Annotated in this window: 56 protein-coding genes, 2 pseudogenes and 2 riboswitches (1 of these 60 only partly in view); of the genes and pseudogenes, 26 read left to right on the forward strand and 32 right to left on the reverse strand. The window is 70.6% G+C overall.

Features of this window, described 5'->3' with window-relative positions; all coding sequences use genetic code 11:
• Positions 1-72 precede the first annotated feature (72 nt).
• Positions 73-254, forward strand: a riboswitch (cobalamin riboswitch).
• Between the two features lie 242 nt (positions 255-496).
• From ACFWZH_RS06765 to ACFWZH_RS06785, 5 genes are read left to right on the forward strand one after another with little or no spacing between them, the layout of a single operon-like run.
• The gene (locus tag ACFWZH_RS06765; RefSeq protein WP_384426420.1) at positions 497-2,020 is read left to right on the forward strand and encodes a CoA-acylating methylmalonate-semialdehyde dehydrogenase; all 1,524 of its coding nucleotides are present in this window, start codon (positions 497-499) and stop codon (positions 2,018-2,020) included.
• 6 nt (positions 2,021-2,026) lie between these two features.
• The gene (locus ACFWZH_RS06770) at positions 2,027-3,172 is read left to right on the forward strand and encodes an acyl-CoA dehydrogenase family protein (protein ID WP_384426422.1); all 1,146 of its coding nucleotides are present in this window, start codon (positions 2,027-2,029) and stop codon (positions 3,170-3,172) included.
• Entirely contained in the window at positions 3,172-4,245 is a 1,074-nt protein-coding gene (locus tag ACFWZH_RS06775) for an enoyl-CoA hydratase/isomerase family protein (RefSeq protein ID WP_384426423.1), read from the forward strand. Before ACFWZH_RS06770 ends, ACFWZH_RS06775 begins: the two co-directional genes overlap by 1 nt.
• Complete coding sequence (mmsB, locus tag ACFWZH_RS06780; protein ID WP_384426425.1) at positions 4,242-5,138, forward strand: 3-hydroxyisobutyrate dehydrogenase; 897 nt, start codon at positions 4,242-4,244, stop codon at positions 5,136-5,138. Before ACFWZH_RS06775 ends, mmsB begins: the two co-directional genes overlap by 4 nt.
• Positions 5,135-5,926 carry an enoyl-CoA hydratase gene (locus tag ACFWZH_RS06785; RefSeq protein WP_384426427.1) on the forward strand — a complete coding sequence of 264 codons (792 nt, stop codon included), beginning with the start codon at positions 5,135-5,137 and terminating at the stop codon, positions 5,924-5,926. The genes mmsB and ACFWZH_RS06785 overlap by 4 nt, the downstream gene beginning before the upstream one ends.
• A gap of 43 nt (positions 5,927-5,969) precedes the next feature.
• Here ACFWZH_RS06785 and ACFWZH_RS06790 read toward each other — a convergent pair whose 3' ends face one another.
• Positions 5,970-7,259, reverse strand: a complete 1,290-nt coding sequence (locus ACFWZH_RS06790) for a short-chain fatty acyl-CoA regulator family protein (protein ID WP_384426791.1) — start codon at positions 7,257-7,259, stop codon at positions 5,970-5,972.
• Between the two features lie 31 nt (positions 7,260-7,290).
• Between ACFWZH_RS06790 and ACFWZH_RS06795 the strand changes: the two are divergent.
• Positions 7,291-7,587, forward strand: a pseudogene (locus ACFWZH_RS06795) (citrate/2-methylcitrate synthase); the annotation flags it as partial.
• A gap of 158 nt (positions 7,588-7,745) precedes the next feature.
• Here the strand turns inward: ACFWZH_RS06795 and ACFWZH_RS06800 are convergent.
• A complete protein-coding gene (locus ACFWZH_RS06800) occupies positions 7,746-8,045 on the reverse strand; it encodes a cupredoxin family copper-binding protein (RefSeq protein WP_384426429.1) in 300 nt (99 codons plus the stop codon).
• A 690-nt stretch (positions 8,046-8,735) separates the two neighbouring features.
• Between ACFWZH_RS06800 and ACFWZH_RS06805 the strand changes: the two genes are divergently transcribed.
• On the forward strand, positions 8,736-9,746 hold the full coding sequence (locus ACFWZH_RS06805; RefSeq protein ID WP_384426431.1) for a hypothetical protein: 1,011 nt from the start codon (positions 8,736-8,738) through the stop codon (positions 9,744-9,746).
• Between the two features lie 17 nt (positions 9,747-9,763).
• On the opposite strand, the gene ACFWZH_RS06810 is transcribed toward ACFWZH_RS06805, so the two are convergent.
• From ACFWZH_RS06810 to aceA, 5 genes are all read right to left on the reverse strand, one after another.
• Positions 9,764-11,008: a hypothetical protein gene (locus ACFWZH_RS06810; protein WP_384426433.1), complete on the reverse strand. Its 1,245-nt coding sequence runs from the start codon at positions 11,006-11,008 to the stop codon at positions 9,764-9,766.
• 172 nt (positions 11,009-11,180) lie between these two features.
• The gene (gene metE, locus ACFWZH_RS06815; RefSeq protein ID WP_384426435.1) at positions 11,181-13,499 is read right to left on the reverse strand and encodes a 5-methyltetrahydropteroyltriglutamate--homocysteine S-methyltransferase; all 2,319 of its coding nucleotides are present in this window, start codon (positions 13,497-13,499) and stop codon (positions 11,181-11,183) included.
• A 164-nt stretch (positions 13,500-13,663) separates the two neighbouring features.
• Positions 13,664-13,886, reverse strand: a riboswitch (cobalamin riboswitch).
• A 192-nt stretch (positions 13,887-14,078) separates the two neighbouring features.
• On the reverse strand, positions 14,079-14,948 hold the full coding sequence (locus ACFWZH_RS06820) for a 3-hydroxybutyryl-CoA dehydrogenase (RefSeq protein ID WP_384426437.1): 870 nt from the start codon (positions 14,946-14,948) through the stop codon (positions 14,079-14,081).
• Complete coding sequence (gene aceB, locus ACFWZH_RS06825) at positions 14,945-16,543, reverse strand: malate synthase A (RefSeq protein WP_384426439.1); 1,599 nt, start codon at positions 16,541-16,543, stop codon at positions 14,945-14,947. Before aceB ends, ACFWZH_RS06820 begins: the two co-directional genes overlap by 4 nt.
• Before the next feature lie 115 nt (positions 16,544-16,658).
• A complete protein-coding gene (aceA, locus tag ACFWZH_RS06830; RefSeq protein ID WP_384426441.1) occupies positions 16,659-17,942 on the reverse strand; it encodes an isocitrate lyase in 1,284 nt (427 codons plus the stop codon).
• A 401-nt stretch (positions 17,943-18,343) separates the two neighbouring features.
• On the opposite strand from aceA, the gene ACFWZH_RS06835 reads away from it, so the two are divergent.
• Entirely contained in the window at positions 18,344-19,114 is a 771-nt protein-coding gene (locus ACFWZH_RS06835; RefSeq protein ID WP_384426443.1) for a DUF817 domain-containing protein, read from the forward strand.
• Between the two features lie 118 nt (positions 19,115-19,232).
• Positions 19,233-19,790 carry a DinB family protein gene (locus tag ACFWZH_RS06840; protein ID WP_384426445.1) on the forward strand — a complete coding sequence of 186 codons (558 nt, stop codon included), beginning with the start codon at positions 19,233-19,235 and terminating at the stop codon, positions 19,788-19,790.
• A gap of 20 nt (positions 19,791-19,810) precedes the next feature.
• Here the strand turns inward: ACFWZH_RS06840 and ACFWZH_RS06845 are convergent, their stop codons facing one another.
• A complete protein-coding gene (locus ACFWZH_RS06845) occupies positions 19,811-20,344 on the reverse strand; it encodes a nucleoside-triphosphatase (RefSeq protein ID WP_384426447.1) in 534 nt (177 codons plus the stop codon).
• A gap of 122 nt (positions 20,345-20,466) precedes the next feature.
• On the opposite strand from ACFWZH_RS06845, the gene ACFWZH_RS06850 reads away from it, so the two are divergent.
• The 3 genes from ACFWZH_RS06850 to ACFWZH_RS06860 all read left to right on the forward strand — a co-directional run bounded on the left by ACFWZH_RS06850 (position 20,467) and on the right by ACFWZH_RS06860 (position 24,025).
• Entirely contained in the window at positions 20,467-20,919 is a 453-nt protein-coding gene (locus ACFWZH_RS06850; protein ID WP_384426449.1) for a YbhB/YbcL family Raf kinase inhibitor-like protein, read from the forward strand.
• 35 nt (positions 20,920-20,954) lie between these two features.
• Positions 20,955-21,254 carry a hypothetical protein gene (locus ACFWZH_RS06855; RefSeq protein WP_384426451.1) on the forward strand — a complete coding sequence of 100 codons (300 nt, stop codon included), beginning with the start codon at positions 20,955-20,957 and terminating at the stop codon, positions 21,252-21,254.
• A gap of 383 nt (positions 21,255-21,637) precedes the next feature.
• Complete coding sequence (locus ACFWZH_RS06860) at positions 21,638-24,025, forward strand: reprolysin-like metallopeptidase (RefSeq protein ID WP_384426452.1); 2,388 nt, start codon at positions 21,638-21,640, stop codon at positions 24,023-24,025.
• 155 nt (positions 24,026-24,180) lie between these two features.
• Here ACFWZH_RS06860 and ACFWZH_RS06865 read toward each other — a convergent pair whose 3' ends face one another.
• Both ACFWZH_RS06865 and ACFWZH_RS06870 read right to left on the reverse strand, forming a co-directional pair.
• Positions 24,181-24,507: a hypothetical protein gene (locus ACFWZH_RS06865; protein ID WP_384426454.1), complete on the reverse strand. Its 327-nt coding sequence runs from the start codon at positions 24,505-24,507 to the stop codon at positions 24,181-24,183.
• 151 nt (positions 24,508-24,658) lie between these two features.
• Entirely contained in the window at positions 24,659-25,300 is a 642-nt protein-coding gene (locus ACFWZH_RS06870; RefSeq protein ID WP_384426456.1) for a YdcF family protein, read from the reverse strand.
• Between the two features lie 214 nt (positions 25,301-25,514).
• On the opposite strand from ACFWZH_RS06870, the gene ACFWZH_RS06875 reads away from it, so the two are divergent.
• A complete protein-coding gene (locus ACFWZH_RS06875) occupies positions 25,515-26,279 on the forward strand; it encodes an NAD(P)-binding domain-containing protein (protein ID WP_384426457.1) in 765 nt (254 codons plus the stop codon).
• Positions 26,280-26,343: 64 nt separating this feature from the next.
• On the opposite strand, the gene ACFWZH_RS06880 is transcribed toward ACFWZH_RS06875, so the two are convergent.
• Positions 26,344-27,012: a TetR/AcrR family transcriptional regulator gene (locus ACFWZH_RS06880; RefSeq protein WP_384426459.1), complete on the reverse strand. Its 669-nt coding sequence runs from the start codon at positions 27,010-27,012 to the stop codon at positions 26,344-26,346.
• Positions 27,013-27,105: 93 nt separating this feature from the next.
• Here ACFWZH_RS06880 and ACFWZH_RS06885 point away from each other — a divergent pair, with 93 nt between their 5' ends.
• From ACFWZH_RS06885 to ACFWZH_RS06895, 3 genes are all read left to right on the forward strand, one after another.
• Positions 27,106-28,542 carry an amidase gene (locus tag ACFWZH_RS06885; RefSeq protein WP_384426461.1) on the forward strand — a complete coding sequence of 479 codons (1,437 nt, stop codon included), beginning with the start codon at positions 27,106-27,108 and terminating at the stop codon, positions 28,540-28,542.
• 310 nt (positions 28,543-28,852) lie between these two features.
• On the forward strand, positions 28,853-29,401 hold the full coding sequence (locus tag ACFWZH_RS06890; protein WP_384426463.1) for a type 1 glutamine amidotransferase domain-containing protein: 549 nt from the start codon (positions 28,853-28,855) through the stop codon (positions 29,399-29,401).
• A 417-nt stretch (positions 29,402-29,818) separates the two neighbouring features.
• Positions 29,819-30,145: a plasmid stabilization protein gene (locus ACFWZH_RS06895; protein ID WP_384426465.1), complete on the forward strand. Its 327-nt coding sequence runs from the start codon at positions 29,819-29,821 to the stop codon at positions 30,143-30,145.
• Positions 30,146-30,231: 86 nt separating this feature from the next.
• On the opposite strand, the gene ACFWZH_RS06900 is transcribed toward ACFWZH_RS06895, so the two are convergent.
• Positions 30,232-30,762: a hypothetical protein gene (locus tag ACFWZH_RS06900; protein WP_384426467.1), complete on the reverse strand. Its 531-nt coding sequence runs from the start codon at positions 30,760-30,762 to the stop codon at positions 30,232-30,234.
• Between the two features lie 361 nt (positions 30,763-31,123).
• Between ACFWZH_RS06900 and ACFWZH_RS06905 the strand changes: the two genes are divergently transcribed.
• Both ACFWZH_RS06905 and ACFWZH_RS06910 read left to right on the forward strand, forming a co-directional pair.
• Positions 31,124-31,684: a hemerythrin domain-containing protein gene (locus tag ACFWZH_RS06905; RefSeq protein ID WP_384426469.1), complete on the forward strand. Its 561-nt coding sequence runs from the start codon at positions 31,124-31,126 to the stop codon at positions 31,682-31,684.
• A 79-nt stretch (positions 31,685-31,763) separates the two neighbouring features.
• Complete coding sequence (locus ACFWZH_RS06910; protein ID WP_384426471.1) at positions 31,764-32,720, forward strand: TIGR03557 family F420-dependent LLM class oxidoreductase; 957 nt, start codon at positions 31,764-31,766, stop codon at positions 32,718-32,720.
• Between the two features lie 36 nt (positions 32,721-32,756).
• On the opposite strand, the gene ACFWZH_RS06915 is transcribed toward ACFWZH_RS06910, so the two are convergent.
• From ACFWZH_RS06915 to ACFWZH_RS06930, 4 genes are all read right to left on the reverse strand, one after another.
• Complete coding sequence (locus ACFWZH_RS06915; protein WP_384426473.1) at positions 32,757-33,698, reverse strand: Rieske 2Fe-2S domain-containing protein; 942 nt, start codon at positions 33,696-33,698, stop codon at positions 32,757-32,759.
• 146 nt (positions 33,699-33,844) lie between these two features.
• Positions 33,845-34,450, reverse strand: coding sequence for a lipoprotein (locus ACFWZH_RS06920; RefSeq protein ID WP_384426475.1), 606 nt, complete (start codon positions 34,448-34,450; stop codon positions 33,845-33,847).
• A gap of 141 nt (positions 34,451-34,591) precedes the next feature.
• On the reverse strand, positions 34,592-35,797 hold the full coding sequence (locus tag ACFWZH_RS06925; RefSeq protein WP_384426477.1) for an AI-2E family transporter: 1,206 nt from the start codon (positions 35,795-35,797) through the stop codon (positions 34,592-34,594).
• A 212-nt stretch (positions 35,798-36,009) separates the two neighbouring features.
• A complete protein-coding gene (locus ACFWZH_RS06930; protein ID WP_384426479.1) occupies positions 36,010-36,261 on the reverse strand; it encodes a hypothetical protein in 252 nt (83 codons plus the stop codon).
• Positions 36,262-36,529: 268 nt separating this feature from the next.
• On the opposite strand from ACFWZH_RS06930, the gene ACFWZH_RS06935 reads away from it, so the two are divergent.
• The gene (locus ACFWZH_RS06935; RefSeq protein ID WP_384426481.1) at positions 36,530-37,162 is read left to right on the forward strand and encodes a DUF4956 domain-containing protein; all 633 of its coding nucleotides are present in this window, start codon (positions 36,530-36,532) and stop codon (positions 37,160-37,162) included.
• Complete coding sequence (locus tag ACFWZH_RS06940; protein WP_384426483.1) at positions 37,159-37,980, forward strand: polyphosphate polymerase domain-containing protein; 822 nt, start codon at positions 37,159-37,161, stop codon at positions 37,978-37,980. The genes ACFWZH_RS06935 and ACFWZH_RS06940 overlap by 4 nt, the downstream gene beginning before the upstream one ends.
• A 65-nt stretch (positions 37,981-38,045) precedes the next feature.
• On the opposite strand, the gene ACFWZH_RS06945 is transcribed toward ACFWZH_RS06940, so the two are convergent.
• The 12 genes from ACFWZH_RS06945 to ACFWZH_RS07000 all read right to left on the reverse strand — a co-directional run bounded on the left by ACFWZH_RS06945 (position 38,046) and on the right by ACFWZH_RS07000 (position 45,514).
• Positions 38,046-38,216, reverse strand: coding sequence for a hydrophobic protein (locus ACFWZH_RS06945; RefSeq protein ID WP_360944446.1), 171 nt, complete (start codon positions 38,214-38,216; stop codon positions 38,046-38,048).
• Between the two features lie 79 nt (positions 38,217-38,295).
• Positions 38,296-38,616: a gas vesicle protein K gene (locus ACFWZH_RS06950; protein ID WP_384426485.1), complete on the reverse strand. Its 321-nt coding sequence runs from the start codon at positions 38,614-38,616 to the stop codon at positions 38,296-38,298.
• Complete coding sequence (locus ACFWZH_RS06955) at positions 38,534-38,884, reverse strand: gas vesicle protein (protein WP_384426487.1); 351 nt, start codon at positions 38,882-38,884, stop codon at positions 38,534-38,536. Before ACFWZH_RS06955 ends, ACFWZH_RS06950 begins: the two co-directional genes overlap by 83 nt.
• Positions 38,881-39,669 carry a GvpL/GvpF family gas vesicle protein gene (locus ACFWZH_RS06960; protein WP_384426489.1) on the reverse strand — a complete coding sequence of 263 codons (789 nt, stop codon included), beginning with the start codon at positions 39,667-39,669 and terminating at the stop codon, positions 38,881-38,883. The genes ACFWZH_RS06955 and ACFWZH_RS06960 overlap by 4 nt, the downstream gene beginning before the upstream one ends.
• Entirely contained in the window at positions 39,666-40,028 is a 363-nt protein-coding gene (locus ACFWZH_RS06965; protein ID WP_384426793.1) for a gas vesicle protein, read from the reverse strand. Before ACFWZH_RS06965 ends, ACFWZH_RS06960 begins: the two co-directional genes overlap by 4 nt.
• Positions 40,029-40,075: 47 nt before the next feature.
• Complete coding sequence (locus ACFWZH_RS06970) at positions 40,076-40,330, reverse strand: gas vesicle protein GvpG (RefSeq protein WP_384426491.1); 255 nt, start codon at positions 40,328-40,330, stop codon at positions 40,076-40,078.
• A 54-nt stretch (positions 40,331-40,384) separates the two neighbouring features.
• Positions 40,385-41,098, reverse strand: coding sequence for a GvpL/GvpF family gas vesicle protein (locus ACFWZH_RS06975; RefSeq protein WP_384426493.1), 714 nt, complete (start codon positions 41,096-41,098; stop codon positions 40,385-40,387).
• A gap of 3 nt (positions 41,099-41,101) precedes the next feature.
• A complete protein-coding gene (locus tag ACFWZH_RS06980; protein ID WP_384426495.1) occupies positions 41,102-41,542 on the reverse strand; it encodes a gas vesicle structural protein GvpA in 441 nt (146 codons plus the stop codon).
• Between the two features lie 74 nt (positions 41,543-41,616).
• Positions 41,617-41,973 (reverse strand): gas vesicle protein, encoded by a 357-nt coding sequence (locus ACFWZH_RS06985; RefSeq protein WP_384426496.1) that lies wholly within the window; start codon positions 41,971-41,973, stop codon positions 41,617-41,619.
• Positions 41,974-42,176: 203 nt separating this feature from the next.
• A complete protein-coding gene (locus ACFWZH_RS06990) occupies positions 42,177-43,448 on the reverse strand; it encodes an MFS transporter (RefSeq protein WP_384426498.1) in 1,272 nt (423 codons plus the stop codon).
• A gap of 228 nt (positions 43,449-43,676) precedes the next feature.
• Complete coding sequence (locus tag ACFWZH_RS06995; protein WP_384426500.1) at positions 43,677-44,111, reverse strand: VOC family protein; 435 nt, start codon at positions 44,109-44,111, stop codon at positions 43,677-43,679.
• A 188-nt stretch (positions 44,112-44,299) separates the two neighbouring features.
• Positions 44,300-45,514, reverse strand: a complete 1,215-nt coding sequence (locus tag ACFWZH_RS07000) for a hypothetical protein (RefSeq protein ID WP_384426502.1) — start codon at positions 45,512-45,514, stop codon at positions 44,300-44,302.
• Between the two features lie 242 nt (positions 45,515-45,756).
• Between ACFWZH_RS07000 and ACFWZH_RS07005 the strand changes: the two genes are divergently transcribed.
• Together ACFWZH_RS07005 and ACFWZH_RS07010 are read left to right on the forward strand one after the other, a co-directional pair.
• Positions 45,757-47,127 (forward strand): serine hydrolase domain-containing protein, encoded by a 1,371-nt coding sequence (locus ACFWZH_RS07005; protein WP_384426504.1) that lies wholly within the window; start codon positions 45,757-45,759, stop codon positions 47,125-47,127.
• Positions 47,128-47,345: 218 nt separating this feature from the next.
• On the forward strand, positions 47,346-48,086 hold the full coding sequence (locus tag ACFWZH_RS07010; RefSeq protein ID WP_384426505.1) for a VOC family protein: 741 nt from the start codon (positions 47,346-47,348) through the stop codon (positions 48,084-48,086).
• A gap of 281 nt (positions 48,087-48,367) precedes the next feature.
• On the opposite strand, the gene ACFWZH_RS07015 is transcribed toward ACFWZH_RS07010, so the two are convergent.
• Complete coding sequence (locus ACFWZH_RS07015) at positions 48,368-48,943, reverse strand: CGNR zinc finger domain-containing protein (protein WP_384426507.1); 576 nt, start codon at positions 48,941-48,943, stop codon at positions 48,368-48,370.
• 103 nt (positions 48,944-49,046) lie between these two features.
• On the opposite strand from ACFWZH_RS07015, the gene ACFWZH_RS07020 reads away from it, so the two are divergent.
• Together ACFWZH_RS07020 and ACFWZH_RS07025 are read left to right on the forward strand one after the other, a co-directional pair.
• On the forward strand, positions 49,047-50,219 hold the full coding sequence (locus ACFWZH_RS07020) for an epoxide hydrolase family protein (RefSeq protein WP_384426509.1): 1,173 nt from the start codon (positions 49,047-49,049) through the stop codon (positions 50,217-50,219).
• Positions 50,220-50,385: 166 nt separating this feature from the next.
• On the forward strand, positions 50,386-50,703 hold the full coding sequence (locus tag ACFWZH_RS07025; protein WP_384426510.1) for a hypothetical protein: 318 nt from the start codon (positions 50,386-50,388) through the stop codon (positions 50,701-50,703).
• Between the two features lie 14 nt (positions 50,704-50,717).
• Here ACFWZH_RS07025 and ACFWZH_RS07030 read toward each other — a convergent pair.
• Positions 50,718-50,849 (reverse strand): annotated as a pseudogene (locus tag ACFWZH_RS07030) (IS5/IS1182 family transposase); the annotation flags it as partial.
• A gap of 241 nt (positions 50,850-51,090) precedes the next feature.
• Between ACFWZH_RS07030 and ACFWZH_RS07035 the strand changes: the two are divergent.
• On the forward strand, positions 51,091-51,456 hold the full coding sequence (locus ACFWZH_RS07035) for a hypothetical protein (RefSeq protein ID WP_384426795.1): 366 nt from the start codon (positions 51,091-51,093) through the stop codon (positions 51,454-51,456).
• Between the two features lie 402 nt (positions 51,457-51,858).
• On the opposite strand, the gene ACFWZH_RS07040 is transcribed toward ACFWZH_RS07035, so the two are convergent.
• Positions 51,859-52,215, reverse strand: coding sequence for a rodlin (locus ACFWZH_RS07040; protein ID WP_384426512.1), 357 nt, complete (start codon positions 52,213-52,215; stop codon positions 51,859-51,861).
• Positions 52,216-52,658: 443 nt separating this feature from the next.
• Positions 52,659-53,897 (reverse strand): FAD-dependent oxidoreductase, encoded by a 1,239-nt coding sequence (locus tag ACFWZH_RS07045; RefSeq protein ID WP_384426514.1) that lies wholly within the window; start codon positions 53,895-53,897, stop codon positions 52,659-52,661.
• Between the two features lie 98 nt (positions 53,898-53,995).
• Between ACFWZH_RS07045 and ACFWZH_RS07050 the strand changes: the two genes are divergently transcribed.
• On the forward strand, positions 53,996-54,128 hold the 5' portion of the coding sequence (locus ACFWZH_RS07050) for a helix-turn-helix transcriptional regulator (RefSeq protein WP_384426515.1). 872 nt of this gene lie beyond the right edge of the window; the window shows 133 of its 1,005 coding nt (coding positions 1-133); the start codon lies at positions 53,996-53,998; its stop codon lies beyond the right edge, outside the window.

Genomic DNA, 54,128 nt, shown 5'->3' on the forward strand with positions numbered 1-54,128 from the left:
CCCTTCGCGCATGCGCTCGGGCAGCAGGCCCCACTCCCGGGCTGAAGGGACTGGATTTACTAGGGCGTCCAACTATATATTCGGGGCCAAGGCCCGCGGTGCAGGGAAGCCGGTGTGATTCCGGCACGGTCCCGCCACTGTGACCGGGGAGTACGTCGTCGAGCAGAACGCCACTGACGAGCACGAGGTCGGGAAGGCGGGCGGCGTGCGCTGATCCGGGAGTCAGGATACCGGCCGCGGGATGTTCCGTGTTTTCCACGAGGATGGAGCAGACACGCATGGCACCGGTATGCGTCCAGGACCCCGGCGGACCCGTCGGACGGGCATCGGACTCCCCAGGATTCCTCCGTCACGACCCTCCCGTCGTCTGAGGCCTCCGCCATACGCGATCTCGCGCAGCCCCCCCACGGACGCCACCTCGCCCGTGCCCCGGCGGGCGCGCCATCCCGGATCCCCTCCGGAACCGTCCGGATCCCCCTGACGAGAGCAGGTATTCATGGTCCGTGAACACGACCGCGCCTCCGTGCGCGAGTTGACCCACTTCGTCGGCGGCAAGCGCACCCCGGGGACATCGGGGCGCTACGACGACGTGTACGACCCCAACACCGGTCGGGTACAGGCCCGTGTCCCCCTCGCGAGCCGCGCCGAGACCGAGGCCGCCATCGCCGACGCCGCCCGGGCGCAGCGGGAGTGGGGCGGATGGAACCCGCAGCGCCGAGCCCGTGTGCTCCTGCGATTCCTCCAGCTCGTCGAGCAGGAAAGGGACGCGCTGGCCCGCCTGCTCTCCTCCGAGCACGGCAAGACGATCGCCGATGCGCACGGCGACCTCCAACGCGGCCTGGAGGTCGTCGAGTTCGCCGCGGGCATTCCGCACCTGCTCAAAGGCGAGTTCACCGACAACGCCGGCACCGGCATCGACGTCCACTCCCTGCGCGCCCCCATCGGCGTGACCGCCGGCATCACCCCGTTCAACTTCCCCGCGATGATCCCTCTTTGGAAGGCGGCGCCCGCCCTGGCCTGCGGTAACGCCTTCCTTCTCAAGCCCTCCGAACGCGACCCGTCCGTGCCGCTCCGGCTGGCCGAACTGTTCCTGGAGGCGGGCCTGCCGCCCGGTGTCCTCAACGTCGTGAACGGGGGCCGGGAAGCCGTCGACACCCTCCTGGAGGATCCCCGCGTCGGCGCCCTCGGCTTCGTCGGCTCAACGCCCGTCGCCGCGCACGTCTACGCCGCCGCGGCGGCACACGGCAAGCGCGCCCAGTGCTTCGGCGGCGCCAAGAACCACCTGATCGTGATGCCGGACGCCGACCTCGACCAGGCCGTAGACGCCCTGATCGGCGCCGGTTACGGCTCGGCGGGCGAGCGCTGCATGGCGATCTCGGTCGCCGTCCCGGTCGGCGAGGACACCGCCGACGCCCTGGTGGCACGCCTGACGGAGCGCATCGGGCGGCTGCGCATCGGCCGCAGCGACGACCCGGAGGCGGACCTCGGCCCGCTGGTCGGCCGGGACGCCGTCGACCGGGTGCGCGGATACGTCGACCTCGGCGTTCAGGAGGGGGCCGAACTCGTCGTCGACGGAAGGGACTTCGTCCTGCCGGGACACGAGAGCGGCTTCTTCGCCGGTGCCTCCCTGTTCGACCGGGTCACCCCGGACATGCGCATCTACCAGGAGGAGATCTTCGGGCCGGTGCTGTCCGTCGTCCGCGCCGGCGACTACGAGGAGGCCCTGCGCCTGCCCAGCGAGCACGTGTACGGCAACGGAGTCGCGATCTTCACCAGGGACGGCGACACCGCCCGGGACTTCACCCGCCGGGTGGACACCGGAATGGTCGGGGTGAACGTGCCCATCCCGGTGCCGGTCGCCTACCACACCTTCGGCGGCTGGAAGCGCTCCGGCTTCGGCGATCTGAACCAGCACGGCCCGGACGCGATCCGCTTCTACACCCGTACGAAGACCGTCACCTCGCGCTGGCCCGGAGGCCGGCGCGAGGGCGCGAGCTTCACGATTCCCACGATGGGGTGACCGACGATGACCAGCACCCTGCTCACCGAGGACCAACAGGCCCTCGTCGAGACCACCCTGGACTTCGCCCAGGACCACCTCGCCCCGCACGCCCTCGACTGGGACCGTGAGAAGCACTTTCCCGTGGACGTCCTGCGCAAGGCCGCCGGCCTGGGACTGGGCGGCGTCTACGTCCGTGAGGAGTCGGGCGGCTCCGGCCTCGCCCGCACCGACGGCGTCCTCGTCTTCGAGACCCTGGCCTCCGGCTGTCCGTCCATCGCCGGATACCTCTCCATCCACAACATGGTCGCCTGGATGATCGACCACTACGGCGACGACGCCCAGCGCGACCGCTGGCTGCCCCGGCTGTGCGCCATGGACGACCTCGCCAGCTACTGCCTCACCGAACCGGGCGCGGGCTCGGACGCCGCGGCCCTGCGCACCCGGGCCGTCCGCGAGGGCGACACCTACGTCCTGACCGGGGTCAAGCAGTTCATCTCCGGCGCGGGCGCCTCCCAGCTGTACGTCGTGATGGCCCGGACCGGTGACGACGGTCCCGACGGAGTCTCCGCGTTCGTCGTCGACAAGGACGACCCCGGCCTGTCCTTCGGCCCCGACGAGCGGAAGATGGGGTGGAACGCACAGCCCACCCGGCAGGTCGTCCTGGACGGTGTCCGACTGCCCGCCGACCGGCTCCTCGGCCGCGAGGGGCACGGCTTCCGCATCGCGATGAACGGTCTGAACGGCGGCCGGCTCGGCATCGCCGCCTGCTCCCTCGGCGGCGCCCGCAGCGCCCTCAACAGCAGCCTGACCCATCTCGCCGACCGGGAGGCGTTCGGGCGGCGGCTGCTCGACGCGCAGGCGCTGCGGTTCCGCCTCGCGGACATGGCGACCGAACTCGCCGCCGCCCGCGCGCTGGTCCAGCAGGCCGCCCAGGCCCTCGACCGCGGCGACCCGCAGGCACCCCAGCTGTGCGCCATGGCCAAACGGTTCGCCACCGACACCGGCTACTCCGTCGCCGACCGCGCCCTCCAACTGCACGGCGGCTACGGCTACCTGAGCGACTACGGCATCGAGAAGATCGTCCGCGACCTGCGGGTCCACCAGATCCTGGAAGGAACCAACGAGATCATGCGCGTCATCGTGGCCCGTGGCCTGACGGAGGCGTTCTGATGACCGCCGCCGAGGAACCCGTACTGCTGCACACCGCCGGACGAGCCGCCTACCTCACCCTCAACCGCCCCCGGGCCCTGAACGCCCTCACGCACCCGATGGTGCGCCGGATCGACGAGGCGTTGACCGCCTGGGAGCACGATCCGGCCGTCGAGACCGTGGTCGTCACCGGCGCGGGGGAGCGGGGCCTGTGCGCGGGCGGCGACATCCGCGCCATCCACGACGACGCCCGCGACGGCGACGGCGCCGCCTCGGCGGCCTTCTGGCGCGACGAGTACCACCTCAACGCGCGCATCGCCCGCTACCCCAAGCCGTATGTCGCCGTCATGGACGGCATCGTGATGGGCGGCGGGGTCGGCGTCTCCGCGCACGGAAGCGTCCGGGTCGTCACCGAGCGGTCCCGCATCGCCATGCCCGAGACCGGCATCGGCTTCGTCCCGGACGTCGGCGGCACCTACCTGCTGACCCTCGCGCCCGGCGAACTCGGCACGCACCTGGCGCTCACGGGCGGTCAGATCGGCGCGGCCGACGCCCTGCTGTGCGGGCTCGCCGACCACTACGTACCGTCCGGCGCACTGCGGCAGTTCGTCGACGACCTCGCCGGCACACCCGTACGAGAAGCGCTCACCCGCCATGTGCAACCGCCGCCGGAAGGAGAGCTGGCCGGTCGGCGGCACTGGATCGACGCCTGCTACGCCGCCGACAGCGTCGAGGAGATCGTCGACCGGCTCCTCGCCCATGGTGACCCGGCCGCGAAGGAGGCCGCGAAGACACTGCTCGCGAAGTCGCCCACCGCCCTCAAGGTCACCCTGGCCGCCCTGCGCCGCGCCCGGCGGCTCGGCCCGCTGGAACGGGTCCTGGACCAGGAGTACCGGGTCTCCTGTGCCGCCCTCGCCGCCCCCGATCTGGTGGAGGGGATCCGCGCCCAGGTCGTCGACAAGGACCGCGAACCGCGCTGGTCCCCGGTCACACTCACCGAGGTCTCCGACGCCGACGTCGAGCGCTTCTTCGCCCCCCTCGGCCCCCGCGAACTGGGGCTCGGCGCCGGCGCCGCACAGGAGGTGGCCTGGTGACCAGGAGCATCGCGTTCATCGGTCTCGGGCACATGGGCGGCCCCATGGCCGCCAACCTGGTGACGGCGGGCCACCGCGTGCGCGCCTACGACCTCGTGGCCGCGGTCCTGGAGACCGCCGCCGGGGCGGGCGTCGAGCCCGCCGGATCCGCGGCCGAGGCCGTCGCGGACGCCGACGTGGTGATCACCATGCTGCCCGCGGGCCGCCATGTCCTGGACCTCTACGACGGCGTCCTGGGCGCCGCCCGCCCCGGCACCCTCTTCGTCGACTGCTCGACCATCGACGTCGCGGACGCCCGCACCGCCCACGAGCGGGCCACCGCCGCCGGAATGCGGTCCCTGGACGCCCCGGTCTCCGGAGGGGTCGTCGGTGCCGAGGCGGCCACGCTCACGTTCATGGCGGGCGGGGGCGAGGCGGAGTTCGCCGAGGCGGAACCCCTGCTGGCGGCGATGGGAAAGAGGGCCGTCCACTGCGGCGGCGCGGGCGCGGGCCAGGCCGCCAAGATCTGCAACAACATGATCCTCGGCGTCTCGATGATCGCGGTCAGTGAGGCCTTCGTCCTCGGCGAGAGCCTCGGACTGTCCCACCAGGCCCTGTACGACGTGGCTTCCACGGCGTCCGGACAGTGCTGGGCGCTGACCGTGAACTGCCCCGTACCGGGACCAGTGCCGGGCAGTCCCGCCAACCGCGACTACCGGCCCGGATTCGCCGCCTCCCTGATGGCCAAGGACCTGGGCCTCGCCGCCGACGCCGCTCGCGCGGGCGGCATCCGGGCGGAACTCGGGCTCCGCGCCGCCGAGTTGTACGCCGCCCACGCCCGAGGGGCGGATGCCGCCGAGGACTTCTCCGGCGTCGTGCGCACGATCAGGAACCAGAGCGGAGAGCGGGCATGACCACACCATCGACGGGCGCGTACGAGACGATCCGCGTCGAACGCAAGGGCCGCACCGCCCTGCTCACCCTGAACCGCCCGGCGGCGCTCAACGCCCTCGACCTCCAGGTGATGAACGAGGTCGTGGCCGCCACCGAGCAGCTCGACCGGGACCCCGACTGCGGCTGCATCGTGATCACCGGCTCGGCGAAGGCGTTCGCCGCGGGGGCCGACATCAAGGAGATGCGGCCGCAGGGCTACATGGACATGTACCTCGGCGACTGGTTCGGCGCCTGGGACCGGCTCGGGCGGCTGCGTACGCCGACCGTCGCCGCCGTCGCCGGCTACGCCCTCGGCGGCGGGTGCGAGCTGGCGATGCTCTGCGACGTCCTCCTCGCCGCGGACACGGCCGTCTTCGGCCAGCCGGAGATCACACTCGGGGTGATCCCCGGCATCGGCGGCTCCCAGCGACTGACCCGGGCCGTCGGCAAGGCCAAGGCGATGGAGCTGTGTCTGACCGGGCGCACCATGGACGCGGCCGAGGCCGAGCGCGCCGGACTGGTCTCCCGCGTGGTGCCCGCCGGTGAACTCCTCGACGAGGCCCTCGCGGTCGCCGAGACCGTCGCGGGCATGTCGCTCCCGGTGGCGATGATGGCGAAGGAGGCGGTCGACCGGGCCTTCGAGACGACGCTCACCGAGGGCGTCCGCTTCGAGCGCCGCCTCTTCCACGCCGTGTTCGCGACCGCCGACCAGAAGGAGGGCATGAGCGCCTTCGTCGACAAGCGGCCGCCCGAGTTCCGGCACCGCTGACCGGCCGCCCGTCCCGGGGCCCGGACCGAGCCCCGGGACGGCGTCACGGCGCGCTCGACTCCACCGGATACGGCACATACGCGCGCCGGTCGGGGTCGATGGCCAGCCGCCCGCCGGCCGGGGGCCTGGCCCGCTGCGCGCAGTCACGGCGTTCGCAGATCCGGCAGCCCAGGCCGATCGGGGTGGCGGCACGGGGGTCGTCGAGGGCGATCCCCTCGGCGTAGACGAGGCGATGCGCGTGCCGCAGCTCGCAGCCGAGGGCCACGGCGAACTCGGCGCGCGGCGCGTGATGGCCGAAACCGCCCCTGGTGACGGTCCGTGCGATCCAGAAGTACCGCTTCCCGTCCGGCATTTCCGCCACCTGGGTCAGTATCCGGCCCGGAGCCGAGAACGCCTCGTGGCAGACCGTCTCGAAGCCGACGCCGAAGCGGGCGGACAGCAGCTCGACGTCGTAGCGCACGTCCTCGGCGGCCGGGTGGAAGGCGGAGTACGGCATGAGCAGGGCGCCCGCGAAGTAGTTCGCCAGCCCGATGCGGGCCGGCGCCCGCGACTCCGGTGAGGAGAGTTCCGCGGCGCCGTCGGCGAGCAGGCCGAGGAGCGGACCGTGCTCCAGCAACGCGAGTTGCGTGGCGAGCTGGAAGGCGCGCTGGCCGTCGCTCAGCCAGGGGGAGAGGAACAGCAGCCCCGCGGACGGATCGAAACGCCGGGCATCGGTGGCGCGGGCCTGCGCGGCCCGGACCACCCTGACCCCGTGCCGCTCGGCGAGCCGGGCGGTGAGCGGGTCGGCGGCCCGGCCCGGCCGCAACTCCAGGGAACCGGCGAGCTGTTCGGCCTCGGCGTCCAGCGGCTCGACGTGGTTGTGGTGGGCGTAGAAGAAGTCCCTGACCTCGTCGTGCGGTTCGGAGGGCGGTAACGGGACGCCGGTGCCCGGTGAGCCGAGGGCGGCGGCCTGCTCGGCGGTGTCGCGGTAGCGGCGGTGCAGGGCGACCAGGGCGCGGGCCACCTCCGGGTGGTCGCGGTCGGCCGCGGCGATGTCCTCGGTGGCGGGCAGCGGCACCCCGCACGCCTCGTCGGCGAGCGCGGCCCGCAGGTCGGCCGCGAGCCGGCCCTCGTCGGCCTCGGAGAAGAACTCCGCGCCCACGCCGAAGACCTCGGCGATCCGCAGCAGCACCGGAGCCGTCAGCGGGCGCCGGCCCTGCTCGATCTGGTTGGCGTAGCTGGTGGAGATGCCCAGGGCGCGGGCCGGCTCCACCTGGTTCATGCCGTACTCGCGGCGCAGGCGGCGCAGCTTCGCATGGGCGTAGACCTTCCGGTCGGCCGGTCGCCGGGCGATGGCACACCTCCTCGTCAGTTCCTGCCGCACGCGGTACGTGGCCCGCGCCGCCGACCCCGAGACGACCCGCCTGGCCGCGCTGCACGCGGCCCTGCGCCACGCCATGCTGAGCCGCAAGGGAATCCACCCCAACCTGGACTACCCCGCTGCCCTCGCCTACCACCTGATGGGCTTCGACACCCCTGCCTTCACCCCGATTTTCGTGATGAGCCGCATCACCGGCTGGACCGCCCACATCACCGAACAGCTCGCCCACAACGCGCTGATCCGGCCCTTGGCCTGGTATGCGGGGCCGGAGCAGCGGGCGGTGCCGACGGTGGCCGCGTAGCGCGCTCAGGCGGCAGCAGGCGCGGCGCAGACCGGAGTTCGGCCGTGTCGCGCAGCTGGACCCAGGGCGTGGCGGCTGCCACGCCGTGCGGGTGCGGCTGCGGTGTCGCCGTCAGATTTCGTCCGCGCGCCCGCACCCCCTGCCCGCCGCGTCTCCTCTCACTTCACTATGACGGTGCCCTGCATGGACGGGTGGATGTCGCAGTAGTAGTTGTACGTGCCGGCGGAGTTGAACGTGAAGGTGTAGGAACCGCCGGTGTCGAGTGTCGGCGAGTTCAGCGGGCCCGAGCCGTCGCTGGTCACCGTGTGCGGAGCCGAATCCTCGTTGGTCCAGGTCACCGTGGTGCCCTTGTCGACGGTCAAGGTTGCCGGTGAGAACGCGAAGTCGGCGATCATCACGTGGTTCGCCGGCGCCTGTGCGATCGGAGCCGCGGGGGCCGCGAGGGAAGCGGGTGCCATCGCGACCACGGCAGGCGCTCTGAAGTACCCGTGCTCACCCTGTGCGTCGTGTGCGGCACCACTCCATGCGCCGACTGAGGCGATGCCTGCGGCTGTGGCCACGGCAACCAGGGCGGTCGTGACGCGACGACGGTGAATCCGCTTCGGGGAATCCGTACCTGACCTGCATATCATGATGTCGACCCAATCTAACTCTGGTGCGGGTCTATGTACGCGCCCGCGGGATGCGGGTCGCGCATCCAGACATAAGCGACAATACTCCGCACATCCACGGGCCGTACAGCGGTTGTTGGCGCGTCAACTTGTTACGACACGGCCTGCGCATGCAGGTCCGCCGCGCTGGTGAAGGGCCACTTCCCGTAGTTGCTCGGGCCGGTGGGCGGCGGCCCGGACAGTGCCGTCATCCTGCCGCTCACCATGGGCGGCAACCCCGAACACCCGGGCAGCCAGGCGCCCTTCGCCGGGCCGTGCGGGGGCAGTCCCCTTGAGCACTCCTCTGGCCGCCATCGCCATCGCCATCGCCATCGCCAGTGCCCCCGGCACAGGGGCGACTGTGAGGACGATCACTCGGGGGGTGTTGGTCCGGTGTGCAACCTTCGGGGGAATGCGCAGGTCACGTACGTGTACGCGTACGGCCGTACCGCGCAGAACCCCTCGCGGTGGCCGCTTTGACTCCCGAGGAAGGTCTCAATGAAGCTTCACCGCACCCTGGCGACCGCAGTCGTCACGGCCGCCATCGGCCCCGTGGCGTTGCTCGCGGCCCCCACCGCATGGGCGGCGGGGGAGGCACCGGCGGCCGGCGGCACCCCCGCCGCGTCCGCCACCGCCACGCCGGGGAGCGAGTCGGCCGAGCCGAGCGCTCCGGAGGCGGGCACGTCGGGTGCTTCCGCATCGGCCGAGTCGGCCGCGCCGAGCCGGACACCGTCCCCTGCCTGGACCCGCCCGGCCTTCTGCTCCCCGATCTTCGACGTGGATCGCGGCAAGACGGGGCTGCGCGGCCTCCCGGGCAAGATCGTCGCCGGCTCGGGCTGGCACGAGTTCGCCTACCGAGTGACCAACGTATCCAAGATCACGGTGATGGAGACCGACATCTCCCTCTCCCTCGGCACCGCCGACCCGAAGATCGATGACGTCTCCGAACTCGCGGTCACGGTCCAGTGGTACAACCCGGCGACGGGCAAGTGGAAGCCCATCGAGGGCGAGGGCGCCAAGTTCCAGGACGACGACGACTTCACCACCGTCAAGCGCCTCCAGCCGGGGGAGCACGCGGACGCCAGGATGCGGATCAAGATCGGCAAGAAGGCCAAGGCGGGATCCGGCTACTTCTTCACGATCGGTCACTCGTACGGCGAGGACGGCAAGTGCGGCTTCGACAAGATCAGCCAGTTCGACTTCAAGGTGCTGCCCGCGGGCAGCAAGCCCGGCAAGGTCGCGGACGCCAAGGGCAAGCCGGGCAAGCCGGCGAAGCCGGGTAAGCAGGGAGTGACGGGCAGTCAGGGCACGCCGGGCGGCACGAGTACTGCCGGGAACAAGCCCGCGGCGTACGGCACTCACGACGCGGCCCCGGCCACCGGCAAGCTCGCCACGACCGGTTCACCCTCCGCGCTGCCGACCGTCGCCGCCCTCGGTGGCGCCGCGGTCGTCGCGGGGGCCGGGGCGGTCCTCGTCGTGCGTCGGCGCAAGGCCGGTTCGGGCGCGTAGGCGGGCACCGAGCGGGATCAGCGGGAATCGCCGGTCCGGGCCCGACGGGCCCGGACCAGCAACACACCGCCCGTGCCCACCGCCAGCGCCGCGGCGCCGCCGCCGATGACGACCACGGCGGGGGAGCTGCCGCGATCGTGTGGGCGCCCCGCCGTGTCGCCGTCGTGCCCCGGCTTGTCGCCGTGCCGCCCCGGCGCCGCCGTGACGACCAGTCGGCTGCTCCGCTTGACCCGCCCGTGGTGGCTGACGACCGTCACGGAATAGCTGCCGCCGTCCAGGCCGGACCGGATCCTGGCCAGACCGTAGTAACGCGGGTCGTCGCCGTCGCCGGCCTTGCTGTCGTCCCGCTCCAGCCGCACCGGCTCCTCGAACGCCGGCGAGGTCGCGGTCAGCCGCTTCTCCTCCCCGGCGTCGGGCGAAGCGTCCCGCCACAGCACATGCATCCGGCCGCCGGCCCCGACCCGGAAGCGACGGGTGGATGCGTCGGGGTCGCCGTGCTTCCCGAAGAACTCCGGGCCGCGCACCTTGCCCTTGTAGTCGGAGTCGCCGGGCCGGGCGGCCCGTACCCTGAGCCGGCGTTCGGCGATCCGCCGCCCGTCCGGGCCGGTCAGCACCACCTTGTACGTACCGTCCTCGGCGTCCGGCAGCACGCTCGGCACCGCCTCGAACATCCGGGGATTGTTCCAGTACCCGCCGTGGTCGTCGTGCCGGAGCGGGACCGGCCCCTTGAACGCCTTCGAGTGCACCGTGAAGGAGCTGCCGGTCTCCCCCGGATACAGATCGTCGAAGAACAGCCCCACCGACTCGCCGGGGCGCGCACCCTGCGGGGAACCACTCACCTCGAACGACGGCCGCGGCGCGGCCACCACATGGACCGTTCCCCGGTTCACCACACGCCCGGCGATCTCGACCGTGAGCGGGTACCTGCCGCGCTGGGCCTTCATCGCGATCCGGCCCCGTGCCTGGTAGCCGAGGCCCCATGTGGGCTCCGTCATCCGGTCCCGTTGGTAGGCGAGCCGGACGGTGTGCGCGAAGGCCGGGGATTTCACGACCACTTGCTCGTGCCGTGTGGCGACGCCGACCACCTGGAGGTCGACGACCTCACCCGGCCGCTCGCCGTCCGACTGGAACAGCAGCTGCGTCTTCTTCCTGGCGCGGCTGCCGTCGTCGGCCGCCGCGCTGCCGGACGCGCCGACAGCGCACACCACCATCCCGCCGCACACCGCGACGGCGGTGCCGATCGCGATACGTGACCAACCCACGCTGCTTCCCCCTTGACGGCCTTTCCCTGAGAGAGGGGATCTGCGCCCGATCGGTTGCGGGCGACGGGTGCATCGCCGTTCCCGTGCTCGGCCGAGGCACCTGGAGACGCCGCCCGCATCTCGGCGTCGGGGCCGGGGCGCTGGTGGCCCCGGCCCCTCGGGAGCCGTCCGGTCAGGACGCGGGCAGCTCGCCGCGGACGGTGCGGGCCGCGGCCACCAGGTTCTCCAGGGAAGCCCGGGTCTCGGGCCAGCCCCGGGTCTTCAGACCGCAGTCCGGGTTCACCCACAGCCGCTCGGCGGGGATGGCCTTCAGGCCGGTGCGCAGCAGTTCGGCCGCCTCCTGCGAACTGGGCACGCGCGGCGAGTGGATGTCGTACACGCCGGGCCCGGCCTCGCGCGGGTAGCCGTGGGCGGCCAGTTCACGGGCGACCTGCATGTGGGAGCGGGCGGCCTCCAGGCTGATGACGTCGGCGTCGAGGTCGTCGATGGCCTGGACGATGTCGCCGAACTCGGCGTAGCACATGTGGGTGTGGATCTGGGTGTCCGGGCGGACGCCGCTGGTGGTGATCCGGAACGCCTCCGTGGCCCAGGCCAGGTAGGCGGGCCGGTCGGCGGTGCGCAGCGGCAGGGTCTCGCGCAGCGCCGGCTCGTCCACCTGGATGACGGACGTGCCGGCCGCCTCCAGGTCGCCGACCTCGTCGCGCAGGGCCAGGGCGACCTGGCGGGCGGTGTCGCCCAGGGGTTGGTCGTCGCGGACGAAGGACCAGGCGAGCATGGTGACCGGGCCGGTCAGCATGCCCTTGACCGGACGGTCGGTGAGGGACTGGGCGTAGGCCGTCCAGCGCACCGTCATCGGCTCGGGGCGGGAGATGTCGCCGGCCAGGATCGGCGGGCGGACGTAGCGGGTGCCGTAGGACTGGACCCAGCCGTGCTGCGTGGCGAGGTAGCCGATGAGCTGCTCGGCGAAGTACTGGACCATGTCGTTGCGTTCGGCCTCGCCATGGACGAGGACGTCCAGACCGGCCTTCTCCTGGAAGGCGAGCACCTCCCGGATCTCGGCCTTGATCCGCTCCTCGTACCCGGCCGTGTCGATCCGGCCCGCGCGCAGGTCGGCCCGTGCGGTGCGCAGTTCGCCGGTCTGCGGGAAGGAGCCGATGGTCGTGGTCGGCAGCAGCGGCAGGCGGAGGTGGGCGCGTTGGGCCGTGGTCCGTTCGGCGTAGGGCTGCGAGCGGCGGGCGTCGCTCTCGGTGATCGCGCCGGACCGGGCGCGGACGGCCGGGTCGTGGGTGAGGGGGGAGTTGGCCCGGGAAGCCAGGGCCGCCCGGGTCGTGGCCAGTTGGGCGGTGATGGCGCCGGTACCGCGGGTCAGGCCCGTGGCGAGGGTGACGATCTCGGCCGTCTTCTGCCGGGCGAACGCGAGCCAGCGCAGGACCTGCGGTTCGATGTCCCGCTCGGCCGCCGCGTCGAGGGGGACGTGCAGCAGGGAGCAGGAGGCCGACACATCGACCCGGTCGGCCAGGCCGAGGAGGGTGCCGAGCGTGGCGAGGGACTTCTCCAGGTCGTTGACCCAGATGTTGCGGCCGTTGACGACGCCGGCGACCAGTCGCTTGCCCGGCAGTCCGCCGACGGCCGCGAGGGCGTCCAGGTTGGCGGCGGCGGCCTCGGTGAAGTCCAGTGCGAGCCCCTCGACCGGGGCCTTGGCCAGCACGGGCAGGGCGTCGCCCAGGCGGTCGAAGTAGGAGGCGACGAGCAGCTTGGGCCGGTCGGTGAGGGCGCCGAGTTCGCGGTAGGCGCGGGCGGCGGTGTGGAGCTCGGCCGGGGTGCGGTCCTGGACGAGGGCGGGCTCGTCCAGCTGCACCCACTCGGCGCCGGCGGCGCGCAGGTCGGCGAGGACCTCGGCGTACACGGGCAGCAGGCGGTCCAGGAGGGTCAGCGGGTCGAAGCCGGCGGCCACGCCGGGCGCGGGCTTGGCCAGCAGCAGATAGGTGACGGGACCGACCAGGACGGGCCGGGCCGTCAGACCCAGTGCCAGGGCCTCGGTCAGCTCGGCGACCTGCTTGGCGGAGTCGGCGGTGAACGTCGTGTCAGGACCCAACTCGGGCACCAGGTAGTGGTAGTTGGTGTCGAACCACTTGGTCATCTCCAGCGGTGCGACATCCTGCGTGCCTCGCGCCATGGCGAAGTAGCCGTCGAGCGGATCGGCCGCGACGGCGGCCCGGTGGCGGTCGGGGATCGCGCCGACCATGACGGTGGTGTCCAGGACGTGGTCGTAGTACGAGAAGTCGCCGGTCGGGACCTCGTCGAGGCCGGCCCCGGCCAGCTGCTGCCAGGTGGTGCGGCGCAGTTCGGCGGCGGTGGCGCGGAGGGCGTCGGCGGTGACGCGGCCCTTCCAGTAGCCCTCGATCGACTTCTTCAGTTCCCGGTCCGGGCCCTGACGCGGGTAGCCGTACACGGTGGCCCGTGCTGCCGCGGCTGCGGACTTGGTGTTCACGGAGATCTCCTTCGCGAGACGAATCCCTGAGATCCCGGCGACGGGACGAAGGCGCGAAGGGGTGACGCACCGTGCGGTACGACCTCGCGCGGCATGGCGCGGTCCTCCGCCTGGTGTGTACGCCGACCCGCCCTCGAGGTCACCGGGATATCCGGATGCGAGTGGTTCGCACCCGGGCAGATGGCAGGTCTTCGGACTCGCGGGCACGTCCTCACGGGGGAGGACACCTAATGGCCGTCGCTTCCCAGGTCCTCTCGTCGGACCCAGTGCGTATGACGGCGGTCGTTCCCGCTCACCGCTGCGGGGCAGTCCCGGATTCCCACCGGGTTCCCTCTTGCGACGCATCCCGCCTGGCGGACGGGGCGAACCAGCTGCACTGGTCAGCCTAAGGGCCGTCCGGCGATGCGGTACGTCCAGGTCGATCATTCGGAAGGTGAGGTGGGACACGCGGTCGACAGGTGTGAAGCACGACGAGGGCGGGAAACGCCGCACATGCGTTTCCCGCCCTCCTGTGAGCAGCCGCCGGTCCCTCCACCGGCGGTGCGGTCCGGGCCCCTCAGCCCGGACCGACCAGACCCTTCAGTTCTGGTCGTACTGGTGGAACCCCCGGCCGGTCTTGCGGCCCAGCAGCCCCGCCTCGACCATCCGTTGGAGCAGCGGGGGAGGGGCGTAGAGGGGTTCCTTGAACTCGTCGTAGAGCGACTCGGCGATCGAGGCGACGGTGTCCAGCCCGATCAGGTCCGCGAGCCTGAGTGGCCCCATGGGGTGGGCGCAGCCCAGCTCCATGCCGGTGTCGATGTCCGCGGCGGTGGCGAAGCCCGACTCCGCCATACGGATCGCCGCCAGCAGATACGGGACGAGCAGCGCGTTGACGACGAAGCCGGCCCGGTCCTGGGAGCGGACGACCGTCTTGCCCAGGACGCCGGTGGCGAAGTCCGCCACGAGGGAGACCGTTTCCGGGGCCGTGTGCAGGGAGGTCACGATCTCCACCAGCGGCAGCACCGGGACGGGGTTGAAGAAGTGCAGTCCCACGACCCGGTCGGCGCGGCCGGTGGCCATGCCCAGGCGCATGACGGGGAGGGAGGAGGTGTTGGTCGCCAGCACCGCCCCGGGATCCTCGACGATCTTGTAGAGCGCGGCGAACACCTCCGTCTTGGCGTCGGCGTTCTCGACGACGGCCTCGATGACCAGCTGACGGTCGGCCAGGTCCGCCAGGCTGCCGGTGAAGAGCAGGCGGTCGAGGGCCTGCCGGGCCGCGGCCGGCTCCAGCTTCCCCCGCTGGACGGCGCGGTCCAGCGAGGCGGCCACCCGCTCCCGTGCGGCGCGGGCGGCCGTGGCGTCGGCCTCACAGACCACCGTGTCGAGACCGGCCCGTGCGCACACCTCGGCGATGCCCGCGCCCATCTGACCGCCGCCGACCACCCCGACGCGCTGGATACCCGCGCTCATGACCGGGTCTCCGCGTTCCGCACGAGGTGGCGGGAGTAGGCGTCCGGGGTGAAGAAGCTCGGCAACTCGCGGGCCAGCGCGTTGCGTTCGAACAGGTCCCGCACCGCGTCGAGGTCCGCCCACGGGTACTCGGCGCCGAGCGCGGCGAGCTCCTCGTCGAGCAGCCGCAGGACCGTCTCGCGGTCGACGACCCGGTGGCGCAGCCACTGCCAGATCTGCACGCGGGCGATCTCGGCGGTGGCGGCGTCCTCCATCAGGCCGTACAGGGCGACCGCGCCCTGACCGCGCAGCCAGGCGGCGAAGTAGCGCAGGGCGACGGCGACGTTGGCACGTATCCCCTCCGCCGTGGGCGGACCGCTGATGCGGCGCACCGAGAGCAGGTCCGCGGCGCCCACCGCCACGTCGTCGCGGGTACGGTCGATCTGGTGCGGCCGGCCGCCGAGAACGCCGTCGAACACCTCGCGGCACAGGGGGACGAGGCCGGGGTGGGCCACCCAGGAGCCGTCGAAGCCGTCCTCGGCCTCGCGCTCCTTGTCCAGCCGGACCTTGGCCAGCGCCGCCTCGTTGGCGGCCGGGTCCTTGCTCGGCACCTGCGCCGCCATGCCTCCGATCGCATGGGCGCCCCGCTTGTGGCAGGTGCGCACCAGCAGTTCGGTGTACGCCCGCAGGAAGGGGGCGGTCATGGTCACCTTCGCCCGGTCCGGCAGCAGGAAGCCGGTGCGGTGCCCCAGGGTCTTGATCAGGCTGAACAGGTAGTCCCAGCGACCGGCGTTGAGACCGGAGCTGTGCTCGCGCAGCTCGTGGAGGATCTCCTCCATCTCGAAGGCGGCGGTGATCGTCTCGATGAGCACGGTGGCGCGGATCGTGCCGCGGGGGATGCCGAGCAGCTCCTGGGCGAGGACGAACACGTCGTTCCACAGCCGGGCCTCGTAGCGGTTCTCCAGCTTCGGCAGGTAGAAGTACGGGCCGTGGCCGGCGTCGAGCTGACGCCGCGCGCAGTGGAAGAAGTACAGGCCGAAGTCGACGAGCGCGGCGGGCACCGGTCCGCCGGCGAACTCCAGGTGCCCCTCGTCGAGATGCCAGCCGCGCGGCCGGACGACGATGGTGGCGAGCCGGTCGCGGTCGGCGAGCCGGTACTCCTTGCCGTCGGCGCTGGTGAAGTCGATGCGCCGGTCGATGGCGTCGCGCAGGTTCAGCTGGCCGCCGATGATGTTGTCCCAGGTGGGGGCGGTGGCGTCCTCGAAGTCGGCCATCCACACCTGGGCGCCGGAGTTGAGCGCGTTGATCGTCATGCGCCGGTCCGGCGGGCCGGTGATCTCGACGCGGCGGTCGGTCAGGCCCGGCGCCGGCGCGGCGACACGCCACGACGGGTCGGCGCGCACGGCGGAGGTGACCAGCGGGAAGTCCAGCGGGGAACCGCTCGCCAGACGCAGGGCCTGCCGACGGCGTTCCTTCATCAGGTCCTGCCGGCGCTCGCCGAAGGCGGCGGCAAGGTGCCCGAGGAAGTCCAGGGCGGCGGGGGTGAGGATCTCGTCGTGACGGTCGCCCGGGGCGGCGAGGACATGGACGCGGTGGGTGAGGGCGCTGGTGGTCATCGGGTTCTCCTGCGGGAGGGAGCGGAGCGGGGGTCGGACGGGGACGGTCGTACGACCCCCGCTCGGCCAGGGACGGACCGGACGGCCACCCGGGCGGGGCGGCCCGAGGCGGGTCCTAGTGGAACTGCTCCTCCTCCGTGGAGCCGCTCAGGGCCGTGGTGGAGGAGGCGGGGTTGACGGCGGTGGAGACCAGGTCGAAGTAGCCGGTGCCGACCTCGCGCTGGTGCTTGACCGCCGTGAAGCCGTGCGCCTGCGCGGCGAACTCCCGCTCCTGCAGATCGACGTACGCGGTCATGCCGTGCTCGGCGTAGCCGCGCGCCAGGTCGAACATGCCGTGGTTGAGGGAGTGGAAGCCGGCCAGGGTGATGAACTGGAAGCGGTAGCCCATCGCGCCCAGCTCCCGCTGGAACTTGGCGATCTGGTCGTCGTCGAGAGCGGCCTTCCAGTTGAACGACGGCGAGCAGTTGTAGGCCAGCATCTGGTCCGGGTGCTCGGCGTGGATCGCCTCGGCGAACTCGCGGGCCTGCGCCAGGTCCGGGGTGCCGGTCTCCACCCAGATGAGGTCGGCGTACGGGGCGTAGGCCAGGCCACGGGCGATGACCGGCGCCATGCCGTTGCGGACCCGGTAGAAGCCCTCCGCCGTGCGCTCGCCGGTGACGAACTCCGCGTCGCGCTCGTCGACGTCGCTGGTCAGCAGATTGGCCGCCAGGGCGTCCGTGCGGGCGACGACGAGGGTCGGCACGTCGGCGATGTCGGCCGCGAGCCGGGCGGCGTTGAGGGTCCGGATGTGCTGAGAGGTCGGCACCAGCACCTTCCCGCCGAGGTGGCCGCACTTCTTCTCGGAGGCGAGCTGGTCCTCGTAGTGGATGCCGGCCGCACCGGCCGCGATCATCGCCTTGGTCAGCTCGAAGGCGTTGAGCGGGCCGCCGAATCCGGCCTCCGCGTCGGCGACGATCGGCGCGAGCCAGTCCGTCGTGTCGCCCGCGCCCTCGGCGGTGGCGATCTGGTCGGCGCGCAGCAGCGCGTTGTTGATCCGACGGACCACCTGGGGAACGGAGTTGGCCGGGTACAGGCTCTGGTCCGGGTAGGTGTGCCCGGCCTGGTTGGCGTCGGCGGCGACCTGCCAGCCGGACAGGTAGATGGCCTGGAGGCCGGCCTTGACCTGCTGGACGGCCTGACCACCGGTCAGTGCGCCGAGCGCGTGGATGTAGTCCTGCTCGTGCAGTTGCCGCCACAGCCGCTCGGCGCCGCGCCGGGCCAGGGTGTGCTCCTCGCGCACGCTGCCGGACAGCCGGATCACGTCGTCGGCGCTGTAGGTGCGCTCGATGCCCTGCCACCGGGGGTCGGTGGCCCAGCGCCGCGCGAGTTCCTCGGCCGCCTGCGTCCTCGCCTCTGCCATGACTGTCACCGTCTCCTCGGTCTGTCTCGTCTGCCAATCTCCGACCTACGCAAAGGGAGATGGCACTGTGTGTCCTATGACTGGGATGCGGCCCGCCGTCATGCCGTGGGGCTGAGGTGAGCAACGCTGCCGGTACACGACCCCGTCGTCGCCGGGATCTCCGACGTCAGGGCATCAATCGCGCCCCGGATCCGAGCGGTGGTCGCCGGTGTCCGGCGGGCCGCACTCATGACTCTGGCACTGGCACTGAGTGCCATCAATCATGGACGCCTGCCAACTTCTGCGAATCTTCCCTCCACCATTTGCCAATCTTGCTAAGGGTGCCCGCAGACTCCGCCGCAGGGCCGGGGTACCGTCACCGCCTCTGGAACCACCCCAGCCACAGACGCGTCTCCCCAGCTGTGTCCGCGAACGTCGCTCCCCTGACGCAGCTGCTCCTCTTCGCCCGGCTTCAGACCCGATGCTGTGCGTTCGCCGTCGCGCTGCTCTCGGGGATGGCGCTGCTGTCCCTGCCGGCCGAGTTGCCGGTGGCCAGGTACGACCTGTTGCTCGGGTACGGACTGCTGCTCACGCTGATCTTCCGCCTCAGCGGATGGGAGACCGGGCGGGATGTCGCCGTCATCGCCGTATGCCACGCGATCGGGCTCGCCTTCGAACTGGTGAAGGTCGCCCTGGGCTCATGGAGTTATCCGGAACCCGCGGTACTGAAGGTCGCGGGCGTGCCCCTGTACGGAGGCTTCCTCTACGCCGCGGTGGGCAGTTACGTCTGCCGCGCCTGGCGGCTGCTGGACCTGGAACTCGTCGGCTACCGCCCCCGGGCGACGGCGGCAGTCGCCGCGGCCGTCTACGTGAACTTCTTCAGTCACCACTGGCTGCCCGATGCGCGCTGGCCGCTCGCCGCGCTGCTCGTCGCCGTCACCGTCGGTACGTCGGTGCGGTTCAGCGTGGGGAACGCCCGCTACCGCATGCCGCTGGCGCTCTCCTTCGCGCTGATCGGCTTCTTCCTCTGGCTGGCCGAGAACCTCGCCACCTACCTGGGCGCATGGCGCTACCCCTACCAGCTCCAAGGCTGGCAACCGGTCTCCGTCGACAAGTTCGGCGCCTGGTCACTTCTGATCAGCGTCACCGTCGTGCTGGTGGCAGCCACCCACCGGGAACGCGACCCCGGATAGCAGCCACCCTTCTCCTCAGCGGGAGCGAGGTCGCCGATATAGGTCTGAATCCGACCTACATGCTCCCTAGCTTGGTCCTGCGACACCGAACGGGACCACCCGAGACAAGGCGGAGATCATGACTGGCACCGAGCCCACCACCCACACTTCGGCCCACACCTCGGCATCCACCGGCGAGCGCGCGGACTTGTCGGCGATGCTGGCCAAGCAGCGGCACATGCTGCGCTTCACCACCCGTGACCTCACGGACGAGCAGGTGGGGCTGCGTACCACCGCCAGTGAGCTGTGCTTGGGCGGACTGATCAAGCATGTCACCGTGGTGGAGCGGAACTGGGTCGACTTCATCCTGGACGGCCCGTCCTCGATGGGCGACTTCACCGCCATGACCGAGGCCGACTGGGCTCGTCGGGCCGACGAGTTCCGGATGCTGCCGGGTGAGACGTTGGCGGGTGTGCTGGACGGCTACGCCGAAGTGGCGCGCCGGACCGACGAGCTGGTCGCCACCCTGCCCGATCTGGACGCCACCCAGCCGCTGCCCAAGGCGCCGTGGTTCGAGTCCGACGAGCGCTGGTCGGCCCGCCGGGTGCTGATGCACGTCATCTCCGAGACCGCCCAGCACTCCGGCCACGCCGACATCATCCGCGAGTGCCTCGACGGAGCCAAGAGCATGGGCTGACCGCGCACGGCGGACGGCCGTCATGGGCGCTCCAGCCGGGCCGCCAGCTCCACGGGGAGGGCGTCCCGGTTCGCCCGGGTCACCTGGACGAGTTCGATGTCGGCACGTCGCTTGAGCGCGTCGGTGAACGGGTCGTTCTTCGCATGGACCGTGGCGACGATGTCGATGTCGGACCCGAACAGGTGACGGACGGTGTCCCGGAAATCGGTGCACGCCAGCTCCATACGCCCGAGCTCGTCGATCAGCACCAGCTCCCCGGGCACCGGATTCGCCGCCGCCGACCTGAGCAGAGGCAGCGCGAGCCGCTCCATGACGCCCAGGTCCACGCCGTAGCGGCCCACCCTCGGTGGCCCCGGGAAGTCGACATGGGCGAGCACGGCTCGCGGACCGCCCTCCAGTGCTTCCAGCGCGAAACCGGACCGGGCGGAGCCCTGCCGGATCTCCTCCGTCGTGAAGCCGACGACCCTGCGGGTACGCAGGAGCGCGGCCAACCGTCGGACAACGGTCGTCTTGCCCGCTCCGGGACGTCCCTCCAGCAGGATTCTCGTCGGCATCCGGTGCTCCCTGTCGGTCCGTCTTACGGTTCCCGGCCCCACCGGGCGGCGTACTCCGCCAATCGGGGGTTCTGCGGACCTGGGCCGGTCCCGACCGGGCCGCTTCGGGTATAGCCGCGCGCATGACGGGAATTGAGCTGACGAGCGGCGCGTTCGCCGACCACGAAGAGATCCCTCGACGCCACACCGGGGAGGGCGACGACGTCTCGCCCTCGCTGACCTGGTCGGCGGTGCCTGACGGTACGTCGGAGCTGGTCCTGCTCTGCGAGGATCCCGACGCACCGGGTGGGTCGTTCCTGCACTGGCTGGTCACCGGTATCGACCCGCGGAGTTCCGGTGTGGCGGTGGGGGAGCCGCCTGCCGGCGGTCAGGAGTGGCCCAATGGATTCGGCCGGGTGGGCTGGGGCGGTCCGATGCCTCCGCCGGGGCACGGGACGCACCGCTACTTCTTCCGCCTGTGGGCCGTGTCGGAGCCGCTTCCGCTGCACGGAAAGCCGACCGTCGACGCGGTGCACCGGGCCGTGAAGGGGCGGGAGTTGGCCAGCGGCGTCGTCATGGGCACATACCAACGCTGACCGTTGTCGGAGCCGCTCGCGGGGAGGTTGACGCAGTGAACGTCCTGAAGATCGCGTTGGAGGAAGGCTTCAGCGGGCAGCACGTCGTGGTCTCGGTGGACGGGACGGTCGTGCTGGACGAGACCGATGTACGGACCCGGCTGCAGATCGGCCTGGCCCGGTCCGTGGAGGTCCAGGTGCCGGACGGAGGACACTCGGTCGAGGTCCGGGTCGAGGGAGAACCGCCGCTGAGGACCGAGGTCGACGCGCCCGTCACCCAGTCGGTACGGATCAGCCTCACGGCCGAGGGCAGCCCCGTCGCCGTCGCCAGCCGAGACCGCCCCCGCTACCTGTGAGGGTCCCTCCCTGACCGCGGCCGGGCCCCGGGATGAGGGTCGATCACGAATGACGGACGACGACGGGCCGAGGACGGTGCCGGGCCGGGCCGGTTGCACGGGGCACCCGTCGGGTTTTCACTGGCAGTAGAGGCGGTCGGAACGTCGCGACGGCCTCCCCGTAAGGCCTGGGCTCCCTGTGCGGATCCCGGGCCACTGGACCACGACCGACTGACGCCGGACGCCGACGGTTCGGCCCCGTGCCGCCGGCGACGCCCGGCCACACCACCTTCATCCGCCAGGGCGCGATGTGCCCGGCCGGCCGGCTCACCGGGTTTCCCGTCGCCGGGAATTTCCCCGCCCTGCCCCACCATGTCCCGGCCACGCCGGGTCCAGGAGGCGGCATGACCACGCAAGAATCCGGCTCGCGGAGCGAGTTCGACACACTCGTCCGTGCCGTTGTGGACGAAATCGCACACCGTACCGGAGGTGACGTCGGCATCAGACCCCAAGTGGGTCAGGACGTCGAACAGGCCCGCGCCCAGGGCCAGCGCAGCGGCGTCTATCGCCGCACCGAGCAGCCGATATCCCACCTGTTGGAACGGGGCGGTGCCCAGGCCATGCCCATGCCGGGTACGGGCCCATCCGGTGAGGCACAGTCGGCCGCCGCGTCCATGGCCTCACCCGCGGCCGTGCCGGAGTCCGGCCCGACCGCCGAGCAGTGGACGACGGCCGGTCAGACACCGGCCGAGACCGTCCGGTCCAGTGCCGCCGCAGGCTCGTTCGAGGAACTGCGCGTGGACGTGGACGGGCCGGCGCCCACCATGACCGTGTCCGGTACCGTCTGGCGGCTGCCCACCGGCGGGGCCACCTGGCTCGCCGAAGTCGCCAGGCAGGCGGACGGCTCTCTCGCCGGCCCCATCAGCTACCGGGACGGCAACACTTCGCTGCGCCCCGGCACCAGCATCCGGGTGCAGCTCACCGGCCAGCCACCGCTCCAGCCGTTCGGCGCCGTGGTGACCTTCATGAAGCCGGGGGTACCGGACGAGGTGGTCGGCTACGCCCAGGCGACCCCGCACTTCCGCGAGGTCGGCATCGAGTACGACCGGGTCGAGGACGCCGTGCAGATCGACGCCTATTCGCTGCACGACCATCCGGTGCGGCCGCAGGACCTCCCCGACATCACGCTCACCGTGGAGGACGCGTTCACCCGCCAGGGCATTCAGGTCACCCGCAACGGCGGCAGCAACGTGATTCCGCTGTCGACCGCCGTCAACGGCCGCTGGTCCGACATCGAGATGCACGACGCCATGCAGCAGCACTGGTCCCAATGGCGGCCCGGCCCCAGCGGTGAGGGCATCGCCCAGTGGCAGGTGTGGACGCTCTTCGCCGGGCTGCACGACGAGGGCAAGGACCTCGGCGGCATCATGTTCGACGACATCGGCGCCGCCCAGCGGCAAGGCTGCGCGATCTTCTCCAAATCCTTCATCTCCGATCGCCCGCCGAACGACCCCGCGCCCGAGGCCTACGTCCGCAGGATGGGCTTCTGGACCGCCGTGCACGAGATCGGCCACTGCTTCAACCTCGCCCACGCATGGCAGAAGTCACTCCGCACCCCCTGGATGCCGCTGGCCGACGAGCCCGAGGGGCGCAGCTTCATGAACTACCCGTTCCTGGTGAACGGCGGACCGCAGGCGTTCTTCTCGGACTTCCGCTACTTCTTCTCCGAGGACGAACTGCGCTTCCTGCGGCACGCACCGGAGCGGTTCGTGGAGCAGGGCAACATCCCGTGGTTCGACCACCACGGTTTCGAACAGGCACGGCGCAGCGGGGCCGACGGGGCGCTCCAACTCACCCTGCGGGTCAACCGCGACGCCGACCGCCAAGGGGCGTACCGCTTCGCCATGCTGGAGCCGGTGATCGGTGAGCTGAAGCTGACCAACACCTCCACCGTCCCCAAGATGGTGGACCGCAATACGTTGGTGGGCGACAACCTCAGCGTCTTCGTCCGGCGTGAGGACGGCACCGAGGCCAGCGTCCTCCAGCCGTATCTGCGCTACTGCAAGCAGCCCGCTCCCGTGATGGTGCAGCCCGGGGAGTCGCTGTACGAGCAGGTGGTGCTGTCCTTCGGAGTCGGCGGCTGGAAGATCGCGGAGCCGGGCGCGTACCAGGTCTACGCGGCACTGCGCACCGCCCCCGAGAACGCCTCGTCCGCCGTGTCCGCGGCCCCGACCGGACAGGTCCTGGCCGCCCCGCTCCCCATCCGGGTGGAGCGCCCGGCCAGCCGCGAACAGGAGCGGCTCGCGGACGACGTCTGCACCGACACCGTCGGACGCGTGCTGGCACTGGGCGGCAGCCGGGTGATGGACGACGCCAACGACGTACTGCGCGAGGTGACCGACCGGATTCCCGACGAACTGGTGGCCAAACACGCCGCCGCATGCCTGAGCACGGCCGCCACCATCCCGGGCAAGGTCATGTCCGACGGTGGCGCGCGGCGCATCGAGGCGCGGGGAACGGACGCGGACGCCGGTATGGAGCTGGCCCGCCGCGCGTACGAGGACCTCGACACCGCGGCCGAGACCTTCGGTCATATCCGGCTGACCCGGAACGTCGAGGCCATCGCGGTCGCGCTGGACGAACAGGACAGGCGTGAGCCTGCCACCCAGCTGCTCGGCCGACTCGCCCAGACCCTGCAGGACCGCCAGGTCAAACCGCGGGTCGTGGAGCGGGTCCAGCAGCTGGAGCAACGGATCGCCGGCAGCGACGGATCGGGTACCGGGCGGACCTGACCGAGGACGGGCGACGCCCCGCACGGGCACGGAACGGAAACCCAGCGGAGAGTGGTTTCTGCCGCCCCGGTGCGGGCGTCACCTGCCCGGGCGTCGCCACGCCACCACAGTCAGGCTGCTGGGGCCTGTCCGATGGATCAGGGTCGGACAGGGCCCTACCCGTTCTCCCGTCCGGGAAGTGACGCCCCCTGGAGAAACGCCCGGTAGGCGTCCGCGGCGTCCTCCTCGACGGTCGGCCCGTCCGGTCCGTACCGCGTGTCGCTCCGGTCGCGTTTCGGTCCGGATATCCAGAAATCCTCATGGGATTCGACGTCGTAAAAGTTCGCGTCGGACAGTCCCAGACCCGTACCGCGTCGCAGGGTCCGCCCTTGGAAGTAGGCCGTCTTCCAGGTCTTGGAGAAGTCCACCCATCCGATCCATGAGGGCCCGCGGTCGGTGCCGTAGCCCGTTTTGAGCTGCACGAACATGATTCTGCGAGGCATCGTCCCAGCGTGGCCGATCGTGCCACTCCAGCAAACCGATTTTTCGGAATCGATCCGATGATGACGCCCTTCCGGACCTGAGGCCGGGTGCGCACCGTACGGCACCAGCCACACGCCAGGATGACGTGGCCGCCGGCGTCACAGCGTCCGGCTAGCGGGTGTCCGCGCGCGAGGGCTTCCGTTCGTCGGCTTCGAGGCCGCGCAGCTCGTCGGCTTCGAGTCCGCGCAGCATCCAGAGTCCGTACAGGGCCAGCAGTGGTTTGAGGACCGCCCACTCGCCGGGGCGGTAGTCGTCCGCGGGCACGAGTCTCTCGGCGAGATCGGGGCGCTGACGGCGCAGGTACGCGCGGGCCTTGAGTCCGTGAGCCGGCTGGGAGGCGATCTTGATGCGATCCGCGCCTTCGAGCAGGGGGATCACGTTCGTGATGTTCTCCCACGTCGTCCTGCTCTGGTCTTCGATGAGTACGCGGCCGTCGAACCCGAGCACGGACTTCGCGTAGTCGGCCATCAACCGGGCTTCGGCTGGGCCGCCGCCCGCCGCACCCCCGCTGAAGATCACCTGGGTGTCACGCGCACTGTCGGAGGCGGCGGATCGTAGCCCGGCGCGGACTCGCCACCGGTTGACGACGTTGATCGACGGGTGCGCATTTCGATAGCCCAGCACAACGATGGCTTCTGAACCGCTGTCACTGTCTTTCCCGACGAGCGTTCGAGACCATCGCCAGTTCAACCACTCTGCCCAGGCCAGGGCGGCGACCGCCCCTCCTGCCGCTGTCACCCACGCTGCTCGCATACGGCGAGCCTAGGGCGTTCCCAGCCCCGAAGCGCCGAGCAAGGAGGGCGGCGGCCGCGCTGCAGACGGCTCAACCTGCGGGGGCCTGGAACTCCTGAGATCTGCGCACGAAATGATCTTCAAGGTGGTTGGATCGCGCACGTACAAGCGGCGGTGGCTCGTGCGTCGACGTACGCACCACCGCTTCCGAGACGATCAGGGAGACGCAGACACAGTGGAACGCATCGGGATCATCGGCGTGGGCGAGATCGGCCGGGCCATCGTGGACGGTCTGTGCGACGGCGTGGAGCAGCCGCCGGAGATCTACCTCTCGCCACGAGGGTCCCGTACGGCCGCCGAACTGTCCCGGCAGTACCCGAACGTGCGGGTCTGTGCCGACAACCAGGACGTGGTGAACCGCTCCGAGACAGTGCTCATCGCCGTCCGCCCCCAGGACCGCTCCGAGGCCCTCGCCGGGCTCCAGGTCGGCGGCGACAGCGTCGTGGTCAGCGTCATGGCGGGCATCGGCATCGGCGAGTTGCGCCAGACGCTCGGCACCGACGCCCCGCTGGTGCGTGCCATCCCGCTGCCCGCCGTGCGCGAACGCCGGTCCGTCACCGTCACGTGCCCCTCCCACCCGGCCGCGGACGCACTCTTCGACCGCCTCGGCGGGGCGCTCCCCGTCGCGGACGAAGCGTCCTTCAACGTCTTCTCCGCCCTGACGGCCACGCTGACCAGCCACTACTGGTACCTGGCCACGCTCACCGATTGGGCCTCCCGGCAGGGCGTTCCCTCCGAGGACGCGGACCGGTACGTCCGCGGTCTCTTCCAGGGCGTCGAGCGTTCGCTGGGTGACGAGGGCCGCTCTCTTCACCAGCTCGCGGGCGACCACGAGACACCGAACGGAATCAACGAGCGCATCCGCACCACGTGGTTCGACGCGGCCAATTCCGCGGCCCTGACCAAGGCGCTCGACGCGCTCCTCGCCGACCTCACATAGCCACGTCGGGGGCCGCGGGTGCCGGGACCCGCGGCCGCCGCTGCGACGGCGGGTCCCGGCCGTCCTATCGCTGGGACGGCGGGTCCTGGCCGTCGCTCTCCCGGGCCGGCTGCCGGGCGAGTGCGGTCCAGGAGCGCAGGAGCAGGTCGAAGGCGTCGACGACGACGTCGTCCTGGATGCCGTCGGGGGTCAGCAGACGCTGGATCAGCAGGCCGTCCTCCAAGGCGTGGACGATCAGGGCGAGGAACGCGGGATCGGCGGGCGAGGTGACGCCGCGGGCGGCGAACGCCTGCTCCAAGCCGGTGGTGTGGGCGCCGCGGGCGAGGAGTTCGCGTTCGCCGAGCAGTGGACGCAGTTCGTCGTTCCGCAGGGCGTACAGGACGAGTTCCATGCGCAGCGCGAGCCATTGGGGCAGGTGCTGGGCGCGGTCGCGGTTCCAGGCCCGGAGTCTGTCGAGGGCGTCGGCGCCGGAGGTGGCGTCCTGGGTGAGGGAGCGGACCTCCTCGAGTTCGCGGCGGGTGCGGTCGTGGAGCAGCTCGGCGACGAGGGCGTTCTTGTCCTCGAAGTTCCCGTAGAAGGCGCCGCGGGTGTAGCCGGCGCGCTCGGCGATCTGCTCGACGGAGGTGCCGTTGACGCCGCGTTCGGTGAACAGCTCGGCGGCGGCGGCCAGCAGGCGGTGTCGGGTCTGCTGTCGGCTCTCTTCGCGGGTCAGGCGCTTGCGTTCAGATGTCACGGCGGCATCCTACGGTCCACCAAAGCCCAGATATTCATTTCTGTATCCAGATACAGATCTGTATCTTTGCTGCTCGGAGTGAAGGGAGGCCCGATGGGGGCGAACGAACTGTGGCCGCTGGGGGCGACGGAGCTGGCGAAGCTGGTGGCGTCCGGGGAGGTGTCCGCGGCGGAGGCCGTGGAGGCGCACCTGGAGCGGATCGCCGCGGTGAACCCGCGGGTGAACGCGGTGACCCGGCTGCTGGAGGACAGCGCCCGGCAGGCGGCGCGGGAGACCGACCGGCGCCGGGCCGCCGGCGAGCGGCTGGGCCCGTTGGCCGGGGTGCCGTTCACGGTGAAGGAGAACATCCACGTCGCCGGATCGGCGACCACGCACGGCGTGCCGTACTTCCGCGACTGGGTGGCGCGGGCGGACGCGCCCCCGGTGCGGCGGCTGCGCGCGGCCGGGGCGATTCCGATCGGGCGCACCAACATGCCCGACCTGGCGATCGCCGGGCTGCACACGGTCAGCCAGCTGTTCGGGGACACCGTCAATCCGTGGGACCCGCAGCGCACTCCCGGCGGCACCAGCGGCGGCGACGCGGTCGCGGTGGCGACCGGCATGGCGGCGCTGGGGCTGGGCAACGACTCCGGCGGGTCGGTGCGCAACCCGGCGACGTTCAACGGTGTCGCGGGGCTGAAACCGAGCTACGGGCGGTTCCCGGCCGACCACCGGATGAACGACCAGGAGCCGGTCCTGGGCCACCAACTCTTCCCGGTGGACGGGCCGTTGGCGCGATCCGTGGCGGACCTGCGGGCGGCGTACGAGGCGCTCGCAGGGACGGATCCGCAGGACCCGCGGGCCGTTCCGGCCCCGCTGTACGGGCCGGGGCCGAACGCGCCGGTGCGGGTCGGCGTGGTGACCGACCCCGGCGGCCGGGGCGACGTCCACCCGGACGTACACGCGGCGATCGAGGCGGCGGCGGCAGCCCTGGAGGACGCCGGACACCCCGTCGAGGAGGTGGAGGTACCGCGGCTGCAGGACGCTCTCGACGGCTACGGCGCACTGCTGCGGACCGAGTTCTCCCTGGCCTGGCCGATGCTCAGGCGGCTGCTCACCGACGACAGCGCCCGGCACATCGAGCTGGACATCGAACGCCACCCGGCTGTCGGCCTGGAGGAGTACATCCGGCAGACCGGCCTACGCCTCGGGGTCCAGCGCGCGTGGGCCCGCTTCTTCGAGCACTGCCCGCTGCTGCTCGGACCGGTGTCCACGCAGCCGATACCCGGACCAGTGGTGCCGCGGACCCCGGAGGAGCGCGACGCGACGTTCCTGCCGATGCGGCTGCTGACCGCGTCGACGTATGTGGGGGTGCCGGCCGTGGCCGTACCCACCGGAATCGCGTCCGGGCTGCCGCAGGGCGTCCAGGTCATGGCGGGCATGTACCGCGAGGACCTGTGCCTGGACGCGGCGCAGCGGATCGAGGAGCGCCTCGGCGTCCTCACCCCGCTCGACCCTCGTCCGCGCCGTTGCGACACGGACGAGAGGTAGGCGGCTCCGCGGTCCGTCCGCCTGTTTCGTCGGCACTCCTCCGGGCACCCGGGCGAAGGGGGCGGCCTCCCCGGCACCGCGGAGCCCGTGAGCCGTTCGGTTACCCCGGCGCGCATCCGGCCCAATCGGGGCCGAACGGGCATGAGCGGTTCCGCCCGGCGGGAATCGGTCTGGGGGCGCCCGCGGCCTGCCGCCGCGTCTCCCGTGCCGGCCGGACACCTACATCCGGCCGGCACCGACACCACAGAAGACCGGCAACAGCACCACAGAAGACCGGCATCAACACCGCAGAAGAAAGGAACGACGTCCGATGCAGATCGCCTTTCTGGTAGCGCCCGAAGGTGTGGAACAGGTCGAACTGACCGAACCCTGGCAAGCGGTCCTGAACTCGGGTGACGTTCCGCAACTGGTGTCCACCCGAAGCGGACGGATCCAGGCGTACCACCACTTGGACAAGGCCGACACCTTCCAGGTGGACCGTACGGTCGGCGCGACGGAGGTGACGGAGTACGGCGGCCTGGTCCTGCCCGGCGGCGTCGCCAACCCCGATGCCCTGCGCATGGACAAGGACGCGGTCGCCTTCGTCAGGGGCTTCTTCGAGCGGGGCCGGCCAGTGGCGGCCATCTGTCACGCGCCATGGACGCTGATCGAGGCCGACGTCGTGCGGGGGCGCACGCTGACCTCTTGGCCCAGCCTGCGGACCGACATCCGCAACGCCGGCGGCACCTGGGTGGACGAGCAGGTCAAGGTGTGCACCGCGGGCCACAACACGCTGATCACCAGCCGGAAGCCGGGGGACCTGAAGGCCTTCTGCGCGACCTTCGTCTCGGAATTCGCCCAGGCGGGAAGGGCCGCCTGAGAGCGCGGACGAGAAGCAGTCGGCTTCGAACGCGGCCACCACGAGGTGTCGACCGATGGAGTACCGACGTCAAAGGACACCGGTTCCCACCCGTTCCGCAAGGCTGCTCGGGCGGCACCTGGGTCCTCAAGTCCCCGACCCATCCCGCCTCTTGACGGCGGCTGAGGTCAAAGATCCTCGACGCTCCACGCCGCTCCTGCCGGTCAGCGGCGACGGTTGCGGTCGGGGCGTGATCGTTGCGCCGGCCGAGGGGCGAGGGCGTCCTTCGTACCCCCACAGGTCGCGGACCTGAACGAGCGGACGTCGCGCGATCAGCTGTCCCGACTCGGGCGTAACCGCCGAAAAAGGGAGAAAATGGATGCGTGACCGGCGGCCGCTGCCGGGACGCCGCCACACGCCCACGGACGAGGAGTGCCCATGCCTGCAGGTTCGAGCAAGAAGCGCGAGCGTCAATACGAGCACATCAAGGAGAGCGCCGAACAGCGAGGCGAATCGACCAGGCGGGCGAAGGAGATCGCCGCCCGGACCGTGAACAAGGAACGGGCCCGCTCCGGCGAGTCGAAGACCGCGAGCAAGGTCTCCACCCAGGACAGGAAGTCCGCCTCGCAACGCGGCGGCGAACGGTCCCACAGCGGATCCCAGGGCCCCACCAAGGACCAGCTGTACGAGGAGGCCAAGAAGAAGAACATCGAAGGCCGGTCCAACATGAGCAAGCAGCAGCTCCGCAATGCCCTCGGCCGGTGAACGCTGTCTCCTGCGCCCCCCTGCTGCCGTGAGCACCCGCACGCCCGGGTGCTCACGGCAGTAACAGGGGGCGCGGTCTCGGGGGGCTAGACGCGGTCCGCGTCGAGCTGGTCGCCCTGCAGGTGCCGTACGAGCGCGGCACGGTGCAGATCCGCGACCGGAGCGAGGAGATCCGGATGGCGCAGCAGCGCCGTCGCCCGGCGATCGCGTTCGTCGGGCCGAGTCAGCCGGCGGAAGTCGACGCTCACCCCGGAGGCATGCTCACCTCTCGCCAGGGCCGCCACCGCCTCCTCGGCGAGCTCGGGCGTGGTGAGCAGGCAGGCGGCCCAGCTCGCCACGACCTCGTCGACCCAGCTCCGCCACGGCTCCTCTGGAGCATCGGGCCCGGACGTGTCGGCTCCGGTGATCCAGTCCAGCCGGGCCGAGCCCCCGGGGCCCACGAGCGCGACCACGGCGACATCCGCCGCCGTCGGGTAGCGCAGCCATGCCGAGACCGTGGCCGCCTGGCGGGCCTGGGCCTCTGCGAGGGCGGCGTCGACGGCGCCGCCGGTCACGGGGTACGAGCGCAGCAACCACTGCGCGGTGGAGGCTATGACCGGCGAGATGTCGGTGGACAAGCGGCGTCCCTTCTCTGGCGCGCCACGGAAGACCCGCGGTTCGCGGATCTCACAGGCGCCTCGGAGTCGGCCCGTGGTCCCGGGCACTCGGCAGCGTAGGGGCAAGGGCTATCGGGCGAAATGGCGCAGGTCACGCATAGCACTGAAAGCCGCCCATCCCCCCTCCGCTCCCGAGGCGCGCCGGATGCCGCGTCCATGCCATTCGGCGCGCCCCGACGTGCCACAGCACGGGTGACGGTGCGGAGCCAACCAGGGCCAAGGCTCCCGTTCCCCCGTTAGCGGTCGCCGTGCCCGGGAACACGTGGTGAACGCCCGGCACGCGCTGCGCGGGCTGTCCGGTCCACCGCTTCAGGAGGTAACCATGGCGCACGGCGGAAACATCATCGAGGAACTGACCACGGACCATCGCGAGGTCGAGAATCTCTTCGGGCGGATCGAGGCCCTGCCCAGCGGCCACCAGGACCGCAAGCGCCTCATCGACGAGGTGACCATCGAGCTCGTACGGCACTCCGTCGCGGAGGAGCAGTACCTGTACCCGACGGTGCGCGAGCACGTGGCCGACGGCGGTGCGATGGCCGACAAGGAGCTCAAGGACCACGGGGAGGTGGAGAAGATCCTCAAGAGGCTCGAAGGGTGCTCCGCCGACGACCCGCAGCTGGATCAGCTGTTCATGACCCTCAAGAGTGCGGTCGGCCGCCATGTGCAGGACGAGGAGGACAACCTCTTCCCCCGGCTGAGCATGGCCTGCTCGGACGAGACCCTGAAGACACTCGGCGACAAGATCCGTACGGCGAAGAAGATGGCTCCCACCCGTCCGCACCCCGCCGCCCCCGTCACGCCGCCGGCGAACAAGATCCTCGCGCCGGGGGTCGGCCTGGTGGACCGGGTCCGGGACTTCGTCACCGGCCGGGGAAAGTCCTGATCGGCCCCCTCGCGATCAGCCGCATCGCCCACAGCCGGCTCGGAGGTGCCCGGCAGGCCCGTCACACCGCGGAGGAGCAATGGCTGAGTACGGGTACTTCCTGGCCTGCGAAGAGCACGGCCCGGCGGCGCTGGTGGAACAGGCACGGATGGCCGAACAGGCCGGCTTCACCTCGCTGTGGATTTCCGACCACTTCCATCCCTGGCACGACGCGCAGGGCCAGAGCCCCTTCGTCTGGTCGGTGATCGGCGCGTTGTCCCAGGTGACGTCGCTCCCGGTGGAGACCGCCGTGACGTGCCCGACGATGCGCCTGCACCCCGCGGTCACCGCTCAGGCGGCTGCGACGGCGGCGGTGCAGACGAACGGGAGGTTCCGGCTCGGAGTGGGTTCCGGCGAAGCCCTCAACGAGCACGTCCTCGGCGATCGATGGCCACAGGCCGCCGTCCGTCTGGAGATGCTGGAAGAGGCCGTACAGGTGATGCGGAGCCTCTTCACAGGCGAGGAGGTGAGCCACCACGGGAAGTACTACACGGTCGAGAACGCGCGCCTCTACACGGTTCCCGAGGAGCCGGTGCCCATCGACGTCTCCGGGTTCGGGCCGGCCGCCACCGAACTGGCCGGCCGTATCGGGGACGGATTCGTCACGATGTCCCCGGACGCCGATGCCGTGGAGCGATTCCGGCGCGGCGGGGGTGCGACGAAACCCGCCATGGGCGGATTGAAGGTGTGCTGGGCGCAGGAGCGTGAAGCGGCGGTGGCCACCGCCCATCGCCTCTGGGCCAACGAACAACTGCCCGGAGAGCTGCCCCAGGTCCTGCCCACGCCGCGCCACTTCGAGCAGGCCAATGAGTTGATCACCCGCGAGAGGGTGGCACAGAACGTGCCCTGTGGACCTGACGCCGAGGCGTACGTGCAGGCGATCACCGCATACGTCGAGGCGGGCTTCGATGCCGTCTACCTCAGCCAGATCGGCCCTGACCAGCGCGGATTCTTCGATTTCTATCGTTCCGAAGTGCTGCCCCGGCTCCCTGGCTGAGCGCCACGGCAACGGGTGCGCGGGCTCCTCCCCGTATCAGCCGGCCCCCGGCAGCCGCACCTGGACGTCTCCGCTCCCGTCGAGACGCACCAGGAACGAGGGCTGGGGAGCCGTCGCGGGCCCGCGGACGTTCGCACCGTCGGCGAGCCTGAACACGCTGCCGTGCCAGGGGCACTCCACACAACCGTCGGTCACCTTGCCGCTGGACAGGGGCCCCGACAGATGGCTGCAGCGGTCGGCCAGTACGTGGATCCGCCCGCTCGACTCGCGGACGACGAGCACCGGTACCTCGCCCAGCTGTCGGCGCACCGCCTGGCCGACCGGGAAATCCTGCACGCTTCCCACGGACTGCCACGCGTCCTCCAGCAGACGGGGCACGGGCTCCGCCTTGTTAGGGCCGGCGGCCTGCCGGAAGGCGAGGTGGCCGCCGAGCATTCCTCCGGCACCCGCCGCGCACAGCCCCGCCAGGCCCAACGCCTTGCCCCACACCGTACGGCCCCGCCCGCGTTGCACCCACGACCCCGCGTACAGGCCGACGGCCACCGCGGTCGACACGGCGTGCACCAAGCCGGTACGCCTCTGGTCCTCGTGCTGCTCGGCCCAGTCCACCCAGCCCGCCAGCGCGGCCGGAGCAGCGGCGAGAACGCCCACTCCCACCAGCAGCCGGGAGCCGCGGCCGGTACCGGGCACGACGTCCAAGACCGCGGAGGACAGCCACGTCCCGAGGGGAACCTGCACCAACACCGGATGCAGCGGATGACCGATGGGCCGCCCGTGCAGCACATCGCGAGCACTCCCCAGAGGCAGACCTCGCACCACACGCTGCACGGGGGCGATGACGGCGTCCAGCTTCTCCAGACGGCCGAGCGCATCGAGCGCACGCAGGAACGACTCCTCGGTACGCGTGACGACACCCTTGACCTGACGCTCACTCAGGCCCTTTGAAGAACCACCGCGGGAACTGGCCGACACTCGCATCCTCGTCCTCCTGCCGCCGTCGTCGACTCCAGGAAGGTGATGCCCCCTGGAGACTCGCGCCGGACGCCCGATCACCCGTCCGGCTGCCGGCCCTGACGCGAGCGGCTCACGTGGTGCCGGCTCGTCCAGGGGCGCGGCGGCCTCGCTCAGGAGGTCAGGCCGAGGGACTTCTTGGCCAGCTCGAACGCCGGGAGCAGGGCCTTGTGCTCGTCCGCGTCGAGCCCTCCGAGATGGATGACCACGCCACCGTGCCTGGTCATCACGGCCAGCGCGCGTTCGGGCCTGACCACGCCGGCGGACAGGTCGGTGACGGTGTAGCCGGCCTCGGTGGCGGACAGGCCACCGGCCTTGGACTCACGGAACTTGACGTTGCTCTCGAAGTGCTCGGCGGCGACGAACTGCTTCAGCAGGGCGCGGGGTGTGCCGCCGGGCGCGGCAGTGCCCTTGGTGCCGGACCACACGGTGAGGAAGCCGATATGCCCGGTGGGCTTGGCGTCGAGCTCGCAGGCGGGCGTGAGCGGCCCCTGGTGGCCGAGCGGGCCCATCCGGTCCACCGTCGCCCGCGTGATGGCCACTGCCTTCCAGGACGTCGCAAGGGTGAAGTGCACCGGCAGTTCGCACGCCGTGCCCTTGTCGCCCAGCTTCTTCTCGGCGACCTTCTTCTTCTCGTCCCCGCCCCAGCCGAACGAGCAGCCGCTGAGCACGCTCATCGCGACCAACGCCCCCACCACGGCCTGCGATGCCTTGCGCATTCCGCAATCCCCCGACCTTGAGTATGAAGTCTTGAAAAATCGCCGCAGCCTATACGACAGGTTCGATCTCGAACCACAGCTTTTCCGAAGCCGCAGGGGCGGGGTGCGCGCCGACCGGCGGGAAGGGGAACACCGGAGGCGTCAGGCTGGTGACCGGTCGTCCGGGGCGCGCAGGGCCTGGATCACGGACCAGGCGACCGAGACCATGGGCACGGCCACGACAGCGCCGATGACTCCTGCGACGATGCTGCCGGCGATGACGCAGATGGCGACGACCACCGGATGGAGCCGCACCGCCCAGCTCAACACGAGCGGATGCAGCACATGGCCTTCGAGCTGGCCGATGACGACGATGAGTGACAGCACGACCAGGGCGACCAGCGGGCCGCGCCCCGCCAGGGCCACCATGGTGGCCACCGCCAGGGCGATGGGCGAGCCGACCAGCGGGACGAAGGCGGCGACGAACTCCAGCAGGGCCAGTGGCAGGGCCAGCGGCACCCGCAGGACGAACAGCGCGAGCCCGACGAGCAGGGCGTTGGTGCCGGCCACGATGATGATGCCGCGGGTGTAGCCGGCGAAGGTGTGCCACGCCGCCCGCCCGGCGCCGCGCCACCGGGAACGGGCGGCCTCCGGCAGCTGGCCACAGGTCCACAGCCACAGCCGTTCGCCCGAGTGGATGAAGAAGACCGAGCAGAACAGCGCCAGCGCACCCCCGGTGACCAGCTCGATGGCCCGGCCGGCCCCGCTGAGCGCGCCGCTGATCAGGGCGGAGCGGTGCGAGGCCAGGAAGGAGGCGGTCTTTCCCTGGAGGTCTGCCAGCGCGGTGTGGCTGACGTGGAACGGGGGGCCTTCGAGCCATTGCTTGATCCGGTCGATGCCCCCGCCGAGTTCCCCCGCGAGCCGGTCCCATTCCCCCGCCACCGCGTGGCCCACCAGCGCCAACAGCGCCAGCAGCGCCACGATGCTGCCCAGGAGGGACACCACCACTGCCACCGCTCGGGGCAGTCGGCGGGAGAGCAGGTCGACCAGTGGTCGCAGCACCGAGGTGATCACCAGGGCGAGGAACACCGCGACCGCGACGAGCTGGAAGCGGCCCAGCACCGTGAACGCCGCGTACACCACCACCCCGACTGCCAGCAGCCGCCACGCGTACGCGGCGGCCATCCGCAGACCGGAGGGGACCGTAGCGCCGTCGACGCGCGCCCGGACGCCCGGTACGGCGGACATCGACCGGGCCCGGCCCACCGCTCCCGTCGGCCGGCTGCCCAGCACCACATGCCGTGGACGGCCGTGCCCCGGTCCCCGCCGGTTGGGCCGCTGGGCGGGGCGGCCATGCCTGTTGCTCACCTGGGCACTTCCTCCCGCGTCCCAGCGCGGTTCGCGCTGCTGGAGAGACGCCGGCCTCGGGCAGTTCGATGTGCGGTATCAAATGATCATTTATCCCGGAAGCCCCGGCGGGAAAGCCGCCATTCGTGGGCGGTGCCGGGACTCGCCCACGGGCGTGGCCGGCGGGTGAAGCCGCTCCTCCGGACAGCGGGAGCCGGCCCGGGGTGGCGCCGTCAGCCGGCCCGTACGAAGCCGAGCAGCACGCCGGTGCCGAGCCACGGCTCGACCGAACAGCACTTCCAGCCCTCGCGCTCGATGGCCCGGATCGTCTCGTCGACTCCGCGGTCCGCCCTCCTGACGGCCCGCTTTCCGTACACCGGCCGATTGAGGTAGAGCTGCACCGTGTGCGTCACGTCGCCCGCTTCCCTCGCCCTGCGGGCCTCGCGGGCCATGCCCCACAGGTCTCGCCGCTTCATGCTCGTCATCCGGTACCTCCGTGTCGTCCGGCCGGGCCGGACCCGTGTCCCGTACTGGCTCACCAACTTGACCGACGTCGCTGGAATATCGGTGAAATTCCGTTGATCCGTGATGACTCGGGGCCTGGACACGCAAGCCGCCAACTGTGATGCACATTCGGACACTTACCGACAGTAACTGCCAAGATCCGCCAACATCCACCGAGCGGGGGGTGACTGTTCACCGTGCGTTTCCCTAGGGTCTGGATCTCCTTCGCTCCTCACAGAGAGTGGACCCATGGATTCGTTACGTCACCTCGTCGCCCACCTGGGGCTCGACCTCGCCGCCGTCTGCCTGCTGACGTTCGCGATCTACTACCCCAGGCACCGGCGCCGCGACCTCGTGCCGGCGTATCTGGCCCTGAACGTCGCCCTGTTCACCGTCGTCGTGGCACTCGCCGCGGTGGGCGGCAGCGGAGGCACCGCGGTCGGCTTCGGCCTCTTCGGTGTCCTGTCGATCATCAGGCTCCGCTCCGACTCCGTCCAGCACGAGGAAGTCGCCTACTACTTCACCACGCTCGTCCTCGGACTCATCTGCGGCCTGCCGCACCTGTCGTTCGGCCTCGCCGCCACGTTGAGCGCCGTGCTCCTGGCAGTCGTCTACTCGGCCGATCACCCGCGGCTGTTCGCCCGAGCCCGCCGCACGGTCGTCACCCTCGACACCGTCCACAGCGACCCCGCCCCGCTCCGCGCCGACCTCGCGCGACGACTGGGCGAACCACTGCAATGGACGGTCATGGAGGTGGACTTCGTGCGCGACCTGATGGTCGTCGACGTCCGTTACCGTGAGGCCGCGTCGAGGGCCGTCGGCCGGCAGACGGCCGGGTCCGAACTCGTGCGTCCGACCGCGCCCGTACTGGACGCGGCATGACGGCCGGGACGGTGGTGCCCGCCCCGGCGGCCGTACAGGCCATCAACGAGGCGGCCCACGACGCCGATCCCCTCTCCCTCGACGAGGTCAACGAGCGGTCCGCCCTGCTCGCGCGCTTCGACCGCAGCTATCTGGTACCGGCGGAAACCTTCACGCGCGTGATCGGCCGACTCACCGCGCCACAGCAGCGCGGTCGGCCGCTGCGCGCTCTGGCCATCGACGGCCGTCGCGCCTTCCGCTATCACTCGGTCTACTACGACACCCCCGGCCTCCGCTCCTTCCACGACCACCGCCAGGGCCGCCGCCTCCGCTTCAAGATCCGCGAGCGGGTCTATGAGGACTCCGGTGAGCGGCAGTACGAGATCAAGCTCAAGGGCCGCCGCGGCGACACCGTCAAGCACCGTCGGCCCCTCACCGGAGCGGACACCCCGCTCGACCCCGCCCACCAGGCATTCCTCGCGGCAACCCTGGAGCGGGCCTATGCGATCGCCGCGCCCGCCATCCTGCACCCCTCCCTCAGCACGGACTACCTCCGCGCGACCTTCGTGGGCGACGGCGAGCGCATCACCTGCGACGCGGGACTGGTCTGCATCGACCTGAGGACGCAACAGGCCGTGCACTGTGCCACGGACCTCGTGCTGGTCGAGACGAAATCGACCGGGCACCTGACCGATGCGGACCGGGTCCTGCACGCCCACGGTCTGCACCCCGCCGTCTTCACCAAGTACTGCGGTGCCCTCGCCGCCCTGCATCCGTCCCTCCCCGCCAACCGCTGGCGCCGCGCGGCGCGCCGGGCCTTCGGGGCCGGAGCGGGGTGACCGTCGGCCTCGGGGGAGGCGGGGGCGGGCGGCCGACCTGGCCCGGACGGCCGCCCGCCCGACGGCTACCAGCGGTACCAGCGGGCGCGGCCGCCACCGGCCCCGGTCGACCGCATCAGGAAGCCGAGCAACCAGAAGACCAGCACGACGACCGCGGCGATCCACAGCGCCTTGAGTGCGAAGCCGGCCCCGAACAGCAGCAGCGCGAGCAGTAGGACGAGTAGCAGGGGTGCCATGGGTTCCTCCTGTCATGGATGAGGTGGAATGTCTGTCTTCGAGGGTGGGGTGAGAGAGGTTCGTCGAAGCCCCGGCGGCTCAGGGCGAGTTCCGCGGGAGCAGGGAACCGAGGGGCCCGAGGTCGAGATTGAGATCGTCCATCGTGAAGCCGTAGCGCTCACACAGTTCCGTCATCCGGTCGTGGAGGATCATCAGCGTCATACCGACCCGCTCCTCCTGGTCCTCCGTCAGATCGCCCTGGTCCGCCCGGTGGAGTGCGGTGCGTTCCATGAGCTGACGCAGCAGCTCGACGACCGTCAGCACGAGTTTGACCAGATCACGTTCGACCGTCTCCGGGTCGCTCTCCAGCCGCTGGGCGAGGGTCGCGGGCGCCGTCGGCCCGGTGGAGTCCTGCCTCATAGGGGAATGCCTCCTGAAGGGGTGCCTCCTGCCAAGGGAGTGCCTCCTGTTGAGTGATCGAGTGGACAACGGCACGGAGGCTGATCCGGACGAGGTCCACGTCGGCGATGGACAGGACCAGGTCCCCGGTGAGGACCGCGCCGCCGTTGAGCAGCCGGTCGAGGAGATCGATCAGGGCGATCTGCGGACCGGCGACTCGGGCGGCTCCTGCGGGCCCGCCCGGCCCGGACGAGCCTCCGGCGGGCGCGGTGACCTCACTTGCCGTCATGCCGTCCCGCCGTGCGTCGGCCGGCCCGCGAAGGAGTACGGCGCCCACGGCCCGGTGATCTCGACCCGTACGCCGGCGTCGCTGCCGGCCAGGCCGGCCAGTGCCTGATGGAACTCCCGCACGCGGGTGCGGGGCACGAGATACGCCTCGTTGGCGACGTTCTCGCCCGGACCGGAGGTCAGTTCACCCTGCTGGGGGCGGTGGGCGACCACGTCCCGCGTCAGTGGTGCCACCGTGTCCCGGACCGCGCCGGCCACGACTCCCGCCGCGCGGTACGCGTCGTCCCGCCGGCGATGTTGGTCCCGGCGCCGGCGCAGATAGGCGCGGCCCGAGCCGGCCGACGGCGCGGCGGGGACGGCTCGGGCGTGCGCGCCGACCGGGTCCGCGTAGACCTTCACTCCCAGCTCGGCATGGCCGTGGAGCCAGGACAGCAACTCACCGAAATCCGGGGTGCGTTCGGACAACATCGCGGGTACCCGGGCGTCGTCCAGGTACACCGTCGCCAGCCGCATCGGCAACACCGTCGTCCGGGCGTGCGCCGCCTCCACGACCTCGTGGTGGGTGCGGGCCAGTGCCTCCAGCTCCGCCAGGTCCGCCATCCGCTCGGTGAGCCCGTCCGTACCGAAGTCGTCGGCCGGGACGGAGGACACCAGAGCCGTCAGCCCGGACCCGGCGACGGTCCGCAGGGGGGCGCCGCGCACCCCGGTCAGCGCGGCGGCCACCGCGTCGAGGTCGCCGCCGCCCCGCCCGACCGCGTAGACATAGCTGTGCCACGGCCCGTTCACCGGTTCTCCTCTCCTTGCGGTCGCTGCTGCCGGCCGGCTTCCCGGCCTGCCTCCCCTCCGGCCGCCGGCTGTTCCTCCCCGGCGGAGAGGGGCCGGGCCGCGGGCCCACGGGCCCCGGAGGAGAGCGAGGGATCGTGCTCCCACCAGTCGATGCCCATCTCCTTGGCCTTGTCGACGGAGGCGACGAGCAACCGGATTTTGATGGTCAGCAGCTCGATGTCGAGCAGATTGATCTGGATGTCGCCGGCGATGACCACGCCCTTGTCGAGGACGCGTTCCAGGATGTCGGCGAGGTTGGCGGAGGAGCCGGGCCCGGCCCCCGGCCGGCCGTACGGGGGCGGCGCGGGGGAGGTCCTCATGGGCGCGGCGGTTCCCCCCGGTCCGGTCAGCGGGTCGGGCATGCGGTTCAGCCTCCTCGTGGTGGACGCCGGCGGGCCTGGATCCACTCCAGCCGGTCCAGCAGTTCGTCCTCGCGGGCGTCGAACTCCTCGGGCCCGATCCGCCGCTCCAGCAACTGCCGTTCCAGTTCGGCGAGTTGCTCATAGACCGGCTCCGGGTCGTAGAACTCGTGCTCCGCGGTGAGCAGTACCTGGTCGAGGACCCGGACGGTGCCCCTGAGCGGGGCGATCGGCAGGGTCAGCAGGTGGGTGAGCAGCCCCATCGAGACCTCCCGTCCGATCGGTCTCCCGGTGCCGAGGGCGCGGCCCGGGTGCGGTCAGACGAAGCTGTACGGCGGCAGCGGGCCGTAGAGCCGGAAGGTGTACGGGGTGCCGCGCTGTTGCGCCTCCGTGCGGACCGCCTGGGAGAAGGCGACTGCCTGCTCCCGCGCCACGAGGAACGAGGTGGTGAGGAAGTAGTGCTTGGTGGGTTCCCCGTCCTCGATGCGTACCGCGGCCGGTGCGAGCCGGGCCAGGATCTCCGCGCGGGCGCGGTCCTGGCGGGCCCGGACCTCTTGCGAGATCAGCTCGCCGAGCACCAGTTTGTCGTCGTACGGGCCGGAGCCGTGCCGGGTGCGGTCGTTCAACCGGCGCACCTCGGGGGAGTCCCGCACGATCTCCCGCAGCAGGTCCTCCTCGTCCCGCGCCACCTTGAGGTGGTACTCCCGGCACCCGGCCAGCTCCCCGAGCCGCCGGGTGTAGGTGTCGTGCTGCTCTTCCAGTACGGCGGCGACCTGCTCGTCGTCCGGCCCGACCAGCCCGAAGCGCATCGGCAGACAGCTGCCGTCGGCCATCAGGCGTTCCTGGACGTCCTGGTGGGCCGCCACGTCCCGGCGCTTGGCGCGCAGCTCCGCCGGGGCGTCGCTGACCACCGCGCACAGGTCCTTGGCCCGCACGGTGCGCAGCGGCGCCGCGGGGTTGCCGACCCCGGCGACGTCGGACAGTCGCAGCGGATGGCCGGCGTCGGTGATGGCGTAGACGTACGTCGTCATGGCTCACCCCTCCCGGCGTGCGGTGCGGCGGTCGGCGGTCGACGATTTGGGCGCCGGGCGCCTTGCGGTCTCCTCGGATTCGCCGTGGCCCTTGCGGAGGGATTCGCCGACCGCCTCGACGGCGCCCGCCAGCGCGCCCTTCGACTTTCCCTTGGCGCCGCTCTCGGTCGCCTCGCCGACGAGATCGGTGAGCTGTTCCGGTGCCTTGCGGCCGGATTCGAGATCCAGCCGGTTGCACGCCTCCGCGAAACGCAGATAGGTGTCCACGCTCGCGACCACGACACGTATGTCGATCTTGAGTATTTCGATGCCGACGAGGGAGACCCGTACAAAGGCATCGATGACCAGCCCGCGGTCGAGAATGAGCTCCAGGACGTCGTAGAGAGTGCCCGAGCCGCTGCCGCCGACCGGTGGTGCCTGGGTCTGTTGCTGAATGGCAGTCACGGTCTTGTGTGTCCCTTCCAGTTGACTGGAGCGGGCCATGGACCTGGGGGAATGCGCGCTGCGGGGCGCGGGGCCTAACGGTCGACCCGGCCCCGCCCGTAGCGGCGCGTGCGCTCGTACTCCATGAGATAGCCCTGCTCGTCGAGGCGGACGCGGTAGGACGCCATCACGCTCGTGGTGTCCGGCACCCTTTCGAGCTCCACCACTTCCACGTCCGCCAGCCAGCCCTCACCGGCGGCCTTCAGCGCGGACACCGAGCCGGGTGCGCAGTCGAGCATCTCGGCAAGCTGCGCCGCGGCGAGGCGCATGGCCGCGGGGGCGGCGATCCGGTCCGGCCTGCCGCTCGCCGCTTCCGACGCGGTCGGCGCGAGCCCTTCCTCACCCGCCGCGCCCGCTTCCACCCTTTCCACGGTGCTTTCCTCGGTCGTCATGATCCCGCCCGTCGTGCCTCGTAGAGGTCGTCTGCCGAAGTTGGTGTTGTCGAACGGCCGTTGGCCGTTCGGTGTCGATGGAAGGGCGGGTGCCCGCGAACGTCGGGCGTATGCGCGAGCGGAGAAATCCCAAGGCACCTCGGCGCAGACGACCTCCAGGGCCTGTCCGACGGGTCCCGCGTGACGGGGACAGGCCTGATCGGTCACCCCGCAGCGGGCTCCGTCGCCAGCACACGCACCGGGTGGGTCTCCGGCAGCAGCGCGAAGCAGCCCAGACTGAGCAGAGCGATCCCCGTCAGATACGCGGCCACGCCCCAGGGCACCGGGCCGCCCCGCTCGGCGAGCGCCGTCGCCACGATCGGCGTCAGCGCCCCGCCGAGGACCCCACCGAGGTTGTAGCCGACCGCGGCCCCCGTGCAGCGCACCCGCGGCTCGTACAGCTCCGGCAGATACGCGGCGATCACCGCGAACATCGTGATGAACGCCAGCATCGCCCCCAGGAAGCCGAGGAACATCAACAGCGGTGCCCCCGTGGCGAGCAGCGCGACCATCGGGAACATCCACAGGGCGGAGGCCGCGCATCCGGCCAGGCACAGGGGCCGCCGGCCGAAGCGGTCGCCCAGCAGCGCCGCCAGCGGTGTCAACGAGCCCTTCACCACCACCGCGGCCATGATGCAGGTCAGCATGGCGGTACGGCTCACGCCCAGTCGTTCCGTCCCGTAGGCGAGAGACCAGGTCGTCACGGCGTAGAAGATCGCGTAACCCACCGCGAGCGCACCGGCGGTCAGCAGGACGAGCCGCCAGTGGTCGCGCACGACTGTGGCGAGCGGCACGCGCACATGGTCCTCGATCTCGCGGAAACGCGGACTCTCGGCGAGCGACGACCGCAGCCACAGCCCCGCCACGGCCAGCAGCCCGGCCGCCCAGAAGGGCACGCGCCACCCCCAGGACGCGAACTGCGCGTCGGACAGCGTCGCCGACAGCGCCAGCATCACTCCGTTGGCGAGCAGGAACCCCAGCGACGGCCCGACCTGCGGAACGCTCGTCCACAGCGCGCGCCGTTCGGCGGGCGCGTGCTCCGCGGTCAGCAGCACGGCCCCGCCCCACTCCCCGCCGAGCCCGAGCCCCTGCAGAAACCGCAGGACGAGCAGCAGCACGGGAGCGGTCACCCCGATCGTGTCGTACGTCGGCACGAAGCCGACCGCGACCGTGGAGGCGCCGGTGAGGAGCAAGGACGCGATGAGAACCGGGCGTCTGCCGTGCCGGTCCCCGATGTGTCCGAACAGCACCGAGCCGAGCGGCCGGGCGACGAAGCCCACGCCGAAGGTTCCGAAGGCGGCGAGCGTCCCGGCGACCGACGAGAACGTGGGAAAGAACAACGGCCCCAGGACCAGCGCCGCAGCGGTCCCGTAGACGAAGAAGTCGTAGAACTCGATGGCCGTCCCGGCGAGCGAGGCGGTCGCGAGCCGCAGCATGGAGGGCGCCCTTACTGTGCGTACATCGTGCATGCCCCGTCAACTACCCACGGTGATCAACGGTTACGCGAGCGCGGGGGTGTGACGCGTCAGTACGTCATGGGCGACGCCCCGCTGAACCACGCGGATCGTCGCCCATGACGTGACCCACCGGACCACGCACCTGGCGCCTCCACCAGCGCGTCCACATCGCGGTACACCTACCGGCATCGTCTTTCGGAGGACGCTTCAGTCGAGACAGAACTCGTTGCCCTCGATGTCCTGCATATGGATGCACGACTCGTTCTCCTCATCGGCAACCAGCGTTCGCACGTGGACCGCACCGAGCGCGACCAGTCGTGCGCATTCGGCCTCCAGCGTGGCGAGGCGCTCTTCCCCCACGAGTCCGGTGCCGGCCCGTACGTCGAGATGCACCCGGTTCTTGACGATCTTCCCTTCGGGAACGCGCTGGAAGAGCAGGCGCGGACCCACACCCGAGGGATCACTGCACGCGAAGTAGACGACCTGATCCTCCGGCGGCAGCGAGCGGTGGTAGTCCACCCAGCTGGCAAACCCCTCCGGGACCGGCGGTACGACGTACCCCAACACCTCGCACCAAAAGCCGGCGAGGCGCGCAGGTTCCGCGCAGTCGAAGGTGACCTGGAACTGCTTGATCGTTGACATCGGCGCACCATAGCAGGGGGAGTCTGCTGCTCATCTCCCGGTGTGCATCCGCATGTTGTCGGCGGAACGGCCCCTGCCGGGCGCTGCCGCTACCGCTGCCGTTTCCGCTGCGCCGTGCGGTCGCACGGGTGAACCGATGCCGATGTCTCCAGGGGGTGCCCGTCGTTCCGGGGGACGGGAGTCACGAGTCACCCGCCGCGCTTCAGGCGCACGACGACGGGGGCGCCGAAGGGATCGCCGGACTGGTTGACCTGGACGTGTCCGGCGCCCAGCCACTCGTCGGTGCCGGGCACCCGGTGGATCTCCTTCAGCCACAGCGACTGGTTCGACCCCTTGCGGGCACCGGTCGACAGGGGCAGGCGATGGCGCTTGATCTTCACACACCGGCCGCCGTCGGTCAGGTACCAGTTGCCGTCGAGGAACAGGCCCTCGTCGTCCTGACCCACCGGGGTCCGCAGTGCGCACCCGCCGGGCGCAGGATCCTGCTCGACCCACTTCGAGCCGTCCCAGCGCAGCCGGATGAACTCGTCAGCGGGTTCGTTCTCGACCTCGCCGTGATTGAAGCCGTTGTTGCCGTACGCGCGCACGTCACCGCCGTCGAGCGCGAAGACCTGGCCAAGACCGGCGCTGGGCTCCGGAGGGATCGGGTCCTCGAAGCGGGCCTGTGGAGTATCCACCGACTTCCAGGACGTACCGTCCCAGTGCATCGAGGCGGGCTGGCTGTACCGCTCGCCGTAGCTCAGCTCGGTCCCCGGCCCGGTCGAGCGGCTGCCGACCGCCCAGACGTCGTCCGGTCCGACCACGGCGAGGTCGGAGGAGTGGTACGGCAGGCGGCTCCTGGTCCAGCGGGTGCCGTCCCAGTGCTGGGCGGACTGCTCGCCGTCGAGGACCCAGATGTCGTCCGGGCCCGAGGCCTCGAAGTCCCCGGAACTGCCTGGCGGAGGGCTCGGCACCGCGGACCAGCGGGCGCCGTCCCACCTCGCCCAGCGGTTCCCGGCGGTGCCGTCTTCGGAGGTCTGCGCCCGCAGCCACAGCGCTTCCTGACCGACCTCTTCGAGCAAGGGCGGGTAGACGCTGGTGCCCAGAGCCCCGGGAAGGGGCTCGCGCTTCCACTGCGTACCGTCGTAGTGCAGCAGGTAGGCGTGGGTATCGCCGTTCTTCTCGGTCCCGACCGCCCAGATGTCGTCCTCGGCCAGGGCGGCGACATCGACGAACTCCCCGCTGAAGTCCGCGATGTGCTCGAACTCCCAAGTGAGAGAGACCGCAGGGGTCTTCGGCGCGGCGTCCCTGCCACCGGAGCCCGCCGTGTCGGCGGAGCCCGTACTCCGCGAGCCGGCCGGATCGGAGTCCGTGCCGCACCCCGCAGCCGTGAGCACCATGGCCACCACGGCGACGGCCACCATGCCCCCGTGCCTGATTCCCGCAGCTCTGCGCACGATCGCTCCCCCTTGCCGCTCCTCCTCGGAGCGGTTCTCGGCGAGCGGCAGCGTACCCCGGTCGAACGGTGCCGCATGCCACGGCGGGAGACGGCCAAGCCGCCGAAGCCCTGAGGTGTCATCGTGTCAGGGCGCTGTCAGGGCGCTGTCAGGCCCGGTGTCAGTGCCGTGACTGCTCGGTGTCAGGGCAGTGGGTGATCGTGGTCCGCATGATCAGTCCAGTGATCGCGGCCTCGAGGCTGCGCAAGGCGTTCCATGACAAGCCCGTGCTCGACGGCGTCGAACGGGAGGTTCCAGAAACAACCAGAGGGACCGAGATCAACACGGCCCGGATGCCGCGGGCCTTCCGGCGAGTGGGGGCCACGGCGCTGGCGGTCACGCTGCTGGCCGCGGTGGCCACACCTGCGGTGGCCACACCTGCGGTGGCCACACCTGCGGTGGCGACCACCGACAGCGGGGCCGTGCCGAAGGCCGCTGCCGGGCAGGAGCGCCCGGAGCTGCAGAAGGCCATCCAGGAGCTCGTCGACGCCGGTTACGCCGGGATGCAGATGCGCGTGAATGACCAGCGGGGCGAGTGGGTCGGCAGCGCCGGGGTGCGCAAGCTGGGCCACAGCGGCAAGCCGCCGACGAACGGCCGCTTCCGGATCGGCAGCACCACCAAGAACTTCGTCGCGACCCTGATGCTGCAACTGGTGGCCGACGGCAAGGTCAGGCTGGACGGGCCGGTGGCCGACTACCTGCCCGAGTTCGAGCTGGACCGGCGGATCACGGTGCGCATGCTGTTGCAGCACACCAGCGGGTTGTTCAACTTCGCCGGCGGCGAGGTCTACGACGACGGGACGTACGTACCGGGGATCCCCTGGCAGGGCAAGGAGTGGGTGGACAAGCGGTTCCACACCTACCAGCCCGAGGAGTTGGTCCGGCTGGCGTTGTCCAAGCCGGCGAAGTTTGAGCCGGGAACGAGATGGAGCTACTCCAACACCAACTACGTGCTGGCCAGGCTGCTGATCGAGAAGGTCACCGGCCACCCCTACGACGAGGAGATGAAGCGGCGCATCCTGAGGCCGCTCCGCCTGCGCGACACCACGGTGCCGGGCACCCGGACGAACATCCCCGGGCCGCACGCCCACGGCTACCACCGATACGAGGACGCCGGCCAGTGGAAGGTCGTCGACGTCACCCGCCAGAACCCCTCCTGGATCTCCAGCGCCGGCGAGATGATCTCGACCACCGAGGATCTCCACACGTTCTTCTCCGCGCTGAACAGCGGCCGGCTCATCCCGGCCAAGTTGCTGGCCGAGATGCGCAAGCCGCACCCCAAGAGCGACGGCCTCTTCGGCCGCTACGGCCTCGGGGTGTACGTGCAGGAAACCGGCCCGAACTGCGTCGGCACCCTCCTCAACCACGACGGCAGCAACAACGGCTACGGGGCGCTGATGTACAGCACGCCCGACGGCAGGACGACCATGACCGCCTCGATCACCATGGGGGACGCCGCCATCGACCAAGCGCAAGTGTTCCCGAAGGCGCTGGACAAGCTCCTCAAGAAGGTGTTCTGCAGCAGGCAGGCCGCGGGCTGACGGCACCCGGCCCGGCTCGGTCGACAGGGGCCTACGCCTCTCCTCGCCGCCCAGGCCGCTGGGCCCCACCGAGCAGCAGCCGCAGAATATCGCCGGCCGGCGAGGGCTTGCCTGAACGCTCTCATCGGCGCGCTGAGCATCGCGGCTGGTGAGCGAGTTGATCTCTGTTCGGCGACCGTACCTGAGGATGTCGTTGCAGAGTGCATAGGGTGGCCGACATGGCACTGCGACCTGTGAACGTGAACATCAAGGCGCTCGACGACGCGGCGGTCGGCCGGTTCTGGGCGGAGGCGCTCGGCTGGGGCATCTCCAGCGAGGCACCCGGCGTGACCAACGTCGAGCCCGGCGACGGTTTCGTCTGGCCGGACGCGGCGGCCGTCTGCATCGACATCGTCACCGTCCCGGAACCCAAGCCGGCGGCGAAGAACCGTGCACACATCGATCTCGCCACCACCTCCGCGGCCCATCAAGCGGAGCTGATCGCGCGGCTCCAGGCACTCGGCGCCAAGCCCGTCGACGTGGGCCAGGGCGACGTGCCGTGGACGGTCCTTGCCGACCCGGAGGGCAACGAGTTCTGCGTGCTGGAGCCGCGGGAGATCTACCGGGACACCGGGCCGATCGCCGCAGTGGTGGTCGACTGCGCGGATCCGCGCGCCATGGCCCGGTTCTGGGGCGAGGCGACGGACTGGACCCTGCACGAAGTGACCGACGAACAGGCGGTGCTGCGCTCCGCCAAGGGTGTCGGCCCGTACCTGGAGTTCCTCCGCACGCCCGGCGCGAAGACGGTGCCGGACCGCGTTCACGTCGACCTGATGCCGTACCCCGGTGACGACAAAGCAGCGGAGGTGGCCCGGCTGCGGGCCCTCGGCGCCACCGACCTCGACCTCGGGCAGGGCGACGCCCCCTGGACGTGCCTGACCGACCCGGAAGGCCACGAGTTCTGCGTCCTCGCCCCCTGACGCGGAGCCTTGACGACACCCCGACACGTGAGCTCGGGCGGCGAGAGCTTTCGATCGAACTCCTTACGTAGATCTACCTAGACCCACGTAGATACATGTAGATCTACGCAGATCTACGCAGAGAAGAGGGCACCGGCGCCATCCGTCGCCGGTGCCGTCGTCCGCGATTGAGGACGTCGATCGAAGGCGACGGATGGCCCTTAGCGGTGCCGTTGGGGTGCACCCCACGCGACAGATGTGTCGCAGGCGCGGGGCCCATTTGCCCTGTACCGAGGTACCGATCACTCCACTGATCTGGGGGCTTTGCGCTTATTGGCATGGAAGCGCGCCTTCTTCTGACGATTCCCGCACGTGTTCATGTCGCACCATCTGCGGGTGCGACTTTGGCTGGTGTCGAAGAAGGCGGCTTGGCAGGTTGGTGATGCACACAAGGCCAATTTTCCGTCTCGTTCGCCTGCGATGATGCTGATCGCGTCGGCGGCGATCACGCTCAGGGCATCTTCCATGCAGGAAGCCGAGCTGAGCCGCCATCGCCGCTTACCCTCGGGCGTCAGAATCGCCGCGGCCCGACCCTGAATGCTGCAGTCATTGAGGACTTGGACAGCAGACGCGGGGAGAGCATCCTGGATCGCGGCCGCTGTCGCGGCGGCGTGAATCGACTCCCTCAGTTCCCGAGCGCGGTCGAGCTGGGCAGTGGTGCAGGAGTCCACGGCGAGGCCGTTCACCGCCAGCCAGTCGACGAGTCGGTGCGGCGTGGGAATGCGCTCCACAGCGTCGCCATGACGCTCCGACAGGGTCCCCGTGAAGCTGGTCGCCAGCACCTTACCGAGGCGGAAGTCGGGGAACGCAGTACGCATGGAACCACCTTAGCCGGTTGCGGCGTGGCTCGGAGGGCTGCTAGAACCGTCTTAGCCGGTTCTTGATCGGTCGTAGCCGGTTCCACGATGGCTTGGAGGCCTCATGCCCCGTCCAACCAGCGACGTGCAAGCATTTGAAGCCCACGCAACTGACGCCGAACTCGACGATCTGCGCGCGCGACTGGCCGCGGCGCGACTGCCGGAGGCTGAGACGGTCCATCGCGCCGCGCCTGACCCTCGCCGATGGGAACAGGGCGTTCCTCTCGCCGACCTCGTCGATGTCGTGAACTACTGGCGCACCGGATACAACTGGCGGTCGTTCGAAGAGCGCCTCAACCAGATCGGCCAGTTCCGCACGACCATTGATGACCTGGGAATCCACTTCCTGCACCGCCGATCGGCACGCGCGGATGCCACTCCGCTGCTCTTGACGCACGGCTGGCCGGACAGCGTTGTTCGGTTCATCGATGTAGTGGACGAGCTTGCAGATCCGAAAGATGCAGACGCGCCGGCGTTCCATGTCGTGCTCCCGTCGCTTCCAGGCTTTGGTTACAGCGACAAACCGGCCACCACCGGGTGGGGAACCGAAAAGATCGCGGCCGCATGGGTGGAACTGATGGGAATGCTCGGCTACCGCAAGTTCGCAGCCCACGGCGGCGACTGGGGAGGCAATATCACCACGGTTCTCGGCGGCAGGTTCCCGGCGCACGTTCTCGGCATCCACACGACGTTCGCGGAGGCACCACCCGGGGTGACAACGGACGGGCTGACGGCGGTCGAGCGCAAGTGGACCGAGGAGACCCGCGATTTCTGGCGCCACCGCGCGGCGTACGCCAAACAGCAGGCGACCCGACCGCAGACCATCGGCTACTCGCTCGTCGACTCACCAGTCGGGCTCCTTGCCTGGATCCTTGACAAGTTCGCCGAGTGGTCAGACACCGAGGACAGCCCGTTCGAGACGATTTCCAGAGACAGGATTCTTGACGACGTCACCCTGTACTGGCTGACGCGGACCGGCGCATCATCGGCCCGCATTTACTACGAAAGCCACAACTCGCTCGATCCCGAACTTCGCGTCGACGTCCCGTCAGCAATCACCATGTACCCCCGCGACGTCGAGAAGTGTCCGCGCCCCTGGGCACAGGAGCGGTACCGACAGATCGTCCGATGGAGTTCGCCCGAAAGCGGGGGACATTTCCCGTCGCTGGAGGTTCCCGAGTATTTCGTCAAGGACCTGCAGGAGGGCCTCGCCGCAGTCCTGGCCGTTCATCGGTGAACGGTGAACGGTGAACGCGGCTCGCCGCCCCGACACTCGATCACCGCCTGATCCGGCTCAAGGCGTTGCCCGACGGCTTCCAGACCGAGTCCATCGAGACGGCAGACGCCTACTCGCCCACTCGCCCACCCCGCCCACACCCGCGCCATCGGCAGTGGGCTCCGCCGTGGTGCTCTGGCAGAGGGCCCTTGAGGCAGTGGGGCGAGAGCACTACGTCGAGTGGACCGTAGATGAGGGCATCGCCTGGGAGGCGAACACCTGGCCAAGTGCCTCTGGCACCTCTGAGCTGCGGGAAGATGGCGACCGCATCGTCTTTCGTGGACAGCTGAGCCTCGCCGAAGACGGAGGGGCTGTCCTGGAACTGGGCGGCGCGCTGATCCTGTTTGGCCTTGCCGACCCACCGCTGCCGGAAGGTGTCGATGGGGCGTGGGTTGAGGTCTGTGTAGCACGGGACCACGTCACTGTCTGGCCCTGCGAGGTCTGACTGACGGCCGACGATCAGGTGTCGCGGCAGTTGGGGGTGGATTCACGGGTGAGTCTGCGGCTTATGAGGTCGACCATCGCAATATGGATTATGGCTTCGGAGCGGCGGGGGTGAGTCTCGTAGTCGCGAGCGAGCCGGCGGTGGTGGTCCGGTCGACGTACACGATGGCTGGGGTCGGCAGGGCAGGGAGGCCCCCTGCAGCGCACAGGACCTCCCTGCCCTGCCGTGTGGCTGGGCATCAATTGCCGGACAGCCGGCCAACGGCGCCGAGATGGAGGCGGCTGCTGAAACGGGGGCCTGGGCCGGAAAAGATCGGTCGCAAGCTCAGGGGCAGTGGAGACTGTGAGGCAGTTCTCTGCGATGTGATCAGGAGCCCCTGTGGACGAGATGGAATTCGCCGAAGCTCTGGAGACAGTCCTGCGGGACCTCCAGGCACAGTGCGCGGTGCAGCCAGACATACGTTCGGACGACCGGTTCGGGATCACACTCTGGGCCCCGGACGGTTCAGGCCAGGGCCTGACCCCACATCCGGATGGCACCGCCGCAGAGCTGCTCGTGCACCTGGCAGATCAGGTCCAGGACTGGGCGGTGGAGGCACTGTGGTCCGAAGGCGCATCGGCGGTCTGGCCACAGTGCCCGACACACCCGGAAACGCATCCGCTGACGGCGACTGTCCGCACGGACGCGGCGGTGTGGGTATGCCCGAAGAGGGGAACGACGGTGGCGCGGATCGGGGACCTCAAGACCCACTAGCGCGGGCGGGGCCTACGGCCAGCGACGATCGGGGCCAGCCGTGCAGCGGCTGTGGCCCTGGCTGCCGTATGTGGAGTCGGCTCGCACTGCGATGCGTACGGGTTCGCGACATGCTGCGTCGGTCCGGGGGCAGAACGCCCTGGGTGGGGAGCGGCCAACGCCCCACAGTCGGGACACGTCATCTGAAAGCTGGCCAACTAGTCAACTGGTCAGCTGGTGAAGGTGATCGCCCTGCAACCAGGGTGGACGACCAGCACGACGAGGTTGACGGCGCATTGCGCGCGGTTGGTCGCCCCATCCGCGCGCGTAACAACGCAGCGCAACGCCCCGCCAGCTTCCTGTTCCTGGCCGACGGGGGCGTCGACACACATCGCAGCGCAGGGGCACCCGCGAGCCGGACAGCTATTCGTTGCTGACGCCGTTGCTGCTCAACACCGGGATGTCGTCGAGGATGTGAGAAATCGGCTCGTCACCCGTGGCCTGTGACGAGTTGTCGGTGCACTGCTGATTCTGCGGCGCGGACAGGATGGGGATGTCCTGGATCGCGACGATGTTGACGAGCCCGATGAGTTGCTGAATGTTCGCCTTGATCGGGATGCCAAGACAGAGTTTGTTGAGCGAGTCTGTGACCAGTGAGCCCTGCGGGCTCATGTCGCCATGAGTGCCCGCGCTGCCATTAGTGTCGGCCGCGGCGATCCCGGGCGCCGCGAACACCGCGGCGCCGGTCAGGGCAGCTACAGCGAGGATGCGAAAGCGCATTCCATGTCCCCTCAGTGTGTTTGCTGTTGCCGGCAGACGTACCCCCACTTAGTGGGCCGATTCCCCAAGTAACCCGTACGTGGAGCGAGTTGGGGGGTTGGGAAGAAGCGACTCAGCGCCGAAGGTACTCGCCCCGACCTATGTCAGGCTCTCGAAGCCGGCCGCACCCTCGAGGCCATCACGCGGACGCCGCCCACGACATCGACTGGACCGTGTCGCTGGCCGGCGGCTTGGTGCGACGCTTGGCTAGGTCGGCGACGTGCTTCTCCAGCGCGAAGGCAACAACCCGCGGCGGGGACGCGGCGGGTGCCGGTGGTGCCCTGGGTGGTGGCCAGGCGGGTACGCGGTGCGGGCGGCGGACAAGGGGGGGCTCGTCGGCGAGAGCACGGACGATGACCGCGGCCGCGAGGACTGAGCCGCGCGACTTACTCCGACATTGATCGTCAATGACGCAGCCGGGCGGCAGCGGCCAGGATCGGGGTGGTCACTGCGGTGGCGGCGGCGCCGAGTGTGGTGTCGGTGGCCAGGATCAAGCGGACCGTTCTCATGGCAAGGGTGAGGACCTCGCTGCCGCGCTGGCGCATGCCCGCCTCGAATCGGTTCACGGCCTCGGTCGTCGTCGTATCGCCGTCATTGACGTCGCCCAGGTGCTGAAGCAGGGCGGCGGCATCGCGGATCGCCGCGCCGGCCCCCATTCCTGCGGTGGGTGGTGTCGCGTGGACGGCGTCGCCAAGCGCGGTGATGCGGCCAGCAGGCCATGGCGCGAGCTCGGTGGCGCGGGTCGAGGCGGCGTTGAAGCGGTACGCGGCCACGCTGTGCGGGTCGGCGCGGGCGATGACTTCAAGCGTGTGCTCGGCCCAGCCCTGCTCGCTGAACCGCCTCAACAGCGCGGCCTGCAACTCGCCGTCGCGCAATGCCCGTAGGGAGCCGGTCGCGGGGGATTCGGGGAACATGGCGCCCCAGATGTAGGTGGGACCGGTGGTGACGGACATCCGCAGCTCGGGGGCGTCGAGCATGGTGTTGCCGACCGGGTCAAGGAAGCCGACGTACAGCGCCGCACCCCGTGGGCCGATCGCCAGCCCTGATCGTGGTCCGAGCCGTCGCTGTTCACCGGGACTCAGGTCGGTGCGGAGGGTACGGCCGGAGAACCCGATGAGGCCCGCCGGGCTGTTGGTCCGGCCTCCCGCCAGGTGCCGGGCGACCAGGGAGTGGGTGCCGTCCGCGCCCACCACCAGATCCGCCGAGACAGGTGCGGCGTCGGTGAACAGCACTCGGGGTGCGCCGTCGTCGCCCTGGCCGACGTCGGCCACCGTCCGTCCCAGATGCAGGGCATCGCCGACCTCCTCGGCCAGCAGCATGCGCAGAGTGATGCGATCGATATCGATGCCGGAATCGCCGCTGAGGTCCGGACCGTGGCCGAGCAGTCGGCCGCGACGGTCCCAGAACGCGTCGCGGTCGCGCAGCCGCAGCGCCGAGGCCGACGCCAGCAGCCGCTGCATGATCTCCGGCGCCACCAGCTGCCGCAGCGCCGACTGGGCCCGCTCGTCCAGGGTGATGTGGTAACCGCCTGTCGCCGCCACGTCGGTGTCGCGGTCGAACACCGCCACCTCGAGCCCCCTGCGGCGCAACCCCGCCCCCAGTGCGAGTCCACCGATCCCGCCACCGACCACGACAACACGCATATCCGTCCGTCCCTTTCCACCGCTGTTCGCCTGCACGGGCACTGAACAGTGACACCGGTAGTGGACACCGAGTGGCCACTACCGGGCATGATGGGACGATGGCGAGCACCTCACGACGGGCATTGCGGCTGCTGTCCCTGTTCGGATCGCGTCGCCTGTGGCCATTGCGCGAGCTCGCCACCGCGCTCGGGGCCAGTGAACGTACCGTCCGCCGCGACATCGAGACCCTGC

Source organism: Streptomyces sp. NPDC059008 (assembly GCF_042749045.1).
In the GTDB taxonomy this organism is placed as follows: domain Bacteria; phylum Actinomycetota; class Actinomycetes; order Streptomycetales; family Streptomycetaceae; genus Streptomyces.

Excerpts from the sequence above, each read along its gene's own strand:
- ACFWZH_RS06765 (WP_384426420.1), top strand. The coding sequence starts at position 497 with ATGGTCCGTGAACACGACCGCGCCTCCGTGCGCGAGTTGACCCACTTC.
- ACFWZH_RS06770 (WP_384426422.1), top strand. The coding sequence starts at position 2,027 with ATGACCAGCACCCTGCTCACCGAGGACCAACAGGCCCTCGTCGAGACC.
- ACFWZH_RS06775 (WP_384426423.1), top strand. The coding sequence starts at position 3,172 with ATGACCGCCGCCGAGGAACCCGTACTGCTGCACACCGCCGGACGAGCC.
- ACFWZH_RS06785 (WP_384426427.1), top strand. The coding sequence starts at position 5,135 with ATGACCACACCATCGACGGGCGCGTACGAGACGATCCGCGTCGAACGC.
- ACFWZH_RS06800 (WP_384426429.1), bottom strand. The coding sequence starts at position 8,045 with ATGGCACCCGCTTCCCTCGCGGCCCCCGCGGCTCCGATCGCACAGGCG.
- ACFWZH_RS06805 (WP_384426431.1), top strand. The coding sequence starts at position 8,736 with ATGAAGCTTCACCGCACCCTGGCGACCGCAGTCGTCACGGCCGCCATC.
- ACFWZH_RS06820 (WP_384426437.1), bottom strand. The coding sequence starts at position 14,948 with ATGAGCGCGGGTATCCAGCGCGTCGGGGTGGTCGGCGGCGGTCAGATG.
- aceB (WP_384426439.1), bottom strand. The coding sequence starts at position 16,543 with ATGACCACCAGCGCCCTCACCCACCGCGTCCATGTCCTCGCCGCCCCG.
- aceA (WP_384426441.1), bottom strand. The coding sequence starts at position 17,942 with ATGGCAGAGGCGAGGACGCAGGCGGCCGAGGAACTCGCGCGGCGCTGG.
- ACFWZH_RS06840 (WP_384426445.1), top strand. The coding sequence starts at position 19,233 with ATGACTGGCACCGAGCCCACCACCCACACTTCGGCCCACACCTCGGCA.
- ACFWZH_RS06845 (WP_384426447.1), bottom strand. The coding sequence starts at position 20,344 with ATGCCGACGAGAATCCTGCTGGAGGGACGTCCCGGAGCGGGCAAGACG.
- ACFWZH_RS06850 (WP_384426449.1), top strand. The coding sequence starts at position 20,467 with ATGACGGGAATTGAGCTGACGAGCGGCGCGTTCGCCGACCACGAAGAG.
- ACFWZH_RS06860 (WP_384426452.1), top strand. The coding sequence starts at position 21,638 with ATGACCACGCAAGAATCCGGCTCGCGGAGCGAGTTCGACACACTCGTC.
- ACFWZH_RS06865 (WP_384426454.1), bottom strand. The coding sequence starts at position 24,507 with ATGCCTCGCAGAATCATGTTCGTGCAGCTCAAAACGGGCTACGGCACC.
- ACFWZH_RS06870 (WP_384426456.1), bottom strand. The coding sequence starts at position 25,300 with ATGCGAGCAGCGTGGGTGACAGCGGCAGGAGGGGCGGTCGCCGCCCTG.
- ACFWZH_RS06885 (WP_384426461.1), top strand. The coding sequence starts at position 27,106 with ATGGGGGCGAACGAACTGTGGCCGCTGGGGGCGACGGAGCTGGCGAAG.
- ACFWZH_RS06890 (WP_384426463.1), top strand. The coding sequence starts at position 28,853 with ATGCAGATCGCCTTTCTGGTAGCGCCCGAAGGTGTGGAACAGGTCGAA.
- ACFWZH_RS06895 (WP_384426465.1), top strand. The coding sequence starts at position 29,819 with ATGCCTGCAGGTTCGAGCAAGAAGCGCGAGCGTCAATACGAGCACATC.
- ACFWZH_RS06905 (WP_384426469.1), top strand. The coding sequence starts at position 31,124 with ATGGCGCACGGCGGAAACATCATCGAGGAACTGACCACGGACCATCGC.
- ACFWZH_RS06910 (WP_384426471.1), top strand. The coding sequence starts at position 31,764 with ATGGCTGAGTACGGGTACTTCCTGGCCTGCGAAGAGCACGGCCCGGCG.
- ACFWZH_RS06915 (WP_384426473.1), bottom strand. The coding sequence starts at position 33,698 with ATGCGAGTGTCGGCCAGTTCCCGCGGTGGTTCTTCAAAGGGCCTGAGT.
- ACFWZH_RS06920 (WP_384426475.1), bottom strand. The coding sequence starts at position 34,450 with ATGCGCAAGGCATCGCAGGCCGTGGTGGGGGCGTTGGTCGCGATGAGC.
- ACFWZH_RS06930 (WP_384426479.1), bottom strand. The coding sequence starts at position 36,261 with ATGACGAGCATGAAGCGGCGAGACCTGTGGGGCATGGCCCGCGAGGCC.
- ACFWZH_RS06935 (WP_384426481.1), top strand. The coding sequence starts at position 36,530 with ATGGATTCGTTACGTCACCTCGTCGCCCACCTGGGGCTCGACCTCGCC.
- ACFWZH_RS06940 (WP_384426483.1), top strand. The coding sequence starts at position 37,159 with ATGACGGCCGGGACGGTGGTGCCCGCCCCGGCGGCCGTACAGGCCATC.
- ACFWZH_RS06945 (WP_360944446.1), bottom strand. The coding sequence starts at position 38,216 with ATGGCACCCCTGCTACTCGTCCTACTGCTCGCGCTGCTGCTGTTCGGG.
- ACFWZH_RS06950 (WP_384426485.1), bottom strand. The coding sequence starts at position 38,616 with ATGAGGCAGGACTCCACCGGGCCGACGGCGCCCGCGACCCTCGCCCAG.
- ACFWZH_RS06955 (WP_384426487.1), bottom strand. The coding sequence starts at position 38,884 with ATGACGGCAAGTGAGGTCACCGCGCCCGCCGGAGGCTCGTCCGGGCCG.
- ACFWZH_RS06965 (WP_384426793.1), bottom strand. The coding sequence starts at position 40,028 with ATGAGGACCTCCCCCGCGCCGCCCCCGTACGGCCGGCCGGGGGCCGGG.
- ACFWZH_RS06970 (WP_384426491.1), bottom strand. The coding sequence starts at position 40,330 with ATGGGGCTGCTCACCCACCTGCTGACCCTGCCGATCGCCCCGCTCAGG.
- ACFWZH_RS06975 (WP_384426493.1), bottom strand. The coding sequence starts at position 41,098 with ATGACGACGTACGTCTACGCCATCACCGACGCCGGCCATCCGCTGCGA.
- ACFWZH_RS06985 (WP_384426496.1), bottom strand. The coding sequence starts at position 41,973 with ATGACGACCGAGGAAAGCACCGTGGAAAGGGTGGAAGCGGGCGCGGCG.
- ACFWZH_RS06990 (WP_384426498.1), bottom strand. The coding sequence starts at position 43,448 with ATGCTGCGGCTCGCGACCGCCTCGCTCGCCGGGACGGCCATCGAGTTC.
- ACFWZH_RS06995 (WP_384426500.1), bottom strand. The coding sequence starts at position 44,111 with ATGTCAACGATCAAGCAGTTCCAGGTCACCTTCGACTGCGCGGAACCT.
- ACFWZH_RS07000 (WP_384426502.1), bottom strand. The coding sequence starts at position 45,514 with ATGGTGGCCGTCGCCGTGGTGGCCATGGTGCTCACGGCTGCGGGGTGC.
- ACFWZH_RS07005 (WP_384426504.1), top strand. The coding sequence starts at position 45,757 with ATGATCAGTCCAGTGATCGCGGCCTCGAGGCTGCGCAAGGCGTTCCAT.
- ACFWZH_RS07010 (WP_384426505.1), top strand. The coding sequence starts at position 47,346 with ATGGCACTGCGACCTGTGAACGTGAACATCAAGGCGCTCGACGACGCG.
- ACFWZH_RS07015 (WP_384426507.1), bottom strand. The coding sequence starts at position 48,943 with ATGCGTACTGCGTTCCCCGACTTCCGCCTCGGTAAGGTGCTGGCGACC.
- ACFWZH_RS07020 (WP_384426509.1), top strand. The coding sequence starts at position 49,047 with ATGCCCCGTCCAACCAGCGACGTGCAAGCATTTGAAGCCCACGCAACT.
- ACFWZH_RS07035 (WP_384426795.1), top strand. The coding sequence starts at position 51,091 with ATGGAATTCGCCGAAGCTCTGGAGACAGTCCTGCGGGACCTCCAGGCA.
- ACFWZH_RS07040 (WP_384426512.1), bottom strand. The coding sequence starts at position 52,215 with ATGCGCTTTCGCATCCTCGCTGTAGCTGCCCTGACCGGCGCCGCGGTG.
- ACFWZH_RS07045 (WP_384426514.1), bottom strand. The coding sequence starts at position 53,897 with ATGCGTGTTGTCGTGGTCGGTGGCGGGATCGGTGGACTCGCACTGGGG.